The organism is Bailinhaonella thermotolerans, from assembly GCF_003594875.1.
GTDB classification, from domain to species: Bacteria; Actinomycetota; Actinomycetes; order Streptosporangiales; family Streptosporangiaceae; genus Bailinhaonella; species Bailinhaonella thermotolerans.
In genome coordinates this window covers 170,794-228,464 of sequence record NZ_QZEY01000005.1, presented here as the reverse complement: position 1 = coordinate 228,464, position 57,671 = coordinate 170,794, and the positions used below count along the sequence as shown (strand labels likewise).

Here is a 57,671-nt window from a genome sequence, read left to right as displayed (position 1 = left end):
TGCGGAACGTGCGCCGGGCGCGCGTGGACTCGAGCTGCCAGTTGACGTATTCGGTGCGGTAGATCTGCTTCGAGAGCTTGCTCGCGAGCTCGGTCGCGCGCGTGCGGTGCTGCTCCGACCGCTCCTTCTCCTCGTCGTAGAGGTTCTCCAGCTCGACCATGCGCGACTGGAGGCGCTCGGCGCGCTCCATCGCCTCGCGGAGCTGGGCCTCGAGTTCCGAGATACGGTCGTTTTCCGGCATATCAGTCCTTCGAACGGGAGAACACGAGGGTACGCCACCGTGTCCATCGTGACGGGTGAGATCCCCACAAGAGGGATTAAAACCACCCGTGGGAACCGGACGTATCAGACGTCCGCCCCAGACTTCTCACAATCTTGTCTTCCGGTACGGCGGAGCGCCCGCCGTACCGCGCGGGCGCCGTACAACCCGGCGCCCATCGCCAGACGCCGGCGGGAGCCGTACGGCCCATCGCCCGCCGACCTCGCGGCGGCGGCGGGAGCCGTACGGCCGTCCGCCGGACGACGCGAGGTCAGCGGGAGCCGTCGGCGAGCCAGCGGGCGATCACGCCCGCGATGCGCGCCCCGGACCTGCCGTCCCACAGCGGGGGCAGCTCGCCGCTGGGGGTGCGGGCGCCCTCGGCCAGCGCCTTCTCGGCCGCGGCGGGCAGCGTCGCGGGGGTGACCAGCCGGTTCGTGCCGTGGCTGATCGTGATCGGGCGCTCGGTGTTGGGCCGCACGGTCAGGCACGGCACCTCCAGCATCGTCGTCTCCTCCTGCACGCCGCCGGAGTCGGTCACGACGAGCGCCGCGCCGCGCACCAGGGACAGGAAGTCGACGTACCCGAGCGGCTCGATGATCGACAGGCGCTCGGACGGCACCAGCCCGGCCTCGGCCAGCCGCTCCCGGCCGCGCGGGTGCAGCGGGACCACGACCGGCACCTGCTCGGCGACCTTGAGCACCGCCGAGACCAGCTCGCGGGCGGTGTCGAGGGAGTCCACGTTGCCCGGCCGGTGCAGCGTGGCCACGGCGTACCGCTCCGGCAGGCCCAGCCGCGCCACGACGGGGGCCGGGTCGAGCTTGGGCAGCGCCGAGAACAGGCTGTCGATCATCGGGTTGCCGACGAGGTGCGCCTTCTCCGGGGCGACGCCCTCGTTGGCCAGGTGGGAGAGCGCGTCGGGGGAGGTCGCGAAGAGCAGGTCGGCGAGCGCGTCCACGACGACCCGGTTGACCTCCTCGGGCATGCCGCGGTCGAACGACCGGAGTCCGGCCTCGACGTGCGCGGTGGGCACCCCCAGCTTCGCGCAGACCAGGACGGCCGCGAGCGTGGAGTTGACGTCGCCGTACACGACGACCAGCGCGGGCCGCCGCTCGGTGATGACCTCTTCGAGGCCGGTGAGCAGGGCGGCGGTCTGCCGCGCGTGGGTGCCGGAGCCGACGGCCAGGTTCGCGACCGGCTCGGGCAGCCCGAGGTCGGCGAAGAACACGTCCGACATGAGCGCGTCGTAGTGCTGGCCGGTGTGGACGATCTCCTGGGCGACGCCCGCCTCGGCCAGGGCGCGCACGACGGGGGCGGCCTTGGGGAAGTTCGGCCGGGCGCCGAGCACGTGGAGGACGGTCTGACCAGCCGGGCCGGTCGGGTGCGTGTCGGTCATGCGTCTTTCCTAAGCCGGGACCAGGACATTCCTACTGATATTGGCAGTTATAGGCAGTAATCGACGGTAGGCCAAAAGGACAGTACCGGAATCCTCGGTAAAGCCGCAGGAAGCAGCCGAGATCGAGCAAACGGTGCCTATGCTACGTTCCTTCGGTGGTCTCCGACGAAAGCCGGCCACCGTCCACACCGGTTCCACAGCGGTCCGCCTCTCCTACGCGAGCGGCGCTGTCGGCCCGAACCGCAATCCTCGGCGCGCTCCGTCACCCGTTGCTGGTCACCCGGATCGTCGTCGCGCGGATGCGGGTCGATCCGGTGCGGGTCGCGGTAGCCGCCACCGATGCCCTGCCCGGCCGAATCCGCCGCCGCGCCGCCCGCGCCGCCGGGCGTTCCGCCGTGCAACGTCTCCTCCCCTCCACCTCGCTGCTCCTGCTCGACCGCGCCGGCCGCCGCCGGGACGCCGAGGCCCTGGCCCGGACGGCGTCCGTACGGCTGCGCGGCCGCCGCGGCCGCCGCCTGGCCACGCTCGTCGTCGCCCTGGAGCGCGCCGAACTGGCCGAGGCGCTGCCCGAGCGCGGCTCCGAGGGGACCGTCGACGCGGCCGTGCGGCTGCGCGACGCCCAGCGAGCCATGCAAGCGGGCCGGATGAGCGAGGCGGTGGAACTTCTCCGACCGTTCGCCCGCCGTAACGGAACAGTTCGCCGCAGGTTCCAGCAGTACGCCGGGGAACTGGCCAGCCTGCGCGACGGCGCGTCCGCCCGGGGCGTGAAGACGCCGGTGACGCCCATCCCCGGCCGCGTGCTGCACATGGTCACCAACGCCCTGCCGTACACCCAGGCGGGGTACACCGTGCGGACGCACCGGATCGTGACCGCGCAGCGGGCGGCCGGGCTCGACCCGCACGTGGTGACGAGCTGGGGCTGGCCGATGCTCCAGGGCCACTTCGCCGCCGCGAAGTACGAAGAGGTGGACGGGATCCCGTACCACCGGCTGCTGCCGAGCGGGCCGATCCCCTCGGAGAGCCACGGGCGCATGGTCCGCGGGGTCGAGGAGGCGACGCGGCTGGCCGAGCGGCTGCGGCCGTCGGTGCTGCACGCGGCCACCGACCACCGCAACGGCAGCGTGGCGCTGGCCGTGGGCGAGCGGACCGGGCTGCCGGTGGTCTACGAGGTGCGCGGATTCCTGGAGGAGACCTGGCTCTCGCGCGCCGGGGAGGCCGCCGAGGGCAGCGAGCGGCACCTGCTCCAGCGGGAGCGCGAGGCGCACATCATGCGCACCGCGGACGCCGTGGTGACGCTGGCCGCGACCATGCGCGAGGAGATCGTCGCGCGGGGCGTGCCGGCCGAGCGGGTGTTCCTCGCGCCGAACGCGGTGGACGCCTCGCTGCTCACCGCCGAGTACGACGGGAAGGGCTTCCGGGAGAGCCTGAACGTCGGCGCTCAGGAACTCGTTGTCGGATCGGTATCCAGCATCGTCGCCTATGAGGGATTCGCCACACTTCTCGACGCCGCGGCGCTGCTGCGCGACCGGGGCCTCCCGGTGCGCGTGCTGATCGTCGGGGACGGCGCGGAACGCCCGGCGCTGCTGGAGCGCGTGAAGGCGCTCGGCCTGGAGGATCTGGCCCTGCTGCCGGGCCGGGTGTCCCCGGCGGAGGCCCTGCGGGCGCAGGCCGCGATCGACGTGTTCGTGACGCCCAGGATCGACGCCCGCGTGTGCCGGTTGGTGACCCCGCTCAAGCCCGTGGAGGCGATGGCGCTGGGCAAGCCGGTGGTCGCCAGCGACCTGCCGGCGCTGGCCGAGCTGGTCGGCCCGGAGGCCGGGCTGCTGGTGCGTCCCGAGGACCCCGAGTCCCTCGCGGACGCGCTCGCGGAGCTCCGGGACGACCCGCGGCGACGTGCGGAGATGGGGGCCGCGGGGCGGGAGGCCGTGGCGGCTCACCGCACGTGGGACCGGGTGGCCGAGACGTATGTGAAGGTATACGCGGCCGTGACAGATTGATCACCTGGGACATGAGTGATAAATCGGATTAAGCGTGGCGTGTGGAGACTTGAGATAGCCTGTCCGACCATGAAGTGTTCTCTATGGCTTACCCCTTCGCTCCCGTGATGGGGTCGACCACGGTGCCAGGACCCAGCTTCGACCTCGCGGTCATCGGGCTCGGGTACGTCGGCATGCCGCTTGCCAAGGAGGCCACCTCGGCGGGACTGCGGGTCATCGGTCTCGACGTTGACCCCGCCAAGATCGAGGCGTTGAACTCCGGCAGGTCGTACATCGACGACCTGAGCGGGACCGAGATCGCGGAGATGTTGTCCGCGGGCTTCCGCGCGACGACCGACGAGGCGATCCTCGGCCGCGCCGACACGATCATCATCTGCGTCCCCACCCCGCTCGACGAGGACCACCGGCCGGACCTGTCGGCCGTCCACTCGGCGAGCGAGGCCGTCGCGCGGCACCTGCGGCCCGGCACGCTCGTCGTCCTGGAGTCCACCACCTGGCCCGGCACCACCGATGAGGAGATCCGCCCGATCCTGGAGAAGTCCGGCCTGCGCGCGGGCGTGGACTTCCACCTGGCGTTCTCCCCGGAGCGGATCGACCCCGGCAACCCGACGTACGGCCTGCGCAACACGCCCAAGGTCGTCGGCGGCTACACCGAGGCCTGCCGTGACCGGGCGGCGTCGTTCTACGGCAAGTTCGTCGAGCAGGTCGTGCCCGTGAGCGGCACGCGCGAGGCCGAGATGGCCAAGCTGCTGGAGAACACCTACCGGCACGTCAACATCGCGCTCGTCAACGAGATGGCGATCTTCTGCGACGAGCTCGACATCGACCTGTGGGAAGTGATCGACGCCGCGAGCACGAAGCCGTTCGGCTTCCAGCGGTTCCTCCCCGGGCCCGGCGTCGGCGGCCACTGCATCCCGGTGGACCCGAGCTACCTGTCGTACACCGTGCGCAAGCTGGGCTACCCGTTCCGGTTCGTGGAGCTGGCCCAGGAGATCAACGAGCGCATGCCGTCGTACGTCGTCGCGCGTGTGCAACGGCTGCTCAACCGGCACAAGAAGGCCGTGAACGGCGCGCGCGTGCTGCTGCTCGGCGTCACCTACAAGCCCGACATCGCCGACGACCGCGAGACCCCGGCCCTGCCGGTCGCGCGGGCGCTCCGCGAGCTCGGGGCCGAGCTGGTGTTCTGCGACCCGTACGTCCCGGAGTGGACCGTGGACGGCGACGTCGTGCCCAAGGAGGAGGACCTGGGCGAGGCGGCCGCGAAGGCCGACATCGCCGTCCTGCTCCAGCAGCACTCGGCCTTCGACCTGGAGGTCCTGCGGACCCGGGCGCAACTCGTCCTCGACACCCGCGGCGTTCTCGCCGACGCCGAACACGTCGAGCGGCTCTAGGAGCGGGAGTCCCTCGTGCGCGTGCTGGTCATGACCGTGGTGCACCACCCGGAGGACGCCCGGGTGCTGCACCGGGAGATCCGCGCGCTCGCCGACGCCGGCCACGAGGTGATCTTCGCGGCGCCGTTCTCGGCCCGGGGCGTCGTGCCCCGGCCGTGGGTGACCGGGGTGGACCTGCCGCGCGCCGAGGAGCGCCGCCGCTTCCGCGCGGTGCGAGAGGCCCGCAAGGTCTTCCGCGAGCTGCGCGACCGCGTGGACATCGTCGTCGTGCACGATCCCGAGCTGCTGCTCGCGGTGCTCGGGATCAAGGACCGGCCCCCGGTCGTCTGGGACGTGCACGAGGACACCCCGGCCACGCTCTCGCTGAAGCCCTGGCTGCCGCGCTGGCTGCGGCCGCCGGTGCGGGTGCTCGTCCGGGCCGCCGAGAAGGCCGCGGAGAAGCGCGTCCACCTGATCCTGGCCGAGACGGCGTACGCCCACCGGTTCGCCCGCGAGCACCTGATCGTGCCGAACAACACCTGGGTGCCCGAGACCGTCAGCCCGCCCGGCGACGACCGCGTGGTCTACCTGGGCTGGCTGTCGCACGCGCGCGGCGTGCGCGAGGCGATCGAGGTGGCCCGGCTGCTCCGGCCGCACCGGGTGGCCGTGGAGCTGATCGGGTACGCCGACGCGCAGAGCCGCCCGCTGCTCACCCAGGCGGTCGAGGAGGGCGTGCTGGAGTGGCGCGACTTCATGCCCAACGACGAGGCGCTCAAGCGCCTGGACGGGGCGCTGGCGGGCCTGTCCCTCCTGCACGACCAGCCGAACTACCGGCACTCCCTGCCGACCAAGGTCATCGAGTACATGGCCCACGGCATCCCGGTCATCACCACGCCCTCCCCGCGCGCCGTCGAGCTCGTCGAGCGGTACGGCAGCGGCGTGGTCGTCCCGTGGCAGGACCCGCAGGCGGTGGCTCAGGCCGTACTGCGGCTGCGGGACGACGCGGAGGAGCGGCGCGCGCGGGGCAGGCGCGGGCACACGTCGGCGCTGAGGTTCCACCACTGGCCCAACGCGGCCAGGGACTTCGTCGCCCAGCTCGAAGTGTGGGCGGAAAAGTCCTGATCTGCGCGATCTCTCGATAGGCTGCCGGACGTGCGCGGGCTCAGACGTTGGTTCCTCTTCCTGCTGCTGGGTTCGTGGATCGCGGCGGCGGTCGGAGTCGTGGCCTTCGTGGCGATCTCGCCGGGGAAGTCCGACGGCGACGCCGCGCCCCGGAAGCGGGGCGGCGCCGCGAAGCCCACGCCCACACCGCCTCCCGCCGACCCCTGCGGCGAGCGCGACCTGCGGATCCAGGCGGGCTATCCGGTGAGCGGCTTCTTCTTCATGCCGAAGAAGGACCGCTGCCTCATGCGCGCCGAGCTCCAGGCCATGCACCGGGCCGGCGGGGACACCGTGGTGCGGTTCGGGTACGCCATGCAGCCCCGCGACGTGGACCGCAAGGGGCGCATCCTGGACAAGGAGGGCCGGCAGCCCGACGAGACCTTCGCCTGCGTGGACGGCGGCAAGTCGTGCTTCGAGGCGGCCATGGACACGCTGACCGCCGCGAACCCGGCCAACCGGCTCCAGCAGGCGTACGTCTTCCGGACCGACGAGTACCTGGGCTCTGAGGTCCTGCGCTGCCCGTCCGTCGAGCGCAGCGTCACCGCGGGCGCGGTGGTCTTCCACCGCATGCTGGTCCCCTCCGACGGGTCCGACGACCCCTCCTGCAACTTCTCCAAGGCCGGGGACTACGACCTGATCCTCGTGCGCAGCTCCGTCCGCGACTACATGGGCGAGCTGCTCGACGAGGCCGACCGGTACGGCATGAAGGTCTATCCCGCCCTCCCGATGGGCCCGCGCGACCCCAGGGACCGCTCCCGCGCCGACCCCGAGCACATCCCGGCGCTGGAGACCCTGACCCGGCGCACGCTCCAGGACTACCAGCGCCGCTACGCCAGGCATCCCGCGCTCGCCGGCGTCTACCAGGGCTTCGAGATCCAGCTCAAGCGCTGGAAGAGGGCCGAGGACGTCACCACCCTGCAGGTCTACGCCGCGCAGCACCGGCTCGTACGGCAGGAGCTGCCCGGCCGCCGCATCCTCGTCAGCCCCTACCTGGACGGGCGGAAGAAGGTCGGCTTCGGGGCGACGCCGGACGAGGCCGCCGCCGGGTTCCGCGCGGTGGCCGAGACCGGCGCCGACATCATCGCGCCGCAGGACGGTCACGGCACCGGCAAGGTCGGGCTGTACTTCGGGGACGAGGCGGACCGGCGGGTGCCCGACCGGGTGCGCCGGGTCGTCGGCGACACGACGTACGGCGAGGCGTACCGCGGCAGCACGCGCGACTTCTACCGGCTGGCGGCGGCCGAGCGCGAGAGGCTGTCGATGGAGGGCCGCCAGGTCGAGCTGTGGGCGAACGTCGAGGCGTTCGAGCCCGACGGGATCGAGGGGTGCAGCCCCCACGGCACCCGGGGCCGCACCGACAAGGCGCGGCTGGACACGGCGATCGCGCTGGCGGGGCCGTACGTCAACAAGATCATCTCGTACATGTGGACGGACTTCTACACCTGCCGGGGCACGCACGCGCAGCCGCTGGGGGAGGAGATCCTCGCCGACTGGAACCGCCCGATCGTGATCGACGTGGGCGCCCAGCAGCGGGGCGTGCAGCGCGGGATCCTGGTGCGCGGCTACAACCTGGACCGCGCGAAGGTGACGCTGCGGCCCTCGGGCGGGGCGCCCGCGCGGGAGCTCGACGCGTCCATCCAGGGCTGGGTCTCCTCCGGCGGCGACCCCCTGCTGCCCCGGGGCAACATGTCGCTGTGGGTGCCGTACGACTGGGAGGGCGTCGATCCCGGCTCGTGGATCCAGCTCGAACTGGTCAACTCCGCGGGCAAGGGGCTGGCCCGGCCGTTCCCCTTCCGCGCCCCGCAGGCCCCGCAGGCGCCCTGAAGCCGGTCCGAAGCCGGGAGGACCGGCGGGCACGGCCTGAGCTGGGTTCATCGACCTGATCTCGGGTGTAGCGTGCTCACATGGTTCCGAGGATCCCCGTCAGCGTGGACCTCGTCGTGCTCACGGTCAGGGAACAGCGGCTCAGCGCGCTCGTGTGGCGCCGCGACCAGCCGCCGCACGCCGGGCGCTGGGCGCTCTCCGGCGGGTTCATCCAGCTCGACGAGGACCTGCCGGCCGCCGCCGCTCGGGTGCTGGCCGAGCGCGCCGGGCTGCGCGGGGCGCCGGTGCACCTGGAGCAGCTCCAGACGTACGGATACCCCGACCGCGACCCGCGCCAGCGGGTGGTGAGCGTGGCCTACCTGGGGCTCGCGCCCGACCTGCCCGCGCCGTCGGAGGCGCACATGAGCTGGCAGGGCGTGAACTCCCTGACCTCGATGGCCTTCGACCACCGGCGGATCCTGCTGGACGGGGTGGAGCGGGCGCGCTCGAAGCTGGAGTACACCTCGCTGGGGGCGGCGTTCTGCCCGCCCGAGTTCACGGTGGCGGAGCTGCGGCGGGTCTACGAGATCGTGTGGAACACCCCGCTGGATCCGCGCAACTTCCACCGCAAGGTCACCGGCGCCGAGGGCTTCCTCGTGCCCACGGGGCGCACGACGACCAGGGACGGCGGCCGCCCCGCGCGGTTGTACCGGCGAGGCGGCGCCGAACTGTTGCATCCCCCGATGCTGCGGCCAGGCCGCGCCTAGGGCGTGCCCGTCAGGTGCGCGCGGCCGGCGGCCGGGTCAGTAGTAGCTCTTCTTGGCCTTGGGAATGAAGATCCACATCAGGATGTAGACGATGAACTGCGGCCCGGGCAGGATGCACGAGAGCACGAACAGGATCCGGATCAGACTGGGCCGGACACCCATCTTCTCGGCGATCCCGCCGCAGACGCCGGCGATGATCTTGTGATCCCTGGAGCGGTGCATCGGTAGCGTGTCCCCCTCTTTGTTATCCGGGTGTTATCTACACGCTACGTCGCCCCGGCGCACGCAGGCTCCCCCGCGAGGATGAAGCGTCTCCGACTTTCTGTCGGTCTTTGCCGAGAGCTTTGATACTTTATGAGAACTATGTCCGAAGAGCTGATGAAGCTCGGCCTGTCCCTCGCCCTGTCCATAGGGGAAGCCGGCCTGAGCCACGTGTCCACCTGGCCCGGTCTGCTGGCCGCCGTCGACCAGCACGCCGCCGAGGTGCGCGACGCCCTCCTCGGCTGCGGGGAGGTCATCGGCTCCGACGCCATCTCGGACTACACGCGCGGCTTCGTCCAGGCCTCGATCGAGCGGGGCTGGTGGCCTCCCGTGGAGGACGCCCACGAGATGGACCGCGGCGCCGGCCACGACTGGGAGACCACCCGCCTCATCGCTCTTACCTGGTTGTCACGTCACTCCAGCCCCGGAGTGACCGCCGTCTGACGCCCGGGTCAGCCGTTCCGGCGCGACTCCTGCCCCACCTGGTCGCCGGCCTGGTCCGCGGCTCGCCCCCCGGCCTGTTCCGCCTGGCGCGCGCCGCCGCCCTGGGCGCCCGCCGTACGGCCCTGCTCGAAGGCGTCGCTCGCGGCCGAGCGCATGCGCTGCGTGCTCTGCGAGGCGCCCTCGGCCGCCCGCTGGCCCGCGCCGGACGGGACCGAGCGCAGCCAGCCCTCCCAGCGCTGCCGCATGGGCTGGATCAGGCCGCCGCCGACGCCGACGACGAGGATGCCGCCCACCGTGGCCAGGGCCGCGATCAGCACCGGCATCGTCACCGACAGGGCGATCCCCATCTGGTTCAGCGCCGCGATGATGCCCAGCGCCAGGATGAAGATCGAGGCGACGTTCGCCACGATGTTGCCGTACCCGGTCGAGCTCAGCGCCGACGACAGCAGGTCCTTGACGACCTTGGCGATCGCCGAGACCACCACGACGATGATGACGGCGACGGCGAGCTGCGGCAGCCACCCCACGATGCCGCGCAGCACGTCGCTGATCGGGTTCGGCCCGAACGCCGAGAACGCCAGTTGCAGCGTCACCAGGAGAGCCGCGTAGTACACGATCTTCGCGATGAACGTGGAGGCGCTGTACTTGCTGTTCTTCAGCCACTCCCCGACCTGGCCGCGCTGGGCGAGACGGTCGAAGTGCGCCTTGGTGAGCAGGGACGCCACGACGCGGCAGAGGACCTTCGCGACGATCCACCCGATGACGAGGATGACGATGAACGCGATGATCTTGGGTACGGTCGAGATGATCCCGTTCCACACGTTCTGGATGCCCTGACCGAAGTCGATCTGGGCGATCGGATGACGCATTGCTTCCCCCCGATGTTTCCGTACGTCAGGCGCACGTACCCAGGAGAAACGCTCATACGCAGGGCTTTAAGGTATAGGTCAGCAGCTACCTCTCCTCAGCTCCCCCGGGAGGACAACGGTGTCCGCACAGAGTCCGCGTCTTCGCGCGATCCTCGACCAGCTCCCGCCGTACGTGCCGGGCAAGGCGGTCAGGTCCCCCGACGGCCGTTCGTTCAAGCTGTCCTCGAACGAGTCGCCGTACGAACCGCTGCCGGGCGTGGCCGAGGCCATGGCCGAGGCGGCGATGACCGCGAACCGCTACCCCGACCCGGGCGCGCTGCGCCTGACCGAGGCGCTGGCCCGGCGCTTCCAGGTGCCCGAGGACCACATCGCGCTCGGCGCCGGGTCGGTCACCGTGGCCCAGCAGATCCTGGAGGCCGTCGCGGAGCCGGGCACCGAGGTGCTCTACGCCTGGCGCTCCTTCGAGGCGTACCCCCTGCTCGCCGACCTGGCCGGGGCCACGTCGGTCCGGGTGCCGCTCGTGGACGAGCGCCACGACCTGGACGCGATGGCCGAGGCGATCACCGACCGCACCCGGGCGGTCTTCGTCTGCAACCCCAACAACCCCACCGGCACCGTCACCCGCCGCTCGGAGCTGCTCGCCTTCCTCGACCGCGTCCCCGGGGACGTCCTGGTGATCCTGGACGAGGCCTACCGTGAGTACGTCCGCGACGAGGACGTCCCCGACGGCCTCACGATCTACCCCGACCGGCCCAACGTCGCCGTCCTGCGCACGTTCTCCAAGGCGTACGGCCTGGCCGGGCTCCGCGTCGGCTACCTGATCGGCCACCCGGCCGTGGCGGGGGCCGTGCGCAAGACCCAGATCCCCTTCGCGGTCAACGCGGTCGCCCAGGCCGCCGCCGTCGCCTCGCTGGAGGCCGAGCCGGAGCTCCTCGCCCGCGTGGAGTCGGTGGTGAAGGAGCGCACGCGCGTCCGCGAGGCGCTGCTGACCCAGGGCTGGGAGGTGCCCGCGACCGAGGCCAACTTCGTCTGGCTCCGGCTCGGCGACCGCACCCTCGACTTCGCCGAGACCTGCGCCCGCCACGGCGTCGCCGTACGCCCCTTCGCCGGCGAGGGCGCCCGCGTCACCATCGCCGACCCCGAGGCCAACGACGCCTTCCTCGCCGCCGCGCAGGAGTTCATCACCGCCTGACGCGCTCTCCTCCGCGCCGATCACGCCCCCCGCGGGATCGGCGCGGAGCGGCCGGCGCGCCGGTGGGGGGATGGAGAGGCCGGGTCAGTCCGTGAGGGCGGGGTCGGGGGTCCTGGCGCGGCGGTTGCGGAGGCTCTCCGTCGAGACGACGAGGGCCACGCCGAGGACGATGACGGCGCCGGCGGCCAGGATCGGGGTGGTGACCCGCTCGTTCAGCACGGCCACGCCCAGCGCCACCGCCACCACCGGGTTGACGTAGGCGTACGTCGCGACCAGCGAGATGGGGGCGTTGCCCAGGAGCCAGGCGTACGACGTGAACGCGATGAGGGAGCCGAAGACGATCAGGTAGGCGAGCGCGAGCCAGGAGTGCCCGGAGACGGCGGTCACATCGAGGCGTTCGCCGCGGGCCAGGCCGACGACGCCCAGGGCCAGGCCGCCGGCCAGCATCTCGTAGACGGAGGCCGCGAACGGGTCGCGGGGCATCGTGATCCGGCCGGACAGGAACGAGCCGACGGACCAGGACAGCGACGCCAGCAGGATCACGATGACGCCGATGTGGCTGGTCGCGCCGCCGGAGTTCCCCGACAGCGACAGCAGCGCCACCCCGGTGAAGCCGATCAGCACGCCCGCCAGCGTGAGCAGCGGAGGACGGTCGCGCGCCGCCGTACGGAAGATCACCAGCCAGAGCGGGACCGAGGCCACGAGCAGGGCCGCCAGGCCCGAGGAGATGTGCTGCTCGGCGATGGCCACCATGCCGTTCCCGGCGGTGAGCAGCAGCAGCCCGATGAGCGCGGCGCTGAGGAACTCGCGGCGGGTCACCCGCAGCGCCTGACGGCCCTTGACCGCGAGCAGGACGAGGGCGAGCACGACCCCGGCCGCCAGGAAGCGCAGTGAACCGTGCAGCAGCGGCGGCATGGTCTCGATCGCCACCCGGATGCCCAGATAGGTGCTGCCCCAGACCACGTAGACGATCGCCAGCGCCCCCCACACGAGGAGGGGACCGGGACGCCTGTCATGAGCATGGGGGGACATGACTCATGACAGTACGCCACCGGGTCAGATCCGGACAGTTCACCCCCCTCGGAGCGCTCCACCCGAGACCCCGGGCGCGTCCCGTACGGCCGCCGCGCCGCCGCGCCGCCCGCCGGCCGGCGCGGCCGGATCGGGCTCCTGCGGAGGACGGCGGCCTCAGGCGCGGGCGGGGCCGAGTTTCTCGATGATCAGCCGGTAGAGCTGGCGCGGGCGGCCCGGCTGCGGCGTCCGGTTCGGGGGCAGCGGCCAGGCCAGGCCCTCGTCCACGAGCGTGCGCAGCAGCCGCCTGGCCGTGCGCGGGGTGACGCCCAGCATGCGGCCCGCGGCCTCGGCGTCCACCACCGTGTCGCCGCCCTCCAGCTTGGCCGCCAGGCGCGAGAGCACCTCCAGGCCGCGCGGTTTGGGCTGCCCGGTCGGCTGGGGAGGGAGCCGGGGCGCGGGCACCAGCGGCCGCCCCTCGCGGTCCACCGCGAAGCTCTGCGCCTGCTTGCTGGTCTGCGCCCGCGACAGGGCCGCCCGCGCGTGCGCCTCGGCGTCGTGGGTCGTGCGGCCCATGCCGATGCCCACCTCGACGGTCAGGCCCAGTTCCTCGCGCACGCGCCCGGCGAACGGCGGCACCCGGAACCCGTCCGTCGCCCCCGACACCGAGCCGCGCGTGGCCGAGACGAGATAGCTGTGGTCGTCGATGGGCCACACCGACGCCTGCATGCGGTGCCCCTCCTGCACGAGCAGCCGGTGCAGCGCCAGCCGCAGCTCGTCGCGCCAGTAGCGCGGGGCGCTGCGCCGTACCGGCTCGCGGAGGGTCGGGACGTCCACGAGCACCACCGTGAGCTGGGATTCCTCCAGCCGGTGGTGGGCGCCCATCAGGGCCGCCGAGTGCAGCGCGCCGCGGATCGAGGAGGTGGTCGGCCGCACGAGCACGGCCGGCACGCCCGCCGCCTCCAGGCGTTCGGCGACCGCGGGCAGGCAGGTCAGCGCCCCGGTGGTGGCGCCCCGGCGGAACAGGCGCTCGTGGAAGTTCGTGAGCGTGCCGACCGCGCCCGGTTCGTCGCGGGTCTGCACGCCGTCGGCGGACAGGCCGAGGTCGGAATACGCCTCCTCGACCTCGGCGCGCTCGATGACGTCCACGCTGACCCTGGTCAGGTCGAGGCGTTCGTCGCGTACGGCCCGCGACAGGGCCGCGTGGAGCGCCGCCCCGCCCAGTGGCACGTAGGTGGCGGGAACCGACAGGACGCCCGAGCGCCGGGCGAAGTCGTACGGCAGCGGGCTGGCGAACAGGCAGACGTCCACGCCGGCCCCCAGCTTCACCACCTTGTCGGCGGCCTCCTGCTCGTCGCGGTAGGCCGCGGCGACCAGACGGCAGGGCACCGGCACCGAGCCGTGACCCATGAGCATGACGCGCTCGACGAGATCGTGCGGCCCCACCACACCTATGGTGAGATCCGGAGCCACCGTGCCAGGACGAGATCCGCGGGGATTGGACCCGCTCGTTGTTTCGGCCCGTTCGACCAATGTTCGACCCATTCCGACGTCAGGCAACCGCGATCGTACAAAGTCTTCCTTGTTGGAACGATCGCTCTTGAGGGCCTTAATGTCACGCCGGAATTTGCGAAATGTTCCCGCATTGATGCCGACCGCGCGGTCGCACCGAGTGCGATTCGCGCGATCGGCGCAGGTGGAAGGGCCTAACCCAGGTTGTTGGCGGGCGTCAGGATTTCCTGCTCGATGTCGGCCCCGATGGAGGACATCCGCTGGGCGAGGTGGGCGTGCCCGCGGTCGATCAGGTAACCGGGGGAGATGACGGTCTCGCCCTCCGCCACCAGGCCCGCGAGCACGAGCGCGATGCCCGAACGCAGGTCGTGGGCGGTCACCTCGGTGCCGACGAGCGGGGTGGGGCCGTGCACGACCGCGCGGCTGCCATCGACCTCGATGTTGGCGCCCATCTTGTTGAGCTCGCCGGCGAGGGCGAACCGCTCGTCGAAGATGCGCTCGTGGATGTAGCTGGCGCCGTCGGCGAGGCAGGCCAGGGTCATGATCGGCGACTGGAGGTCGGTCGCGAAGCCGGGGTATGGGCAGGTGATGATGTTGATCTTGTGGAGCGGCTTCTCGCGGCGCACGTGCAGCACCGCGCCGTGCTGCGCGAACTCCACGTTCATCTGCTCCAGCTTCCAGCGCACGACGCCCAGGTGCTCAAGGCTCGCGCCGACGAGGTTGACCTCGCCGCCGGTCAGCGCCGCCGCCATGGCGAACACGCCCGCGTCGAGCCGGTCCGGCATGACCGTGTGCTCGACCGCGCGCAGCTCGTCCACGCCCTCGACGGTGATGAAGCCGGTGCCGCCGCCGCTGATCTTGGCGCCCATCTTGGTGAGGAGCTCGATCACGTCGAGGACCTCGGGCTCCAGTGCGGCGTTCTCGATCACGGTGGTGCCCTTGGCGAGGGCGGCGGCCATGATGAGGTTCTCGGTGCCGGTGTGGGAGGGCGTGTCGAGGTACAGGTGGGCGCCGGTGAGGGTGCCCGCCTTCACGTGGATGACGCTCTCGAGCTCGTGCTCCTGCACGTCGGCGCCGAGCCGGGCGAAGCCGCGGTAGTGGAAGTCCAGCAGCCGGCTGCCCAGGTTGCAGCCCCCCACGCCCTCGATCACGGCCTCGCCGAGGCGGTGCAGCATCGCCGGGACGAACAGCACCGACCCGCGGAACTTGCGGGCGATGTCGGCCGGGAGGACCGGGCTGGTGAGCCGCGACGCGTCGATGACCAGCGTGCGCTCGGCCTCGTGCAGCTCGATGCGCGCGCCGAGGGTCTGCGCCAGGTCGATGGCCCGGCGCACGTCCTCGATGATGGGCACGTTGCGCAGGACGGTGCGCCCCTTGGGGGCGAGCAGCGCGGCGCCGATCATCGGCAGGACGGCGTTCTTCGCACCCTGGATGAAAGCGGTGCCGCGCAGTGCGCGGCCACCGCGGACGCGGTAGCGAACCTCCGGGCCCATGCTCATATGCCCTGGCTCCTTGTCCGGGATCGGACGTCCCTTGACGTGAAGTGTGGATTCGTGATCATGATGAGGGTGCCGGGGCCGGACACTCGGCTGGCGGCGAGAACGCGCGAACCGGCACCGACACACACTAGTCGCTCGTGACCGGTTACCCGTACAAGATCGTCATAATCCCCGGGTTGTCACACCGGCCGGGCATCCCCCGCGGGGTACGGCCCCGCCGCCGGGCGGCGCCGTACCCGCTCGCGAGCGGCCTCACCTGGTCAGGTGAGACGCTCCAGCCGGTCGAAGACCTCGCCCAGACGCTCCACATAACGCTCGGGACGGCACACTTCATCCAGGCGGGCCTCGTCGATCTCGCGGTCGCCGGCGTGCTCGCGCAGCGTCTCGCGGAACGGGCGGCCGGTGTTCCAGGTCTCCATCGCGGCGTCCTGGACCAGCTTGTAGGCGTCCTCGCGGGACATGCCGCCCTCGACCAGCTCCAGCAGCACCGCCGAGGTGTAGATCAGGCCGCCGGAGGACTCCAGGTTGGCCCGCATCCGCTCGGGGTACACCACCAGGCCGGTGACCAGGCGCGTCGTGATGTGCAGCAGGTAGTCGGTGCCGATCGCGGCGTCGGGCAGGGCGATGCGCTCGGCCGAGGAGTGGGAGATGTCGCGCTCGTGCCAGAGCGGGATGCCCTCCATCACCGGGATCATCTGCGCTCGGATGATCCGCGCCATGCCCGCGATGCGCTCGGACAGGATCGGGTTCTTCTTGTGCGGCATCGCGGAGGAGCCCTTCTGGCCCTTGCCGAACGCCTCCGACAGCTCGCGCACCTCCGTGCGCTGGCCGTGCCGTACCTCCAGGGCGACCGCCTCGCACACGGTGGCCATGATCGCCAGGGCGTTGACCCACTCGCTGATCCCGTCGCGGATCACGACCTGGGTGGCCACGTCGGCGGGCTTGAGGCCGAGCTTGTCCGCGACGTACCTCTCGACGTCGGGCGAGATGTTGCTGTACGTCCCGACGGCGCCGGAGATCTTGGCGACGGCGACGGACTCGCGGGCGCGGCGCAGCCGGTCGCGCGAGCGGGCCATCGCGAACGCGAAGTCGGCCACCCGGTGGCCCCAGGTGTCCGGTTCGCCGTGAATGCCGTGGGTGCGGCCCACGCGCAGCGTCGCCCGGTGCTGGAGCGCATGGTCGCGCAGCGCCGCGACCAGCTTGTCGGCCTTCTCCAGCAGGATGTCGGTGGCCTCGACGAGCTGTACGGCGAGCGCGGTGTCGAGCAGGTCCGAGGAGGTCATGCCGAAGTGGACGTACGCGGCGGCCTCGCGCGGCGTCGTGTTGTCGGCCCAGGCGGACAGGAAGGCGATGACGTCGTGCTGCGTGACGTTCTCGATCTCCGTCACGGCCTCCGGGGTGGGCGGTGGCGCCTTGCGCACCGGCTCCACCGCCGATTCGGGCACGGTGCCCGCCTTGGCGTGCGCCTCCAGCGCGAGCGTCTCCACCTCGCACCAGATCTCGTACTTGTGCGCCTCCGAAAAGACCCGACCCATCTCCGGCAACGTGTATCGCTCGATCACGCGCCAATTCTCCCAGGCCCCTCCCGGCACGTGTCGCCGGGTCCGAGATCCGCCCCGCATGCGTCACGCGAAGATCGCACCCGAAGGCCCCGCGCGCGGTGGGCGGAACGTAATTCGCCGCCCGTTTCCGGGGATTTCTGATTTTCGTACGGCTATCGCGTTCAGGTCTTCCGCTCCGAGTGCTGCGGCTGGACCGGCGAGGCGGCCTCCAGGAGGGCGCGGGCGCGCTGGTCCACGAGCCCGGTGAGGAGCTGCTGCGCGTACCCGAACACCAGCGCCCAGAACAGCATCGCCGGCTGCGACTTCAGCCCGGCGAACCCCGGCACGAACCCGGAGGAGAGCGTCAGCAGGCCCAGGATCGCCGTGGCGACGCCCGTGGGCGCCTTGATGACGTACTGCGCGACGGTCAGCGTGTGGCGCGTCGGCAGCTCCTTGCCCGTCGAGATGGCCCGGGCGGCGGCGAGCGCGGCCCCGATGAGCCCGACCAGCGCGATCAGGGGCACGTCCCCGCCCGTGGGCCGGTCCTTCCCCGTCGGGCAGATCCGGGCGGGCTGCGCCCCGGCCGCCGACACCGCCCGCTCGGCGTTCGCGGGTGTGTCCGCCGCCACGCACAACGGCACGGCGGCCGGCCACGCCGCCGACACGGCGACCAGCCCGCCGATGATCAGCGTCAGCGCGACGGCCGTGCCCAGGAGCACGTTGCGGAACGTCCGCACGCGCCCCGTCTCCAGCGTGTTCCCCAGGTACGCGGCCTTGAGCACCGCGATCAGCAGCGGCCGGTCCGCCTCGCCGACGTCGCGCGCCGAGACCCGCCCGGACAGCTCCGTCAGCCGGGGGTCGTCGGGCGGCAGGTAGGCCCGCCCGATCACGAGCACCTCGGCCGCCTTCGCCGGCAGCTCCTCCTCGGGCAGCAGCGAGAGCAACAGGACCTGCGCCTGGTGGACGTTCTGCCAGGCGCCCTCGACGGCCTCCCCGCTGATCCACCGCCGGAACCCGTGCCGCTCGTCCACATACACCCGCGCGCTGCGCAGATGCCCCTCGATCGCCCGGCAGACGGACTCCACCCCCGCGACCGCGTCCCCGTGCGCGGCGTGCAGCCGCCCCGCCTCGCCCCGGACCTCCTTGATCCGGGAGTACACATAGACCCGCCAGGCCCCCGGCCACCGCAACGGCAACCACCACGGCGCGGACCGCGGCGTGTCCGGCACCTCCTCCCCGCCGTCCGAGCGCGACGCGCCGTGCCCGCCCGAGGAGCCGTCAGGCTTCTCGCCGGCCGAGCCGGTGGCGGCGGACGACTCCCCGCCGGCCGGGGCGGATGCCGTGGAGTGCTCCTCTTGGAGCGGGGCGGCGGGTCGCTCCCCGGCGGGCCGGCCGGGGGGCGCCACGGGGTCCGGGGCGGGGCGGGGGAGGGGCGGGGCGGCGGGGGGCCGGGCGGGGCCCGGCCGGGGAGCGGGCTCCTCCGAGGTCGGCGGGTCGTGCTCGTCAGGTCGGCCGGGCATCTCGTCCCCCCTCCGCCGCGAGTTCGGCTGCCTGGATATCGCCGCTCCCGCGACCGGCGCTACGCCCCGCGGAGCCCATCCCTGGACCGATCCAGCCCCGCTCCGCCCCGCCCCCTAGGGCGATCGCACCCGGGCGCCCTCCTGCGGTGCGGGTGATGGGGGAGGGGACGTAGGGGGGCGGCCCGGTCCCGAGGTTCGCCGCCTCGCGCGGACAGCGGGGAGCCAGGCGAGCCGGGGCTGCTTCCCGCCGAGGCCGACGTGCCCGTCAGGGGTCCACGCGGACACCGGTGATTCATCCGCCGAGCACGGCGCCAGCCGCACGCACGCGGAGGAGGCCGGGTGGTCAGCGGGTGAGGAGGGCGAGGGTGAGGCCGCGGTAGTGCCAGGAGCGCTGGGGGCGGAAGCCGGCCTCGTGGATGGACATGATGACGGGGACGTGGCCGGGGGCGAGGCCGCGGCGGGAGGGGAGGTCGGTGCCGGGTTTCATGAGGCGCGGGGTCGCGGGGCGGACGACCCAGACGCGGTCGTGGCCGTCGAGGGCCTTGCGCACGTCGCGGCGTTCCACGGTGCCGAATCCGCCGGTCCGGGAGGCCGGGGTGACCATGAGCACGTCGTCGGGCAGGCGCGAGCCGTACCGCTGGAAGCCGTCGCGCGCGAACGGCGCGGCGTAGACGATGGCGTCGCCCGCGCGCATGCCCTCGGACACGATGCCCGCCGCGTGCGCGTACGGCTGGCCGTGGCCGTCGTGGGACCGCAGGAGCACCTGCTGCGGCAGGCCCGCCCCGATCATGACGGCGAGCGCGGCGAGCGCGAGCGGCAGCCGCACCCGCGCCAGCCCGGCCCCCGCGAGCAGCGCGAACGCGGGGGCGGCGAAGAGCACGTACCGCGAGGTGTAGACCGGCGCGACCAGCAGGGACGTCACGACCAGCACCGGCATCGGCAGCAGGCCCCACAGCAGCAGCCCGCCCACCCACGCCCGGCCGCCGCCCGCGCCCGACCGCCACAGCGGTACGGCGGACGCCAGGCCGATCAGGGCGACCGCCCAGCCCAGGGCGGCCACCGCCCAGTGCCAGGGTTCGAGCGTGAGCGCCCAGGCGTTGGCCGTCGCGCGGACGAACACGATGTCCTGCGGCTTGGGCGCGCCGAGCCAGGCGACCTGGGCCCGCTGCGGCGCCGACAGCACCGCGACCAGCGCCAGCAGGGCGACCCCCGGCACGAGCGCGGCCAGGAAGCGCGGCAGCGCCCGCCGGTCCCGCGCGGCGACGACCGCGAGATGCGCGGGCAGCGCGAGCGCGGTGAACAGGTGCCCGAGCGGCAGGAGCAGCACCGACAGCGCGTACACCGGCCAGCCCCGCCGCTCCAGCGCCCGGTGCAGCGCCCAGGCCGAGAAGACGGCGGTCGCGAGCGCGATCGTGTACGGCCTGAGCTCCTGCCCGAACCGCGACACCGACGGCAGCGCCAGCAGTATCCCCGCCGCGAGGGCGCCCGCCCGCGGCGACCACAGCCTCCGCCCGAGGTCGGCCAGCAGCCCGGCCGCCGCGGCGACCCCGAGCGCCGACGGCGTCCGCAGCCACAGGTCCGAGTCGCCGGCGAGCACCCAGACGCGCATGAGCAGGTAGTACGGCGCGACCACCGCGTCCCGGTGCTCCAGCAGCTCGGCGAACCGGCCCCACGGCCGCGTGATCGCGCTCACCGTCGCCAGCTCGTCGTTCCACATGGACGGACGCCACGACCACGCCATGGCCACCAGGAACCCGGCCACCGCCGCGATGAGCGGGACCAGGCGTCCGCGCTCTCTCCCCGCGGCCCGCGTGGTCCCACCTGCCCCGACGACCCCCGCAACCCCCGCTGTCACCCGGCCGAGTCTAGGGGGATCTACCGGTTCGTTGAGGAAATGTTGAGCTTTCTGGGAGATGTCGGGCGTGCGGCCCTACCCCGCCGGGGTGGCCCGCTCAAGCTGCACCTGGGTCTCTGTCCCGTCGAACCCCAGGCCCCGGTACAGCCGGATCGCGGTGTACTCCGGGTCCGCCACGATCACCAGTGTCCTCGCCTCCAGCCGGTCCCGGGCGTACTCCCCGGCCCGGTGGACGAGCGCCCCGGCCAGCCCCCGCCGCCGGTGCTCCGGATGGGTCTCCACGCTCTGGTACCGCGCGATCCCCGATCCGTCCCCGAAGATACCCAGCCCCGACACCATCCGCCCGCCCAGGAACGCGCCGAACCACGCCCCGAGCCCCCGCTCGCGCAACCTCCGCATGGCGTCCAGCTTCCGCCCGGCGAACTCGCCGTACTCCGCGCCGGCGTACCCGAGATCGGCCCCCACGGCCAGCCGAAGCTCCAGCGCCGCCGCCCAGTCCGGGTCCCCGTCCAGCTCACGAATCTCGACATCGAGACTGATTCCCCGCCGGGGTTCCCGAAGCGCCCCCGCGGTCAGCACCGTCCCCCGCTCGACGGAGAGCCCCGCCGCCCGCCACTCGTCCGGCGTCCCGAGTTCCCCGTCCACCCCGTCCACTCCGATGGCGACATGTCCCGCCCGGGGAAACTCCCGCCGGAAGACGTCCACCCACCGCTCCACCTCGCCGGGACCGGGCGCCTTCTCCAGCAGCAGGAAGTTCCCCCACCGATACCCCGGGTTCTCCGCCGTCCGCACCACCAGGTGATCCCCCCGATCGGTGACGGAGCTCCCCTGCATCTCCAGCAGCATCAAGTCGGTGCGAAACCCCAGCGAAACCACGTCCATGACCCAGACCCTAGGTCCCGCCCCCGCTCCCCCTCACTCCGAAATCCACACCCCACCCGTATCGGGACCGATCCCGCCCGGCCCTCAGAAGCCGGCGCCCCCCGAGCCCGGAGGAAGCGCCCGGCCCACCCCGCGCCGCGACCACCCGCCGCCCCGAGCCGGCGACGAGAGTCCTCAGGCCACCCCGGAGAACCCACGCGATCGCGGTACGGCGAGCAGCCCGACGAGAGCCCGAGAGCGGTGCCGAGCACCGGAGCACCGCAAGCGGCTTCGCCCGCCGAAGAGGGGACGCCACCCCGGCCCCGCGCGGCGGCGGTACGGCGAGGGCGGGGTGACTCCGATGGTGGGGGCGAAGGATGCCCCGAGCCAGGGGAGCCCGGACATCAGCAGAACGTGGCGCGGCGAGAGGCAGGGGGGCGGCGCGGCGAGGCAGGGGCGGGGGCGACCCGCGCGATCGCCGTACGGCGGGGCGGCCCGGCAGGGTGCGGGCGTGCCGGGGGCCCCGGTTTCCGGCCGCGGACATGGGTCGCGACCAGGGGCATCGAGCGGTGCGGCCGGGACGGCGGACGCTGAGCGGCCGCGGGCCGCCCGCGCCGTCGGGGTTCGTCTGGCGAGTGCGGCGCGGGGGCGGGGGCGCGCCGTCGCCGTGCGGCGGAATGGCGGCGGGCGCCTCCGGCCTCGGTCGCCGGAGGGGACGGGATCGCCGCGTGGGATCGGGCGCGGGGGAGTGGTGGCGGGACGGACTCGGGATCGGAGGGTGGCGCCGCCGCGCGGGGGGTGGGGTCAGGGGGTGAGGGTGAAGGTCAGGGCTTGTTCGGCTATGTCCTGGCGGTGGTGGGAGCCGGGGAGGGCGATCCGGGAGACGGCCTCGTAGGCGCGGGAGCGGGCGGTGGCGAGGTCGGGGCCGGAAGCGACGACGTTGAGGACGCGGCCGCCCGCGGAGACGAGCGTGCCGTCGGCGGCGGTGGCGGTGCCGGCGTGCAGGACGTACGCCTCGGGGACCTCCTCGGCCGCGTCCAGGCCGGTGATGGGTGCGCCCTTGACCGGGGCGGCGGGATAGCCCTCGGCGGCGATCACGACGGTGACCGCGGAGCCTTCGTGCCAGGTCAGGGCGGGCTCGCCGGCGAGCTTCCCGGTGGCGGCGGCGAGGAGGAGGGCGCCGAGCGGGGTGGCCAGGCGGTTCAGGACGACCTGGACCTCGGGGTCGCCGAAGCGGGCGTTGAACTCGATGACCTTGGGGCCGGACCGGGTGAGCGCGAGGCCGGCGTAGAGGACGCCGGTGTACGGCACGCCGCGGCGCGACAGCTCGGCGATCGTCGGGCGGACGACCTGCTCCATGACCTGGTCCGTCAGGCCCTCCGGGGCCCAGGGGAGGGGGGTGTAGGCGCCCATGCCCCCGGTGTTCGGGCCCTCGTCGCCGTCGTAGGCGCGCTTGAAGTCCTGCGCGGGGACGAGCGGGACGACGTGCTCGCCGTCGGACAGCGCGAACAGCGACACCTCGGGCCCGTCGAGGTATTCCTCGATCACGACGCGCCCGCACGCCCCGGCGTGGGCGAGCGCGGCGTCCCGGTCGGTGGTGACCACGACGCCCTTCCCCGCGGCGAGGGCGTCGTCCTTCACGACGTACGGCGGGCCGAACTCGTCGAGCGCGGCGGCTGCCTCCTCGCGCGTCTCACACGTGAACGCGCGGGCGGTGGGCACCCCCGCGGCGGTCATGACGTCCTTGGCGAAGGCCTTGGAGCCCTCGATGCGCGCGGCGGCGGCCGACGGGCCGAAGCAGGGGATCCCGGCCTCGCGCACGGCGTCGGCGACACCCGCGACCAGCGGGGCCTCGGGCCCGACGACGACCAGGCCGGCCTCGACCGAGCGGGCGAGCGCGGTCACGGCGGCGGGATCCATCGCGTCGACGGCGTGGAGCCGCGCCACCGCCCCGATTCCGGGGTTGCCCGGAGCGCAGTGGACCTCGGAGACCTGGGGATCGGCGGCGAGCGCCCGGCAGAGCGCGTGCTCCCGGCCGCCAGATCCGATGACAAGTACGCGCACGACCGGGAGCCTATCGTGACCGTTCCCGGTCCACAGCGCCCCTGTGGACGCCCGCCTGAAGCCCGCCACCCCTGTGGACGCCCGCCTGAAGCCCGCCACCCCTGTGGGCGCCCGCCTGAAGCCCGCCGCCCCTGTGGACGGGAACCTGAAGCCGGCTCCTTGTGGACGGGAGGCTGAAGCCGTACGCGCCTGTGGACGGCGGCCTGAAGGCGGCGTCCTGTGGACGGCGGGCTGAGGCCGTACGCGCTCGTGGACGGCGGGCCGGGGCGTACGCTCGCTGTGGACAAAGCCCCGCATATGCATGAACCGCTCAATAGCGGTAAACCTGTGGTGGTAGAGTTAGACGGCTTTGCGGTCTCTACGTGGGATGGGAGGTGGTCCGGGATGAATCCTGGTGATCCCAGCAGTACGTGCTCGCGCACGTACTCCGTGTGCACTCCGACCGCCTCAGATCGGCGTCCGACCGCAATCTCCCCGCGCTGAGCCCTGCTCGCGCGCCGTTTTCCGTGGTCGGGCGAGAAGGGAATCCCCTATGCGCCCGGGAATCACGCTTTTCAAGCCGCTTTCGCGAACCGCTCGCACCGCGCCGGCGCCCCAGCCCGCGCCGCCGTGCCGGTCCTCGCTCATTGATTGTGCCGCGTACATCGACGGTCTGCGCTTCGACACCGACGGGCTCGCCGAGGCGATTCACCTCGTCCGCGCGAGCAAGTCCGACTCCGCCTTCGTCTGGGTGGGCCTCCACTCGCCCGAGGCCGAGGAGCTGGAGCAGCTCGCCGAGGTGTTCGGCCTGCACCCGCTGGCCGTCGAGGACGCCGTGCACGCCCACCAGCGCCCCAAGCTGGAGCGCTACGACGACGTGCTGTTCGTCGTGCTCAAGACCGTGCGCTACATCGAGCACGAGGAGCTGACCTCCACCAGCGAGGTGATCGAGACCGGCGAGGTCATGGCCTTCCTCGGCCCCGACTTCGTGGTGACCGTACGCCACGGGGACCACTGCGACCTGCGCCCGGTCCGCCAGCGTCTGGAGCGCAGCCCCGACCTGCTCAAGATGGGCCCGGCGGCCGTGCTCCACGCGATCTCGGACCACGTCGTGGACGATTACCTCACGGTCTCCGACGCGATGCAGACCGAGCTGGAGGACGTCGAGGCGACCGTCTTCGCCGACATGCGCAGCAGCGACATCGGCCGCATCTACCAGCTCAAGCGCGAGCTGATCGAGATGAAGCGCGCCGTGGCCCCGCTGACGGCGCCCCTCCGCCAGCTCACGATCCGCCGCCTGGTCCCCAGCGACATGCGCGACTACTTCCGCGACGTGGAAGACCACCTCGTCCGCGTGCGGGAGCAGATCGACTCCTCCAACGAGCTCTGCAACTCCATCCTCCAGGCGACCCTGGCGCAGTCCAACGCCATCGCCAACGAGGACATGCGCAAGATCTCCGCCTGGGTCGCCATCATCGCCGTGCCCACCATGGTCGCCGGCATCTACGGCATGAACTTCGACCACATGCCCGAAACCAAGTGGACCTTCGGCTACCCCATGGTGCTGGGCATCATGATCGTGGCCTGCGCCCTCCTCTACCGGGGCTTCCGCCGCAACGGCTGGCTCTAGCCCCGTCCCGCCCCGGCGCCCCGCCCCCGGCTCCCAGCCTCACGCCGATCATGCGGTTTCAATCCCACCGCGTGCTTGAAACCGCATGATCACCGCGAGGAAGGACCCCCGCGAGGAGCCGCGCCGGGAGAGATCACGCCGAGAAGGCGTGCCGTGAGGAGCTCGGCACGTCGGGCAGCCGCCGAAGGCTCGCGCGGGTGGAATCGCCGTGTTCGGGGGTCGCTCCGGGGGGATCCCCCGGGCGAGCCGGCCGCGATCCCCGGGGCGGCGGGAGCCGGGGGTTTCAGCGGCGGATGGGCTGGGGGGCGGGGAGGCCCCGGGATTCGAGGACGTGGCGCATCCTGTTGGGGTAATCGGTGACGATGCCGGCCACGCCCAGGGAGATGAGGCGCTCGGCCTCGTCCGGTTCGTTCACGGTCCAGGCGACCACCGGGAGGCGCTGGGCGTGGGCCCGGGCCATCAGTTCCGAGGTGACCAGGACGTGTTCGGGGGAGAGGGTGGTCGCGCCGATCTCCGCGGCGGCGGCCGCGACGTCTCCGTCGAAGTCGTCCAGGTGCAGGCCGCCCAGCCAGGGCGTGCCCGGCTCCAGGCCCTGCTCCTCGATCAGGGCGTAGCGCTGCATCGCGGGGGCCAGGGAACGGGCGGCCGACAGGACGCGCCAGTCGAAGCTGAGGATGGCGGCGTCCGGGCCGCGCCGCCCGTGGCGTTCGAGCTCGGCGACGACCAGCTCGGTGAACTCGAACGGGTCCGGGGACAGCCAGGGCACCGACGGGTCGGACTTGAGCTCGACGTTGATGCGCACTCCGTCCGCCTCAAGGGCCGCCAGGAGGCCCAGGGCGGCGCCGAGGGTGGGCATGCGGGTGCCGGGCATGTCGAGGTGCGTGGCCACGAACGGGTCGGGCTTGAGCCGTACACCGCACTCCAGGGTGCGGAGCTGGGCCAGCGACAGTTCGGCCACCGGCCGCCCGACGTACGGGAACTTCGGGTCCCCCCGGAAGGCGGGACCCGTGTCCTGGCTGGTGGCGCTGGAGACCGTGAGGTCGTGGGTGAGGACGACGGAGCGGTCCGCCGTCATCGCCACGTCGATCTCCAGCGCGTCCACGCCCAGTTCCAGGGCGTGGACGAGGCCGGGCAGCGTGTTCTCCGGACGCAGGCCACGGGCACCCCGGTGGCCGTGCAGTTCGACGCGCAAAACGCAGTTCCCCCGAGAGCGCGGCGACTATACGAGCGGACGCAGCGAGAGCGTCTGGTCGCGGCCGGGGCCGACACCGATCGCCGACACCGGAGCGCCCGTCATGTCCTCGATCGCCCGGATGTACGTCTGGGCGGCCGGCGGCAGGTCCTCGAACGACTTCGCGCCCGAGATGTCCTCGCCCCAGCCGTCGAGCTCCTCGTAGACCGGGGTCGCGTGGTGGAACTCGGTCTGCGTCATCGGCATCTCGTCGTGCCGCACGCCGTCCACCTCGTACGCCACGCAGACCGGGATCTTCTCCAGCCCGCTGAGGACGTCCAGCTTGGTGATGAACCAGTCCGTCACGCCGTTGATCCGGGCGGCGTACCGCGCGATCACCGCGTCGAACCAGCCGCAGCGCCGGTCGCGGCCGGTGGTCACGCCGTACTCGTGGCCGGTGGTGCGCAGCCAGTCGCCCATCTCGTCGGTCAGCTCGGTCGGGAACGGCCCGCTGCCCACGCGCGTGGTGTACGCCTTGAGGATGCCGATCACCTTGGTGATGCGGTTGGGGGCGACGCCCGACCCCGCGCTCGCGCCGCCGCTGGTCGGGGCCGAGGAGGTCACGAACGGGTAGGTGCCGTGGTCGATGTCCAGCAGCGTGCCCTGCGCGCCCTCCAGCAGCACGACCTTCCCGTCGGCCAGCGCGTTGTTCAGGATCAGCGCCGTGTCCGCGACGTACGGCCGCAGGCGGTCGGCGTACGCGAGGTACTCCTCGACGACCGCGTCGGCGTCGATGCCGCGCCGGTTGTAGACCTTCGTGAGGACCTGGTTCTTCTCGGTGAGGGCGACCTCGACCTTCTTGCGCAGGATGCCCGGGTCGAACAGGTCCTGCACGCGCACGCCCATCCGCGCGATCTTGTCGCCGTACGCCGGGCCGATGCCGCGCCCGGTGGTGCCGATGCGGGACTTGCCGAGGTACCGCTCGCTCACCTTGTCCAGGGCCTTGTGGTGGGGCATGATCAGGTGCGCGTTGGCGCTGATCAGCAGGCGGTCGGTGGAGATCCCCCGCTCGACCAGCCCGTCGAGCTCCTGGATCAGCACGCCCGGGTCGATCACCACGCCGTTGCCGATGACGGGCACCACGTCGGGGGACAGGATCCCCGAGGGGAGCAGGTGGAGCGCGTACTTCTGGTCCCCGATGACCACGGTGTGGCCCGCGTTGTTGCCGCCCTGGTAGCGCACGACGTAGTCGACGTCGGCACCCAGGAGGTCGGTGGCCTTGCCCTTGCCCTCGTCGCCCCACTGGGCGCCAACAAGTACGACAGCCGGCATGGTGATTCTCCTCGCAACAAAGCGAAACCCCTGATCGCAACAGCGACAGGGGCTCTTGCGAAGAGAGACTACCGTGTTTGCCGCGTGAGCACCTAGACGCGCCCCGTGCGTGCCCGCGTCGAAAGACGCCCGTGCGGGCCCGCGTCGAGAGACGCCCGTGCGCGCCCGCGTCGAACGGCGTCTGCGGGCCCGCGTCGAAAAGGCGTCCGCCGTGCCGGGCCGGTCGCGCCTCCCGTACGCCATGGGAGGGCGCGGCCGGCGCCGTACGGCGGACGCCCGGTCGCGCGTGGGACGGCTAGCCGGCCGCCAGGGCCTCGGCGGCCTCGGGGTCGCTGTCGCGCAGGAACGTGGCGCAGCGCTCGGCCTCGTCCTTCTCGCCGATGGCCTGGGCGGCGCGGCCCAGGGCGTGCAGGCAGCGCAGGAAGCCCCGGTTGGGCTCGTGGGACCACGGGATGGGGCCGTGGCCCTTCCACCCGGCGCGGCGGAGCTGGTCCAGGCCGCGGTGGTAACCGGTGCGGGCGAACGCGTACGAGGTGACCGCGTGGCCGTCGGCGAAGGCCTGGTCGGCCAGGGCGGCCCAGGCCGCGGAGTAGGCGGGGAAACGTGCGGCGACGTCGCCGGGCTTGATGCCGCTCTCCAGCAGCTCTCGGGCCTCGGGCGTGTCGGGCAGCAGGGTCGGGGGCGGGCCGGCCATCAGGTTCTCGTGCACGCTCATGCCGTACATTCTCACTCTCTTGAGGGGAAGGGGCGGCGGCCGGGGGGTCGCCCCGTCCGCCGCCCCGCCAGGCGTTCCGTGCGGCCCGCCGATCTCGCCGGGCCGCTGGTCGTCGCGACGTGCCTCCGATGTCGCGCGGATGCCGCCGGTGCCGGAGTGCGCGGTCGCGCCGTGGCCGTCACGCCGGGGCCCCGCGACGCCGGCGACTCCGCCGGTCGTGCTTCGCCGGTCGCCCGGCGGTCCTACATCTTGGTGCCGGCCGACTTGAGGTTCTCGCAGGCGTGCGCCACGCGCGCGGCCATGCCCGCCTCGGCGGCCTTGCCGTACGACCGGGGGTCGTACTGCTTCTTGTTGCCGACCTCGCCGTCCACCTTGAGCACGCCGTCGTAGTTGCGGAACATGTGCTCGGCGATCGGCCGGGTGAAGGCGTACTGCGTGTCGGTGTCGATGTTCATCTTCACCACGCCGTAGGAGATCGCCTCGTGGATCTCGCTCAGGTCGGAGCCGGACCCGCCGTGGAAGACCAGGTCGAACGGCTTGTCCTTGCCGTACTCGGCGCCGACCGCCTCCTGGATCTCCTTGAGCACGCTCGGGCGCAGCTTCACGTGGCCGGGCTTGTAGACGCCGTGCACGTTGCCGAAGGTCGCGGCGAGCATGTAGCGGCCCTTGTCGCCCACGCCGACGGCCTTGGCGGTCTCCAGGGCGTCCGCGGCGGTGGTGTACAGCTTCTCGTTGATCTCCCCGACGACGCCGTCCTCCTCGCCGCCGACCACGCCGATCTCCATCTCCATGATGATCCGCGCCTTCGCGCACTGCTCCAGCAGCTCCTGCGCGATCTGGAGGTTCTCCTCAAGGGGCACGGCGGAGCCGTCCCACATGTGCGACTGGAACAGCGGGTCCAGGCCCTTGGCGACGCGCTCCTGCGAGATCTGGATCAGCGGCCGCATGAACCCGTCGAGCTTGTCCTTGGGACAGTGGTCGGTGTGCAGCGCCACGGTGACCGGGTAGTTCCTGGCCACCACCCGGGCGTACTCGGCCAGCGCCGTCGCGCCCGTCACCATGTCCTTCACCGACGCGCCCGAGAGGAACTCGGCGCCGCCGGTGGAGACCTGGATGATCCCGTCGCTCTCGGCCTCGGCGAAACCACGCAGCGCGGCGTTCAGCGTCTGGCTCGACGTCACGTTGATGGCCGGATAGGCGAACCCTCCCGCCTTGGCGCGGTCGAGCATCTCGGCGTATACCTCTGGCGTGGCGATAGGCATGACTCGCTCCCGAAGACGTCTGTACGGCTGACCGCAAGTATCGCGAAGTAGTCACAGTTGAGGAAAGCCGCCACGGCGCGCGGGTAGGCTCCCGTCGATGACGCCCTCTTCAAAGTCCCCCGCATCGACCGTTACATCCTGCCGGGTGTAGCCGTTATCGTGATCCTCTCGGTCATCCCGATCGTCGTCGAGATCCTCGAGTACCGGCGGCACGCCCGGCGTGCGCTCAGGTCCGCGAGTCTCGAAATCCCAGGTCAGTAAGAGAACGGGTATCCTCCCACCGTGGGACGCCACAGGTCCGACCCCATGGGCATCGCGCGCCTCGTACTCGCAGGCCTCGCGGTGCTCTTCGTGCTGGCTCTCGTCGTGGTCGGCGCCAAGGCGCTGTTCAACTCCCTGAACGCCAAGGGCGAAGAACCCACGTCACCGCCGGTCGCCACCTCGCCCAACCAGAACGCCAACGCCCCGCAGACCCTGCTGATCAGGTGCGTGGCGGAGATCTGCCCGGCGGTCTTCGTCCGGATCCCCGGCGGCGACATCCTGCAGAACCGCGACATGTCCAAGGGCGAGGAGATGGGCTTCATCGAACCCGAGCTCGACGTCGTCGTCGGCGACGCGGGCACGGTCGAGATCCAGGTCAACGGCCAGCGCCGCCCGCCGGGCGAACCCGGCAGCAAGGACACCTTCTCCGTCCGCCCCGGCTCCACCTGATCCGCCCCGGGGCCCACCCTCCCCGGCGGTACGCCGCCGGCCCGGCCCTCCCGCCGGCCCGGCCCGGCTGCCGTACGGCGACGGCCGCGCCCTCCCCTGGCGTACGGCATGAGCCCGCGGCGGGACCCGGCGCGCGAAGAGCCCCCGGGTCCACGGCGAACACGGGGGCTTCCGCGAGGCGCGGGCGGACCGGGCCGAGGTCAGGCCAGGCCGAGGTCCGCCAGGGTGTAGGCGGCGAGGTACGGGATGCCCTCGGCGGCGAAGCGGTCGCCGGCGCCCCGGTCCACGATCGTGGCCACGCCCACGACCTCGGCGCCCGCCTCGCGCAGCGCCTCCACGGCCGTGAGGGGGGAACCGCCGGTGGTCGTGGTGTCCTCGACCACGAGGACCCGCCGCCCCGGGACGTCCGGGCCCTCGATGCGGCGCTGGAGACCGTGCGCCTTGCCCGCCTTGCGGACCACGAACGCGTCCAGCCGCCCGCCGCGGGCCGCCGCCGCGTGCAGCATCGCGGCGCTCACCGGGTCGGCGCCCAGCGTGAGACCTCCCACCGCGTCGTAGTCCCACCCGGCGGTCAGGTCCAGCATGACCTGCCCGACCAGCGGCGCGGCGGCCCCGTCGAGCGTCACCCGGCGCAGATCGACGTAATAGTCGGATTCCTGGCCGGAAGAGAGGATCACGCGCCCGTGGACGATGGCCTTTGCCTTGATCTCGGCAAGAAGATCTTCACGTAGGTTCACATTTCCCCAGTCTACGGTCACCACCTTCGTGGCCTGCGGTTTAGGCACTCCCTAGGATGCGGAAAGATTTGTCTCGCGACTCTCCGCAACCACGAGGACACGATGCGCAAGCGCTCTTCCCGTCTCGCCGACATGAGCGACGCGGCCGTCATGGCGGTCGTGCGCGAGGGCGAGGCGACGGCATATTCCGCGCTCTACGAGCGCCACGTCGACGCGGCCCGCGCCCTGGCCCGCCAGCTCGTCCGGGCGGAGGAGGCCGAGGACGTCGTCGCCGAGACGTTCGCGAGGCTGCTCGACCTGCTCCGGCGGGGCGGCGGCCCGTCGGACGGCTTCCGGCCGTACCTCCTGACCTCGATGCGGCACGTCGTGCACGACAGGTCGCGGGCCGAGCGGGGGGAGGGGAGCGCCGAGCGGCCGGCCAGCGGCGACGTCGTCGTGCTCGGCCAGGCCGACCCCTTCGCCGACCCGGCCGTCCGGCGGCTGGAACGCACCCTGATCGCCCGCGCCTACGACTCGCTGCCCGAGCGCTGGCGCACTGTGCTCTGGCACACCGAGGTCGAGCGCGCCAGGCCCGCCCAGCTCGCGCCGCTGTTCGGCCTCGCCCCGAACGGCGTCGCCGCGCTCGCCTACCGCGCCCGCGAGGGCATGCGGCAGGCGTACCTCCAGATGCACCTGGCCGCCGCCCTCGGCCAGGCGTGCCGGCCCACGATCGAACGGCTCGGCGCCTACGTCCGCGGGGGCCTGGCCAGGCGCGACGCCCGCACGGTGGACGAGCACCTCGACGCGTGCGGGACCTGCCGCGACGTCTACCTGGAGCTCGCCGACATGGACGAGTGCCTGCGCGCCGTCGTCGGGCCCATCGTCGCGGGCTCCGCGCTCCAGGCGTACCTCGCCGCGCTCGCCGAGCCCGGCAGGGGCGCGGGCGCCGCGGCGGCCGGGGCCCTGGACTGGTGGCTGCGCGTCCCCCGGCACCGCAGGCTCACCGCCGCCGGGACCGCCGTCTCGGTCGCGGTCGCGGGCGCCGTCGCCCTGGCCCTGGTCTCCGACCGCGCCGGGCTGCCGCACCCGCCGGAGGCCGAGGCCGACACGCGCGTCCCGGCGGCCCATCCCGCCCCCCAGACCCCGGACCCCGATCCCGTCGAGCACCCGTCCCCGTTCTCGCCCCGGCCCCGCCCCAGCCCGGAGGCGCCCCGGGCCGTGCCGCCCCCGCCGCCCGAGCCGACCCCCGTCCTCCCCACTCCGATCCACCGCGCCGGCACCGTACGGCTGAGCGCCGAGGCCGAGCCGGTCGGCTCCCTCGTCCGCGCCCGCCCCGGCCTGCTCGGCGTCCACGTGGCGAACACCGGGGACGCGGCCTCGACCCCCTTGACGGCCGAGATCGAGCTGCCCGAGGGCGTGGACTACCGGCGCGGGGCCGCCGCGCCCCCGAACACCGGCCGCGCCCCGCTGAGCTCCCGCTCCACGTCGCCGATCCCGGACCTCCCGCTCCTCGGGCGGGACTCCGCGGGCCCCGGTCACGCCGACGCCGAGGACCCCTGGGGCCTGGGCGAGGCCGAGGCCGCAGCCCGCGACGTCCTGTCCGGGGACACGCCTGAGGCACCAGAGGACGAGGCCCCCGGCCGTACGGCGTGGCGCTCGGACGCGGGGCCCGGCCACGGCGGCGGCCACGGGTGGGCCGCCAGGGAGAGGAGCCCGGACGACGCCCGGTCCCGGGCCGCGGGCGCGCTCCCGGCGCGAGACCGGGAGCCGGGCGGCGCGACCGCGGCGGCGGGCCCGGGCCGTACGGCGGGCGCGCCGGGGGTGGTGCGGCAGAGCGCCCCCGTCGCCGGGGTGGCGGAGGGGACGCCCGCTCCCAGCGCCCTGGACCGGCCGGAACCGCCGGCGGGCGCGGAGCCGGCCTCACCCCGACTGGTGCCCGGGCTGACGCCGGGCGGGACCGGGCCTGCGCCGGGCGGAGGACCGGCCGGACCGGCGCCGGACGGCGGGCGGACGGGACTGGTGCCGGGCGTGCTCGGGCGGATCGCCGGGGGCGTCCCGATGGTGGACTCGGTGACCTGGAGCTGCCGCGAGCGGGGGGAGCGGGTGCGGTGCACGCGCGGGCCGCTGGCGGCCGGGTCGGCCAGCTCGCTGTACCTGCCGGTCGTCGTGGCCGAGGACGCGCCGCTGTCCCGGGGCGCGCGCGTCGTGCTGCGGAGCGAGAACGGCACCCCGGTGGTCGCCCGGGGACGCGACGGCGTGCGCGCGAACGGGATGAGCGCGCGGTTCGCGGCCGACGGGCGGCTGATCACGCGGGCGGTGGGCAACTCGCTGCTGTCGTGCCCCGAGCGCGCGCACGGGTGCTCGCGGAACGGCGCCAGGCGGGACAACGACCTGTGGGAGATGCGGCCCGTCGACCTGGACGAGGATGCCTCGACCGGCAGCTCCAGCGCCGCGCGCGTCGTGCTGCCCGGACGCAGGTCGGTGCGCTGGGCCGGGCTGTTCTGGTCGGGCAGCACCCGGGTCCCGGACATCCGGCTGCGCGGTCCCCGGGGCGGGTACCGCCGCGTCCACGCCGACGCGGTGGAACGCGGCGACCTGCCCGGCGGGCCCGCCTACCAGGCGTTCGCCGACGTCACCGCGCTGGTCCGGGAGAAGGGGCCGGGCACCTGGTGGGCGGCGGACGCGGCGGGCCGCGGCGGGACCTCGCGCTACGCCGGGTGGAGCCTCGTGGTCGTGGCCGAGGACGCGGCGGCGCCGTACGGCAGGTCCATGGTGCTGTCGGGGGCGCGCGGGGTGAACCAGCGGCGGCACCGGCTCGACGTGCCCCTCGGGGCGCTGCGGCCGGCCGCGCTGCCCGCCCGGCTCTCGGTGGTCGCCTGGGAGGGCGACGCGGACCTGCCCGGGGACCGGGTGCTGCTCGGCGGGCGCGCGCTGCGGCCGTACACGGGGGACCGCGACGCGGGGAACGTGTTCGACGGCTCGTCGGCGGGCGCGGTGCGCGCGCCGCTGACGCCGGGGGTGGACGTGGACGCCTTCTCGGCCCGGCTCGGACCCGATCCGAGGCTGCGGCTGACGACGAGGCGGGACGCGTACGTCGTGGGGGTGGTGGCCTTGAACGTGCCCAGCCGCGCGTAGAAGGACACTCGTCGAGCGAGAGCCGATCATTGGGGCGAGACCGGACAAACTGGTACGGTCGCGCAAGCAGCCGAAGCTTGATCCCATAGCGGTCCCCGGGGGACCGAATAGCCGGGATTCGCCCTCGGTAAATCGACGAGTTCACTAGGCTGAGGTGGGGTCTGGCGCGGGCTGCTCACAGAGTTGTATGGTCCGGGCCACAACGGGAAGGGCGGTGTCGCGTGGATCGCTGCGCGCTGTTCGTAGACGCTGGCTATCTGCTGGCCGACGGCGCGATGGCGGTGCATGGAACCCGCCATCGCGAGGCCGTCTCCTGGGACTACGCCGGTCTGCTCCAGTTGCTGAGCAACCTGGGCCGCGAGCGCACCGGACTGCAACTGCTGCGCTGCTACTGGTACGAGGCCACCGTCGAGGGCCGCCGCACGCCGGAGCACGACGCGCTCGCCGACATCCCCGGCCTCAAGCTGCGGCTCGCCCGCATCAGGCCCGGCCGCCGCGAGGGCGTGGACGCGCAGGTCCACCGCGACCTGATGACCCTCGCCCGCAACAACGCGATCAGCGACGCCATCGTGATCAGCGGTGACGAGGACCTCGCCCAGGTCGTCTGCGACGCGCAGGACCTCGGCGTCCGCGTCACGGTCGTGCACGTCGCCGTGGACGGCAACTGGGTGATCTCCCGCACGCTGCGCCAGGAGTGCGACGACCTCATCGAGATCTCCGCCTCCCACCTGCGGCCCTACGTCAACCTGATCGACTCCGCCGGGCTCTCCGGCGGCAGGTCCGGCCTGTCCGAGAGTCGGCCGCTCGCCAACGGGCAGTCCACGCCGGTCGCCAACGGCCAGGCGCCGGTGTCCAACGGCCAGGCCGTGTCCTCCTCCGGCTCGATCGCGCCCCTGCCCACGCGGGGCGGCCACGCGAGCCCGCCCGCGCTTCCGCAGTACTCCGGCTACCCCTCGTCCTCCCCCTCGCCGGACTCCGGTTACTCCTCGCCCGGCTCCTCGCAGGACTACCCGTCGCCCGGCTCCTCGCCGGACTACCCGTCGTCCGGGCCCTCGCAGGACTATCCGTCGTCCACCCCGTCGCAGGACTACCCGGCCGCCCAGCCCGAGCCCGCCTACCCGTCCGCGCAGTCCTCCCCCGAGCAGTCGCCGTCCTACCCCGTGCCGGCCACGGAGGCCGGTTACACCACGACGGGCCCGCAGCCCCAGGTGTCGCCCCCGCCCGTGCCCGCGCCCACCCCGGCCGCGGCGTCCTCGGGCCCGGCCGCGCTGCCCCCGTCGTCCCCGCCCTCCACGGCGAGCCACGCCAAGCCCGCCGAGCGCTCCTCGACCGGCGCCGGCCCCGCCGTACAGGGCGGCGGCTCGCCGTACTCCAGCGGCCAGCCCGCCCAGCACGGCCCCTACACCGCCCCGACCCCGGCCCCGGTCGTCACCCAGACCACCACGCTCTCCGACGCGGTCAAGGCCGCCCACAAGGAGGGCTACGAGTTCGGCGAGTCCGTGGCCCGCGACGCCCCCGCCCTCTGGCTGGAGGCGGTGCTCGCCCGCAAGCCGCGCATGCCCAGCGACCTGGAGGCCCGGCTCCTCCAGGGCTCGTCCCTGCCCATCGACTTCCTCCTCCACGACGAGGTCCGCCACGCCCTCCGCCGGGGCTTCTGGGACGCCCTCGAACGCAGCCGCCGCTGACCCCCTCCGGGCCGGCCCTTTCGCCCGCGCCGAGTCACCCGGAGCGCGCTGACCCTCGCCCGCCGGGACCGGGTCCTTCGGCCCGCGCTGACCTCCGCCCGCCGGGCCGAGTCCTTCGGCCCGCGCCGGCCCTCGCCCGCCGGGACCGGGTCGTCCGGTCCGCGCGGGCTCCGGTCAGGAGGAGGCGGGGGTGCGGGGGGTGGGCTCCGTCAGGGCGGTGAAACCGGCCCGCAGGTGGGCCACCAGGGACGCCAGGTGGTCGAAGGGCTCGGTGAGCGTGCTGTCGGGGCTCTTCGTCACCCGGTCCCGGAGCCGGGCCATCTCCTCCTCCACCGAGGAGAGGCGGGCGGACAGCTCGGCGATGACCGTGCTGCCGGGGGTGGGGTCGCCCATCAGGTCGCCCAGCTCGGTGGAGACGCGGGCCCGCAGGAGGGCGGCCTGCTCGGCGAGGCGGCGGTTCTTGTCGTAGAGGTCCACGAAGACCGAGACCTTGGCGCGCAGCACCCACGGGTCGAACGGCTTCGTGAGGTAGTCCACGGCGCCGGCGGCGTACCCCCGGAAGGCGTAGTCCGGCTCGGCGTCCACGACCGTCAGGAAGATGATCGGGATGTCGCGGGTGCGCTCCCGGCGCTTGATGTGGGCGGCCGTCTCGAAACCGTCCATGCCGGGCATGCGCACGTCCAGCAGGATCAGCGCGAACTCCTGGCCGAGCAGGGCCTTGAGGGCCTCCTCGCCCGACCTCGCGCGCACCAGCGCGAGGTCGAGCGAGCTGAGGATGGCCTCCAGGGCGATCAGGTTCTCCTCCCGATCGTCCACCAACAGGATCTTGGCGCGGTCAGGCACTAGGAGTTCCTCTCGGGGGAGTTGCCCGGGCGGCGGCGGCTGAGCCAGCCGCGCAGCCGCTCCAGGAGCCGGTCCACGTCCACGGGCTTCGGCACGTAGTCCGAGGCCCCTGAGGCGATGCTCTTCTCCCGGTCGCCGCGCATCACCTTGGCGGTCAGCGCGATGATCGGCAGGTCCGCGAACTGCGGCATGCGGCGGATGGCCGAGGTCGTGGCCCAGCCGTCCATCTCCGGCATCATGATGTCCATCAGCACGAGCGCGACGTCCTCGTTGCGTTCGAGCTGCTCGATGCCCTCGCGGCCGTTCTCGGCGTAGACGATCTGCGCGCCGTGCCGTTCGAGCACGCTGGTCAGCGCGAACACGTTGCGGATGTCGTCGTCCACGATGAGGATCTTGGCGCCGTTGAGCGGGTCGTCGTCCGGGTGCACCGGCGCGGTCTCGACCTCGGTGAGCTGCGGCAGCGGCAACTCCTCCGGCAGCGGCACCTCCGGCAGTATGTCGTCGCCGCGCGCCGTCTCGGGCTCCTCCAGCGGGGGCCTGGCCGCCGCCACCGTCCCGCCCGGCACCACCACGCCGCCATCGCGCGAGGCGAGCGGCCCGGTGTACGACTCGGGCAGGTAGAAGGTGAACGTGCTGCCCACCCCCGGCTCGCTGCGGGCGTGGATCTCGCCGCCGAGCAGCCGCGCGATCTCGCGGCAGATCGACAGGCCGAGCCCGGTCCCGCCGTACTTGCGGCTGGTGGTGCCGTCGGCCTGGCGGAACGACTCGAAGATCACGCGCAGCTTGTCCGGCGCGATGCCGATCCCGGTGTCCACGACGGAGAACGCGATGACGTTCTGGCCGCCGCGCAGGGTCTCGTCGGCGAACGGGACGTCCGGCGCGGCCTTGGACACCTTGAGCTTGACCTCGCCCTCCGGGGTGAACTTCACCGCGTTGGACAGCAGGTTGCGCAGGATCTGCTGGAGCCGCTGCTCGTCGGCGTAGAGGCGTTCGGGCACGTCCCCGGACGTCTCGACCGCGAACGTCAGGCCCTTGTCCTGCGCCAGCGGCGTGAACGTCGCCTCGACGTACTCCGTCAGCTTGTTCATCGGCAGGTCCTGCGGGTGCACGTCCATGCGCCCGGCCTCGACCTTGGACAGGTCCAGGATGTCGTTGATGAGCTGGAGCAGCGCCGAGCCCGCGCCGTGGATGGTGCGGGCGAACTCCACCTGCTGCGGCGTGAGGTTCCCGTCGGGGTTCTCCGACAGCAGCTTGGCCAGCACCAGCAGGCTGTTCAGCGGGGTGCGCAGCTCGTGCGACATGTTCGCCAGGAACTCGGACTTGTAGCGCGCCGACACCGCGAGCTGTTCCGCGCGTTCCTCCAGGGTGCGGCGGGCCTGCTCGATCTGGAAGTTCTGGATCTCGATCGCGCGGTTCTGCTTGGCCAGCAGCGCGGCCTTGTCCTCCAGCTCGGCGTTGGACCGGCGCAGCTCCTCCTGCTGCCGCTGGAGCTCGTCCGAGCGCTCCTGGAGCTCGGTGGCGAGCCGCTGCGACTCGTCCAGCAGGGCCTCGGTGCGAGAGTTGGCGATGATCGTGTTGATCGTGACGCCGATGGTCTCGACGAGCTGCTCCAGGAAGTCCAGGTGCACCTCGCTGAACCGCGTGAACGAGGCCAGCTCCAGCACGCCCAGGGCCTGGTTCTCGAACAGGATCGGGATGACCACGACCTGCGCGGGAGCGGCCTGCCCCAGGCCGGAGGCGATCTGGATGTAGTCCGGCGGCGTCTCGGTGATCAGGATGCGCTTGCGCTCCAGCGCGGCCTGCCCGACGAGCCCCTCGCCCACCTGGAACCGCTGGCCGGTGACCGCGCCCCGGCGCAGGCCGTACCCGGCGATCAGGGTCAGCTCGGCGGAGCCGTCCGCGCCGGCGTCCACGAGGTAGCAGGCGCCGTACCCGGCGGAGACGAGCGGCGTCAGCTCGCTCATGATCAGCCGGGCGACCTCCATCAGGTCGCGGTGCCCCTGCATGAGCTGCGCGATGCGGGCCAGGTTGGACTTCAGCCAGTCCTGCTCCTGGTTGGCCCGCGTGGTCTGGCGCAGGTTGGACACCATCGTGTTGATGTTGTTCTTGAGCTGCGCCAGCTCGCCCTGCGCGTCCACCGTGATGGAGCGCGTCAGGTCGCCCTGGGCGACCGCGCTGGTGACCTCGGCGATGGCGCGGACCTGGGTGGTCAGGTTGTCGGCGAGCAGGTTCACGCTCTCGGTCAGGCGCTTCCACGTGCCCTCGACGCCCTCGACCCGGGCCTGGCCGCCGAGCTGGCCCTCCGAGCCCACCTCGCGGGCGACCCGGGTGACCTCGGAGGAGAAGGCCGAAAGCTGGTCCACCATGCGGTTGATGGTGTTCTTCAGGGTGAGGATCTCGCCCTGGGCGTCCACGTCGATCTTCTTGGACATGTCGCCCCGCGCGACGGCGGTCGTGACCTCGGCGATGTTGCGGACCTGGTAGGTCAGGTTGTTCGCCATCGAGTTGACGTTGTCGGTGAGGTCCTTCCAGACGCCCGAGACGCCGCGCACGCGGGCCTGGCCGCCGAGGCGTCCCTCGTTGCCCACCTCGCGGGCCACCCGGGTGACCTCGTCGGCGAACAGCGAGAGCTGGTCCACCATGTTGTTGAGGGTGTCCTTGAGCTCCTGGACCTCGCCCTGGGCGTCCGAGGTGACCTTCTTGGACAGGTCGCCCTGGGCCACCGCGGTCGCCACGCCCGCGATCTGGCGCACCTGCGTGGTCAGGTTGGTCGCCATCAGGTTGACGTTGTCGGTGAGGTCCTTCCAGACGCCCGAGACGCCGCGCACGTGCGCCTGGCCGCCGAGGCGTCCCTCGGTGCCGACCTCGCGGGCGACGCGGGTGACCTGGTCGGCGAAGGCGGAGAGCTGGTCCACCATGGTGTTCAGGGTGCTCTTGAGCTCCAGCACCTCGCCCTGGGCGTCCACGTCGATCTTCTTGGACAGGTCGCCGTTCGCGACCGCCTTGGTGACCTCGGCGATGTTGCGGACCTGGTAGGTCAGGTTGTTCGCCATGGAGTTCACGTTGTCGGTGAGGTCCTTCCAGACCCCCGACACGCCCTTGACCTCGGCGCGGCCGCCCAGGCGTCCCTCGGTGCCGACCTCGCGGGCCACGCGGGTGACCTCGTCGGCGAACAGGGACAGCCGGTCCACCATCGTGTTGAGGGTGTCCTTCAGCTCGCGGACCTCGCCCTGCGCGTCCGCGGTGATCTTCTTGGACAGGTCACCCTGGGCCACCGCCGTGGCCACGACCGCGATGGCGCGGACCTGCGTGGTCAGGTTGGACGCCATCACGTTGACGTTGTCGGTGAGGTCCTTCCAGACGCCCGAGACCCCGCGCACGCGGGCCTGGCCGCCCAGCTCGCCCTCGGTGCCGACCTCGCGGGCCACCCGGGTGACCTCGTCGGCGAACGCGGAGAGCTGGTCCACCATCGTGTTGACGGTGTTCTTCAGCTCCAGCATCTCGCCGACCGCGTCGATGGTGACCTGCCGCGTCAGGTCGCCGCGCGCGACGGCGGTGGTCACGAGCGCGATGTCGCGGACCTGGTCGGAGACGCGGCTCGACATGGTGTTCACGGCGTCGGTGAGGTCGCGCCAGCTCCCCGACATCCCCTCGATGTTGGCCCGGCCGCCCAGCCGGCCCTCGGTGCCGACCTCGCGGGCGACCCGGGTGACCTCGGAGGTGAACTTGGACAGCAGCTCGACCATGCTGTTGATGGCCAGCCCCAGGCGCCGGACGTCGCCGCGGGAGTTGTCGTCGATCGCGACTGTGCGGGACAGGTCACCGCGCGCGACGGCCTCGATGACCTCGGAGGCGTCGGTCATCGGCTGCACGAGGGCGTCCAGGAGCCGGTTGACGCCCGTGAGGGTCTCGGCCCAGGCCGCGCTGCCGGGGCCCGGGTTGAGCCGCTCGTTGAACCGGCCCTCGAGCGCGATCTCGGTGTGGACGCGCTTGAGCTCGTCCGACAGGTGCTCCCGGCGGGCGGCGAGCTGGTTGTGCACGGTGACGATCTCGCCGAGGATGCCCGGCTCATATATGTCCAGCCTGTGCTGGAAGTCGCCGTCGCGCCAGGCGATCAGCGCGTCCAGCAGGGGACGCAGTTGGCTCTCTGTGTAGCAGCGTTCTTCCGGCACTGTGGGGGTGTCCGCCTTCCGTGCCTCTTGCTCCTGTTGTTGTAGCTTCTCGGATGTACGTCGGGGACCGGTCCGGCCGTTCCCCGCCGTTCTGTTGTTCGGCTTCGCGTCCCGCGAGCTTGCCACCAGCCGCCTCCTCATGGTGCGAGGACGCTTACGGAGTCACGTCAGTCTGTCACGATGGGATGTCTAAGTCTCCGTAGGTCTCGGCTCCGATTTCGCGCTCTTTGATAAGCAGGATATTTGTGGGCACACAACAAGAGCAGGTCCTCACAGCCACGGTAGGCCCGGACACCCCGAGCATGCCGGTGGCCAGGTCCCTCGTGCGCGAGGCGTTGCGCGCCTTCAACGTGACCGAGCTGGGCGATTCGATCATGCCGCTGATGGAGGAGATCGCCGCCGGCACGTACGGCCCGCTGGAGCTCGCCTGCCGCGATCTGGGGGACTTCATCCAGGTGGAGGTCAGCCGGGTCGCGCCGGTGCAGGACGCCGGGCCCGCCGTCGTCCCCACGGGCGCCGCGTCCTGGGGCGTGACGTACGAGGGCCCGATCCAGACGGTCTGGGCCCGCCTCGCCGTACCCCGGCTCGAAAGCGACAGGTCCGGCGGCGTCGCGGCCCAGCAGCCCGGCGACCTGCGCGAGGCCGCGCCGCCCCGGCAGGGGTGGCTCGGGTTCCTGGCCGACGCCTCCGACCTGCTCGCGGGCACGCTGGACCCGGACATGGTCCCGGCGATCATCGCCCAGATCGTCGTGCCCCGCCTGGCCGCCTGGTGCGCCGTCCACATGGTCGACTCCTCCGGGGATCTGCGGCTGTCCTACCTCTGGCACACCGACGAGACCGCGCTCGACCGCCTGCGCGAGCAGCTCGACCTGCTCGACCTGCCCGCCGAGCTGCTCGAGCGCACCGCGCCGACCGTGATGCCCGACGTCGACGGCTCCCGTACCCTGTCATTCCCCCTCGTGGCCCGCGGCCGTACCCTCGGCGCCATGTTCCTCGGGCGCTCGGGGAGATTCACCGACGACGTGGTCGAGCTGGCCGAGGACCTGAGCGGGCGGGCGGCGCTCTCGCTGGACAACGCCCGCCTGTACGCCCAGCAGGCCATGACCAGCCGCGCGCTCCAGCGCAGCCTGCTCCCGCCCGAGGTGCCGGAGATCCCCGGGCTCGACTACCACGTCATCTACGAGCCCGCGGGGGAGACGAACGAGGTCGGCGGCGACTTCTACGACCTGTTCTCGGTGGACCGGGGCCGCTGGCGCTTCGCGATCGGCGACGTCTGCGGCACCGGGCCCGAGGCCGCCGCGGTCACCGGCCTGGCGCGGCACACGCTGCGGCTGCTCGCCAAGGAGGGGTACGGCATCGCCGCCGTGGTCTCGCGCCTCAACGGGGCGATCCTCGACGAGGGCCCGCGCGCGAGGTTCCTCACCCTGCTCCACGGCGAGATCACGCGGCGGCAGGGCGGCGGGGTGCGGCTGAGCCTGGTCTCCGCCGGGCACCCCGAGGCGCTGCGGCTGCGCCCGACGGGGGTGGTGGACCCGGTGCCGACGCCGCAGTCGCTGCTCGGGGTGTTCGCCGACGCGGAGTTCAGCGCCGACACGGTGGACCTGGACTCCGGGGACGTGCTGCTCGCGGTCACCGACGGGGTGACCGAGCGCCGCTCGGGCGGCCGCCTCCTGGACGACGACAACGGCCTGAGCAAGCTCCTGTCGGAGTGCGTGGGCCTGTCCGCCGGCGCGGTCGCCGAGCGCATCCGGCGTGCCGTCCAGGAGTTCGCCCCCGAACCGTCGGCCGACGACCTGGCGATCCTGGTCCTCCGCGTGCCCTAGTCCCGGGTCCTCCGCGTGCCCTAGTCCGGGGTCCGCCGGGTCCGGGGTCCTCCGGGCCCCCGGTCCCGGTCCTCCCTCGGTCCCCGGTCCTCCGCGTGGTCCTTCAGGCCGGCCCTAGTCGCGTTCGACCGTGTCCTCGAGGACGATGCGGCCGATGATCTGGTACTTCTCCGGGTCGCGGGCCTTGAGGTAGAGCGCGAGCCCGGCGCCCAGGGCGGCGAACGCCAGCACGATCCAGGGGATCAGCCGGAAGAACAGGGTGCCGGAGGCCGCGCCCGCCGCCGCCTCCTGGTTGTCGAAGAGCAGGAACACCACGTACGCCATGGACAGGCCGCCCGCGAGCGGCATCAGCAGGGTGCGCCACCAGCTCGCGGTCTCCGGGTGCTTCCTCCTGACGTGGAAGTAGCTGATCACCGAGAACGAGCACAGCGTCTGCACGATGAGGATGGCCATCGTGCCCAGCACCGCGAGCAGCGTGTACAGGTGCACCACGGGGTCCATGTCCGCCGCGAAGAACGCCAGCACGAGCACGGTCGCGATCGCGGTCTGGACGAACCCGGCGATGTGCGGCGACTTGTGGACGGGGTGGGTCGCGCCCAGCGTGCGCCGCGTGCCCGGGATCAGGTCCTCGCGGCCGATGGCGTACAGGTACCGGGCGGCGCAGTTGTGGAAGGCCATCGCGCACGCGAACGACCCGGTCATGATCAGGATCTGGAACAGCGTCACCGCCCAGCCGCCGACCAGGCTCTCGGTCGGGCCGAAGAAGAGCTGGGCCGGGTCCTTGCCCGCGGCCACCTTGACGGACTCGGCCGCGCCGTTCGCCGCCACGGTCATCCAGGACACGAAGACGTAGAACAGCCCGATCCCCACCACCGACACGATCGTGGCCTTGGGGATGATCTTCTTGGGGTCGCGCGACTCCTCGCCGTACATCGCCGTGGACTCGAAGCCCACCCACGACCAGAAGCACATGAACAGGCCCAGCCCCACCGAACCCGCCTCAAGCCCGGTCACGGTGAACGCGTTCGCCGGGTTGAGGGTGTGCCCCATCAGCCCGTCGGGGCCGCCGCCGGTGAACAGCGTGACCACCGCGGTCAGCGCGAGCATCAGGATCTCGCTGACCAGGAAGACGCCGAGCACCTTCGCCGTGAGGTTGATGTCGTAGTACGACAGGATCGCGTTCAGCGCCAGCCCGATCAGCGCGAACACCACCCAGTGGATGTCCAGGCCGAACAGGTTCGCGAACGTGCTGTGCCCGTTGTAGGCGAAGAACCCGATGATCGAGGCCTCGAAGACGACGTACGCCATCGTGGCGAGCATGCCCGAGACCATCCCCACGATCTGGCCCAGGCCGTGGGAGATGTAGCCGTAGAACGCCCCGGCCGCCGTGATGTGCTTGGCCATCGCCACGTACCCGACCGAGAACACGGTCAGGATCACCGTCGCGACCAGGTACCCGGCGGGGACGCCGATGCCCAGGCCGCCCCCGACCACGATCGGGACGTTCCCGACCATCGCGGTGATGGGCGCGGCCGTGGCCACGGCCATGAAGATGACGCCGATCAGGCCGACCGCGTTCTGGCGGAGACGGCTCACGTCTCCGGTCGCCGGCGCGGCGACCTTCACCGGAGGTTCTGTAGTGCTCACGCGAGTGCCCTCTCTCGGGATGGGTGAGCGAGATGGTGACAGCCGCGAGAGAGGACATTCAAGGTCGGTATGGCCCCGATGTGTTACGAACTGTAAGGCGCGCCCGCTGTGAGGCCCCAGCTAGGGCGAAGGACGTGACTCTCCGTCGTTACCGGATCGCGATCTTCCGCACCGCGCGGCTCAGGTCACGCCCGCCCCGCCGTACGGCTAACGCCACGTCCGCCGACGCCCACGCCCGCCGGGCCGTACGGCTCACGCCCACGTCCGCCGGGCCGTACGGCTCAGGCCAGGCCGAGGTGTTTGCGGGCGAACGCGAGCTGCGCGGCCATCTGGCGGATCTGCTCCTCGACCGGGAGCAGGCCGCGGCCCGCGTCGTACCGGTAGACCTCGTGCTCCTTGCCCAGCACCGCCAGCCGCGCGGCGTACGCGTCCACGGGGGAGCCGGTCCGGTCCGGGTCGTTCTCCCCGGCGAGCAGCAGCACCGGCGCGTCCACGGCCTCGGCGTACGCGATCGGGGTCGGCGCCCGGCCCGGTCCCGGCTCCGGCGAGGCGGCGACGCACAGCGACCACTTGGCGGGCCTCGCGCCCACGCCCAGCAGCGCCAGGTGCCCGCCTCGCCCGCGCCCGGCCAGCACCAGCCGGTGCGGGTCAGCCAGGCCCGAGGCCACCGCCCAGTCGCGGACGGCCTCCACGTCGTCCAGCTCGGACAGCGGGTCGCGCCCGCCGTCGCGCCACGCGGAGCCGTACCCCGTCGAACCCCGGTGGTTGGCCCGCACGACGGCGAACCCGTGGTCCACCCAGGCGGCCACCTCGGGCGCGAAGGAGTCGTCCCCCTGCGTCCCCGGCCCGTGCAGCAGGAAGACCGCGGGGTACGGCGCGTCGCCCGACGCGGGACGCGACACCAGCGCGTGGACGCGCCCGCCGGGCCCCTCGACGTCGGCGTCCTCGGCGGGCACCGAGGGCGGCGCGGCGGGCCCGCCGGGGTTGATCACCACGAGGCCCGAGGTGGACCGGATGACCGGGGGCTGGGCGCTGCTCGACCAGGCGTACTCCACCGTGCCGTCGGGGCGCACCTTGGCCACGGAGATGACGCCGCGCTCGGTCTCGATCGGCTTGAGGACCCCGCCGCGCAGGTCGTAGCGGTACAGCTCGGTCCGGCCGCGGTGGTGGTGGATGATCAGCAGGGCTCCGCCGTCGGAGTACCAGTCGGCGCAGATCTCCCCGGGGAGCCGCAGCCAGACCTCTCGCTGGTCGCCCGTCATCGGATCCCAGATCAGCGGCTCGGGCCTGCCCCGCCGCTCGTGCAGCGCCAGCAGCCGGTTGTCGCCGGGCGCGAACCGGACCGCGCGCAGGCTCGTGCCGTCGGCCAGCTCGTTCACGGTCTCGCCGCACTGGCGCACCACGCGCACGGCCCGGCGGTCGCCCAGGTTGAGCGCGATCAGGCCCTCGTCGTGGGCCAGGCCGGCCACACAGGCGCGCTCGGCGTACTCGGCGATCAGCGCGGGGTCCTGGCCGTGGCCGCCGTCGCCGGGGCGGGCGACGTGGATCCGGGTGACCGGGCCGTCGTGGACGCCCGCGATCACCGTGCCGGTCGCGCCGAGCGCCAGTCCCGCCGACCGGCCGGCACCCAGCCCGGGCAGCGGGATCTCGCTCGGCCCGCCGCCGAACGGCTGCCGCCACCAGGGGCCGTGCCCGTCCGCGCCGTCGGCCGACCACCAGATCCAGGCGCCGCGCGGGTCGATGGTGGCGTGGGAGACGCCTCCGGGGCTCTCGGTGACCCGGCGGCTGGTGCCGTTCACCCGGTCCCAGGCGTACACCTCCCACCGGCCCGACGCCGTGGATCGGTAGACGCCGCGCGACGGCGCGTTCGCGGCCCACGCGGGCATGGACATGCGCGTGGCCCGGAACCTCGCCTGCCAGCGGTCCTCCGTCTTCACACGCGCCCCCACCTCTCTGCGCCGAGACGACGGCCCTGGCGTCCAGTATGTCTACGGGGACCCGATCGCGCGGGCGTTTCGTGTAGTGATGACGGATAGATTCGTGACCATGGAGTGGTGGAACGAACCGCGTGAATGGACCGGCGACGCGAAGCGTCTCGACGTGGTGCCCGACGCGCGCAGCGACTTCTGGCGCACGACGCATTACGGGTTCGTCCGGGACACGGGTCACGTCTTCGGGCGGACGGTCGCGGGGGACGCCGACCTGTCCGTACGGCTGCGCGGCGACTACCGCGACCTGTACGACCAGGGCGGGCTCATGCTCCGGGTGGACGCCGAGAACTGGATCAAGTTCGGCGTGGAGTACGTCGACCGCCGCCTGCTGCTGAGCGCCGTGGTGACGCGGGAGTTCTCCGACTGGTCCACCACGCCCGCGCCGGACGGCGTGGAGGAGCTCTGGTTCCGCATGTCCCGGCGCGGCGACACGGTGGAGATGAGCTGGTCGCCGGACGGTTCGGCCTTCGAGACGCTGCGCCTGGCCTACCTGCCGCCGGGCGTGCCCGCGTTCGCCGGGGCGATGTGCGCCGCCCCTGACGGCGACGGCTTCCCCGTGACGTTCGAGGACCTGCGGGTGGACGACTGGACGGCGGTGTGAAGCCGTCCCATGGTGGAGGTGTGCGCCGGTTCCTGGTGGCCCTGCTCCTCCTCGTCCCGCTGCTCGCGTCCTGTACGGCGGGCCGCGACGGGGCGTCGCCGCCGGGCCAGGGCGCGCAGGAGACCTTCGAGACCGAGGTCGCGAACGTCCGGGCCTGGACCGAGCGGTTCTGGGAGCGGGAGTTCGCGGCGACCGACCGGCGGTACCGGCCGATCCGCGACTTCATCGCGTACCCCGGCAAGGGCGGTCCCCCGTGCGGGGGCGAGCCCGCCGTGCCCGACAACGCCTTCTACTGTCCCGTCGAGCACTTCATCGCCTACGACGAGAACTGGCTGCGGGGGATGTACGACCAGATCGGCGACTCGGCCGTCTACGTCGTGATCCCGCACGAGATCGGGCACGCGGTGCAGGCCCAGCTCATCACCGACTACCGGCACACCAAGGAGCTGGAGCTCCAGGCGGACTGCTACGCGGGCGCGGCGCTGGCCGGCATCGTCAGGTACGGCTTCGTCAACCCCGAGCCCGGCGACGAGCAGGAGATCATCAAGAACTTCGCCGCCGCGGGGGACCCCGAGGAGACCTGGTGGCGGCCGGACCTGCACGGCACGTTCGAGCAGCGCCAGAGCGCCTTCGCGGAGGGCTACCAGCGCGGCCCCGCCGGCTGCGGCTGACCGCCCCCGCCGATCGCGGCACCCCCTCTCGCGGGCGTACGGCTCGCGCCCCCCGGTGTCTCACCGGCGTACGGCTCGCGCCCCCGGCCGGTGGCCGTACGGCCGGGCGGGTGACGCCGCGGCTGGCGGGCGCTCCGCCGTACGGCGTGGGGTCAGGAGGCCGTGCCGGCGCCGATGATCTCGGTCAGCTTGGCGTGGCCCTCGCGGCGCAGGCGGGCGGCGAGGTCGCGGTGGACCCTGGCCGGCCAGAAGGGGCCGCGGTAGATGAACGCGGTGTAGCCCTGGACCAGCGTGGCCCCGGCGCGCAGCCGCTCCCAGACGTCGTCGGCGGTCTCGACGCCGCCGACGGAGATCAGGACGAGGCGGTCCCCGGCGCGGGCGCGCAGGCGGCGCAGCACCTCCAGGGAGCGCTCCTTGAGCGGGGCGCCGGACAGGCCGCCGATCCCCGCCGCGTCCACGGCGTAGGCGCCGCTGCGCAGGCCCGTCCTGGAGATCGTGGTGTTGGTCGCGATGACGCCGTCCAGGCCCAGCTCCAGGGCCAGGTCGGCCACGGCGTCGATGTCCTCGTCCGCCAGGTCCGGGGCGATCTTGACGAGCAGCGGCACCCGGCGCTCGGTGGCGTCGAGCACGGCGGTGAGCAGCGGCCGGAGCCGGTCCACCGCCTGGAGGTTCCGCAGGCCCGGCGTGTTGGGCGAGCTGACGTTGACGACCATGTAGTCGGCGACGCCCGCGAGGCGCCGGGCGCTCAGCGCGTAGTCGGTCGCGGCGTCGGCCTCCGGCACGACCTTGGACTTGCCGATGTTCACGCCCACGATCACGTCACCGCGGCGGCGGGCCAGCCGGCGGGCGGCGGCGGCCGCGCCGTGGTTGTTGAAGCCCATCCGGTTGACGATCGCCCGATCCGCGACCAGCCGGAACAGCCGGGGCCGGGGATTTCCGGGCTGCGGCTTGGCGGTCACCGTGCCGATCTCGACGTGGCCGAACCCGAGCGCGCCCAGCGCCTCGTAGCCGGTCGCGTCCTTGTCGAACCCCGCCGCCAGGCCCAGCGGGCCGGGGAACTCGCGGCCGAGCGCGCGCACCCGCAGCTCGGGAGCGTGCGGGGCGAGCAGCCGGCGGGCGAGCGCGCGCAGCCCCGGCACGAGCACGGCGAGCCGCAGGAGCGCGAAGCTCAGGTGGTGCGCCGTCTCGGCGGGGAGGTGCCGCAGGAACCTGGAGAAGAGGACGTCGTACATCGTCGCCCAGGTTAGCCGGACGTCTCGTCGGCCTGGATCAGCAGCCTCTTGTAGACGAGCTGCAGCCAGTCGGCGGCGGCGACCGCGGTCATCGTGGTCCCGGCCACGCGCGTGAACCGGGGGGCGAACACGAGCCCCGCGGCGTATCCGGTCGCGACCCACTGGGCGGTGCAGAAGGGGCAGGTCAGGAGCTCGCCGACCGCCTTGCGGGCGCCGGTGCCGCGCACCTCCTCGGTCAGCTCCGAGGGCCCGGAGACGCCCTTGTAGCGCGTGAACGGCGCGCGGATCGGGCTGGTCACCGGGTCCTTGGCGATCATGCGGGCGAGCTTGTGGGTGGTGATCGCCATCAGCGCGATGTCCAGCGGGCGTACGGCCTCCGGCAGGCGGCGGCCGGTGACCCTGCCGAGCGCGACGAGCCCGGCGACGGCGGCGCCGTACAGGCCCATCACGGCGGCGTATGACTTGAGCGGCCGGTGCTGGCCGTCCTCGTACCGCCGCTGTTCCTCGCGCATGCTCTCGATGAGCTCGCTCATGCGCCGCCTCTTACCCGGAGAACGGCGCCTGATGCACTCACCCGAGCGCGGCGGTCACCCGGTCCATCGCCGCGCGCCAGTGTTCCCGCTGTTGGGACCGCTCTCCGGCGTCGGCGAGCCACTCCTGATGGAACCGGAGCACGGTCTTGCCGCCGTCGCCGCTCACCGCGACCTGGACCGTGGTGTCGTGGTCCCAGTCCCGGGGGCGCCAGGTGAGCCGGACCCGGTCGTACTCCCGGAAGCTGCGGACCTCGCCCGTGGTGCCGCCGGCGGTGGTGTACCGCGCGCCCTTGCCGGGCGTCAGCCGTACGGCGTCGCCCAGGTCGCCCAGCCACAGCGCCAGGCCCTCGGGGCTGACGACGAAGTCCCAGACGCGCTCGCGGGGGTGCGGGAGGGTCCTGGAGACCCCGATCTGGAAGCCGGCGTCCTTCGTCTCGCCCACCGTCATGCCGTCGCCTCCTTCTGCCGGGCGCGCAGGGCCCGGACCTTGTTCCGGTTGCCGCAGCGCTCCATGGAGCACCAGCGCCGCCGACCGGAGGGGGATGTGTCAACGAAGATCAGGTGGCAGTCCGCGCCGCCGCACTCGTGGACGCGGCCCGCGTGCGGCCCGGTCAGCAGGCTCACCGCGTCGCGGGCGACCGCCGAGACGAGTTGCGTGCCGGTGACCGGGGCGGCCCACTCACGGCGGCCCTCGACGAGCCGCGGGACGATCGGCGGCTCGGCCGCGGCGGCGTTCACGACCTCCGCGTCCCGATCCTGGTACGGCCGGCCGCGGGCGACGTTCCGCATGATCCGCCAGAGCGCGTTGCGCAGCCGTACGGCTCGCGCCGGTTCGTCCCGCCCGCAGTGGACGCTCGCGGGGTCGAGCCGGAGCCGGGACGCGGCCGCCCAGCGCGCCAGACCGCCGGGCTCACGCAGGGACTCGTAGCGCCCGAGCGGTCCCGGACCCCCGGTGAGCAGGAGTTCCAGGCACAGCGCTCCGGGATCGAAAACCCACGGCGCGCCGTCGGAAGGACGCATCGTGATCCCGTCGGCCATGTAACCAGTATAAAGGTTACTGTCCGGAATTTCGGAAGTTACATCCGGAAAAGCGGAGGGTAGTGCGGTCGTTGCACATCGTGCACTTCGTTCGAGAGAGAGGATCGACCAATGCGAACGATCGCGAAGGCACTGGTCACCGCGACCGCCGCCGGCGCTCTGGCGCTCGGTGGCGCCGCTGCCGCCCACGCGGATGACGACGACGACTTCCCCAGCACCAGCCTGACCGTCAGCGCCAGCTCGGCCGTGGTGGGCAACTGCAACTACACGGTCGCGTACGCCTGCTCGACCCACATCGGGCCGCACGCCTACTGGGGCCCGTTCAAGGGCAACGGCTTCTGGGGCAAGTACTGGTCCAAGAAGACCGACATCAAGAAGACGCACTGGACCAAGCCGCGTCACCACCACTACCTGCCCCCGTTCAAGTAGGCCGGTCCAGGTAGTCCTGATCGCCTCGCCGAACCCATCGGCGCGGCGTCTCCCCCCACCCCCATAATCTCCGGATGGCCGTCCCCCTCGCCGCCGAGCGTCTGCTCCCCTCTCTCCTGCGGATCCTCAAGGGCCCCCACGCCGCCGCCCTCGGCGGCTCCCACGCCAAACGCGCCGCCGACGAACACTCCGACCTGGACCTCTACCTGTTCGCCGAAGCGGTCGCCTCACCCGCCGAGATCCGCGCCGCCCTCGCCTCCATCGCCGACGCCGACATCGCCATCGGCGGCGCCGCGAACCACCTCTGGGGCACAAACATCGACTTCCGCGCCGGCGGTCTCCTCGTGGAGACGACCGTCCGCACCGTCCCCCTCATCGAGTCCACCCTCGCCGAGTGCGAGCGGGGCGAGGTCGTCGCCACCCCCATGCCCTGGTGTCCCGGCGGCTTCTTCTACAACCACGCCGCGCTCGCCGACCTGGCCTCCTGTCATCCCCTCCACGACCCCGACGGCCTGCTGGAGACCTGGCGCTCCCGGGCCGCGGCGTACCCCCCGGCCCTGCGTGAGGCGATCGTGGCCCGCCACGCGCCCCTGGCCACCCTCTGGCTGGACAACCCCCACTACGACTCGGCGATCCGCCGGGCCGACGTGGTCTACACCCAGTCGATAGTCCTGGCCACCATCCACAACCTCCTCCAGCTCCTCTACGCGATCAACGAGACCCCCTTCCCCGGTGACAAGCGCGCCATCGCCCACGCCGCCGCCTTCCGCCGCGCGCCCCGGGACCTCCCCGCCACCCTGGCCCGGCTGGCCTTCCCCGCCGCCGACCCCACCCCGGCCCTCCTGGCGGAGCAACGCACCCACCTCCGCCGCCTGGCCACCGAGACCCTCGCCCTCTGGCGCGAATGAGGGGGGCGCGGGAGGATCTTGTGTCATGGGTGATATGTCACAGGGAAGCGTTGCGGTGGCCGGGGTCGGCGAGGTGGCTGAGGCCGTACGGCGGGCCGTGGGGGCCGCGGGCGAGCTTGAGGGGATGGGCCGGGAGGGGCGCGCGGCCTTGCTCGGGCTGGTCGCCGAGGAGCTGGAGGCGGTCGGGGAGGAGATCGTCGCGGTCGCGGACCGGGAGACCGGGCTCGGGACCGGCCGGCTCACCGGGGAGCTGGCGCGGACGTGCTTCCAGCTCCGGTTCTTCGGCGAGGTGATCCGGGACGGGGCGTACCTGGAGGTCGCCATCGACCACGCCGACGCGGACGCCGTGCCCGCGCCCCGGCCGGATCTGCGGAGGATGCTGGTGCCACGGGGGCCGGTGGCGGTGTTCGGGGCGTCCAACTTCCCGCTGGCGTTCAGCGTGCCCGGCGGGGACACCGCCTCGGCGCTGGCCGCCGGGTGCCCCGTCGTGGTGAAGGCGCACCCCGCGCATCCGGAGACCTCGCGGCTGGCGGCGGCCGCCATCGAGCGGGGGATCGCGCGCGCCGGCGGCCCGGCCGGGGCGTTCTCGCTGGTGGAGGGGTTCGAGGCGGGCGCGGCGCTGGTCACCGATCCGCGGATCACGGCGGTCGGGTTCACCGGGTCCGAGCGGGGCGGGCGGGCGCTGTACGAGCTGGCGGCGACGCGCCCCGAGCCGATTCCGTTCTACGGCGAGCTGGGCAGCGTGAACCCGCTGGTCGTCACGCCCGGCGCGGCGGCGGCGCGCGCGGAGGAGATCGGGCGCGGCGCGGCCGACAGCGTGACGCTCGGCATGGGCCAGTTCTGCACCAAGCCCGGCCTGATCTTCGTGCCCGCGGGCGCGGACGGGGAACGCCTGGTGGACGCCCTCGTGGCCCGGGCGCGCGAGCTGACCCCCGGCCGCCTCCTGACCGGCGCGATCCGCGACGCCTACCGTGAGGCCGCGTCCCGCGCCGCAGGCGTGCTGCTCGCCGAGGACGACCCGGCGGCCGACGTCTGCGGCGCCACGATCACCAGGGTCCCCGCGGGCGGGGAGATCCCGGCGGACGAGGTCTTCGGACCGTACGCCGTGATCGTGGAGTACGCCTCCGTCGACGGGCTCCTGGAGGCGCTGTCCGGACTGCGGCCGGCCCTGGTGGCCACCGTCCACGCCGAGGACCACGAGTCGGACACGGCCGTACGGCTGACGCGGGCCCTCCTCGGCCGGTCCGGGCGGCTGGTGTGGAACGGCTACCCGACCGGGGTCGCGGTCTCCTGGGCGATGACCCACGGCGGGCCGTACCCCGCGACCACCGACGCCGGGCACACCTCCGTCGGCGCGGGCGCGATCCGCCGCTGGCTCCGCCCGGTCACCTACCAGTCGGTCCCGCACGCGCTGCTCCCGCCCGAGCTGCGCGACGACGCGACCGGCGTGCCGCGCAGGGTGAACGGCCGCCCGGCCTGAGCCGCACCCGGGCCGAGGGCGGGCCCGGCGGTCGCGGCCGCCGAACCCGCCCCGCCCGGGATCCGTGTTCTCCGGTGGAAGGGAGATCCCGGCCGCGCGCCGGGGTTCCGCCAGAACCGGAGGTCTTCTCATGTCGTACGGAAGGCGCCTGCTCACGGTCGTGCCGGCGCTGCTCGTCACCGTGCTCGCGTTCGCGCTCCCCGGGGCCGCGGCCGGGGAGCCCCTGCCCGCGACCGAGGAGGTGATGAACCACTTCCGGGACGACTGGGGCAGGCACGCCAAGGACCGGTACGGCCTCGGGCGCTGGAACCCGGTGTCGGAATGGGAGCGCGTCGAGCAGTACGGCTTCGCGGCGGGCTCCGACGAGTTCACCGGGCGGCCGGAACGGGTCGGCGACCTGAAGCCGGTGACGCTGCGGATCATGTCCCGGCAGGTCCACGGCAGGACCGAGTACAACGTGATCGAGCGGGTGACCGAGCCGGACGGGACGGTCACCGAGAACCCGCTGCCGGTCTTCGCGGGCACACCCGAGGACATGGTCTTTCACAACGCCGCGGGCATCCACACCGGGCCGGGCGGCGAGGCCCAGGAGACCTGCCGCGAGTTCGCCAAGGCGGGCAGGCGGTTCCAGCTCTGCCGCGTGCTCTTCCAGGACGACCGGATCGCGTACCACACCAAGATCGAGAAGGGTTCGGCGGCCGAGGGGCTGCCCACCGTGGACGAGCTGCTCGGCGCGTTCCGCGACCTGTGGGGACGCACCCGCTTCACCCCGACGGGGACGACCGCCTGGCGGGAGTCGGCGGTCTTCCGGTCCGAGCGGCTGATCGTCTTCGGGCCCCCCGGGAGCGGGGAGCCCGCCGACGAGCTGACCGGCGAGCCGCGCGAGCTGACCCCCGGTGAGGAGGGCACCGCCCAGGTGGACTGGGTGCTGTACCGGCGCACCGTGCGGGGGCGGGCGGAGCACATGGTCGCCGACCGGGCGACGGTCCGCGGCGAGAGGACGATCAGCTACTTCCAGCCCTTCCGCGGCTCGCCCGACCACTGGCTGGCGCTCATCGACGACCCCGCACCCGGCGACCCCACGCCCGGCCACCGCTACCACGGGCGCGCCCTGCGGGAGTTCCTGATCGTGCGCGCGAGCGTGGACCGCGGCGAGGCGCACTACTGGGTCGCCCGTCCCCTGCCGGCCGGGATGTGAGCCGCTGCCGCCGCGATGTGAGCCGCTGCCGCCGGGATGTGAGCCGCTGCCGCCGCGATGTGAGCCGCTGCCGCCGCGATGTGAGCTGCGCTTTTTCCGGATGCCCGGCGGGGCGCCGGAAATCGCCGGGGAATCAGTTGGATCCACGGTCTCGACAATTCGGGCGCCACTGGTGCAGCATCTCAAGAGGCGCGTGATCGTAACCGCGATTGAAGCGCCGCCGTAATCCCGCGTCCGTGCTTTTTACCCGGAGAGAGGTACGCGTGATCAAGTTCATCGCCAGAGCGGCCGACGGGCTGCTCGCCGCCGTCGCACCGAAGGCGAAGGCCGAGGCTGCCTGCATCTTCCTCGGCTGGGAGACGAACACCTACAACGGCGTGTGCCGCAAGCGCCCCCACTACGACAACTGCCCGCCGGGGGCCTGGCGTCCCTGCTGATCCCGGTCTGACGGCGGCGGGGCGGATCACCCGCCCCGCCGCTCCAGGGTCCTCTCGCCGATGGACGGCTCTTTCCGTATTTCCGAGGGGTGTTTTCGCGCGTGCAATTCCTGGTGGCGGCCGTCATTCTCATCGGCGTCCTTACCGTGTTCAATCTGCTTTTGACGTTCGGGATTGTCCGGCGGCTCCGGGAGAGTCCGCCCGCGCCCGCGCTCCCGCCCCTGACCGCGCCGCTCGGGGCCGAGGTGGGCGCCTTCTCCGCCGTCACCACCTCCGGCGAGACGATCACCTCCCTGCCCGACGGCACCCTGGTGGCGTTCCTGTCGCCGGGCTGCGCGCCCTGCCACGAGAAGCTGCCCGACTTCGTGGAGTACGCCGGGCGCGCCGCCGTACGCCCGCTCGCCGTGCTGATCGACGGCGCCGACGACCCCGCGCTGGCCGCCCGGCTGGAGGCGGTCGTGCCCGTCGTCGTCGAGCCCCGCGACGGGTCCCTCACCGAGGCGTTCCAGATCACCGGCACCCCGGCGTTCGTCACCGTCGAAGGGGGCCGGGTCGCCCTCCTCGGGCTGCCGCCGGTGGCCGTCGGCGCATGAAGTCGCTGACGGGCGTCTCCGCCGCGATCCGGCTCGCGTGGCGGGCGCGGCCGTACGCCGTGGTCTGGCTCGTGGTGCTGGCCGTGCTGACCGCCGTGATCCCCGTGCTGGTCGCCTGGCTGACCAAGGTCGTCGTGGACCTGGTGGCCGGCGGGGGCGCGATGGGCGGCGGGGGCGCGGTGGGCGGCTCCGCCGCGGGAGGCGGCGCGGGCGACGGGGGCAGCGCGGTCCTCGCCGCCGCGGTGGCGCTCGCCGTGCTGGGGCTGCTGGTCGCGCTCCTGCCCGAGCTGGTCAAGTACTTCCGGGGGGAACTGCAACGGGCGGCCGGACTGCTCGCCCAGGACCGGCTGTTCACCGCCGTGAACCGGCTGCCGGGGCTGGCGAGGTTCGAGGACCCCGCGTTCCTCGACCGGCTCCGCCTCGCGTCCGACTCCGGCGGCCAGACGCCCACCCAGGTCGTCGAGGCCGGGCTCGGGCTCGTCGGCGGCCTGATCACGCTGACCGGCATGCTCGGCCTCCTGCTCACCGTCAACCCGATCATGGCGCTCGCCGTCCTGGCCGGGGCCGTGCCCGCGCTCCTCGCCGAGCTCACGCTGTCCCGCCGCCGCGCCGCGATGATGTGGCGGCTGGGCCCCATCGAGCGCCGCGAGTTCTTCTACTCGAACCTCATGAGCAGCACGGAGGCCGCCAAGGAGGTCCGGCTCTTCGGCATCGGCGCCTTCTTCCACGCCCGCATGCTCGTCGAGCGCCGCGAGGCCAACCGCCAGCGCCGTGGTCAGGACCTGCGCGAACTCCGGGTGCAGGCGTCCTTGGGCATCCTGTCCGCCGTCTTGTCCGGCGCGGGCCTGATCTGGGCCATCCTGAACGCCCGCTCCGGCAACCTCCAGCCCGGCGACATCCCCATGTTCATCGCGGCGGTGACCGGCGTCCAGACCAGCCTCAACAGCACGGTCAACCAGATCTCCTTCACCCACCAGCAGCTCCTCCTGTTCCGCCATTTCCAGGAGATCGAGGCCACCGAGCCGGACCTCGACCCGTCACCGCCGGCCGCCCCCGCGACCGCCGCCGACCCCGGCGACACCGAGGACCCCGCGCCGGGCGCGGCCGGGGCTCCCGGATCGAGTACGGCGGGGGCCGCGTCCCCTGGACCGAGTACGGCCGGGGCGGCGTCCTCCGCGTCGAGTACGGCAGGGGCGGTGTCGCCCGCGTCGGGAACGGCCGGGGCGGCGTCCTCCGGGTCGGGTACGGCCGGGCGAGCGGAGTCCGGTGCGAGCGCGACCGGAAAGGCGGAGAACCCCGATTTCGGGCGGGACGTATCGCGTATGACGCCGCGACCGGAACCCGTTTCCGGTACGGCGGAGCCCGCGCGGGCCGTACCGGGGGAGGAGCGGCCGGCGGCGGACATGCCGGGCGCGGAGACCCCCGCGGCGGCCGTACCGGCGGCGGAGAGGTCCGCGGAAGCCGTGCCGGGCGCGGAGGGGCGGGCCGCCGCCGTTCCGGGTCCGGCGGGTCCGGCGGCATCCGGCCCGGGTGAGACGGATTCCGGTCAGGACGTATCTCGTATGACCGACGAACCGAAATCGCACCCGGATGCGGTCGGCCGGGCGGAAGCCGTACGCGATGAGGGGAGGCGCACGGCGGCGAACGGCGGCGCGGGGGCCGGCCGCGGGCCCGGGCCGTTGCGGCGGGGGATCGAGGTCCGGGACCTGTGGTTCCGGTACAGCCCGGAGCATCCGTGGGTGCTGCGCGGCGTGGACTTCGAGATCCCGGCCGGGGGGTCGGTGGGCCTGGTCGGGCGGAACGGGTCGGGGAAGAGCACGCTGGTCAAGCTGTTGTGCCGGTTCTACGACCCGGTGCGCGGGGCGATCCTGTGGGACGGGCGGGACCTGCGGGAGTTCGAGCCGGGGGCGATCCGGGAGCGGATGAGCGCGGTGTTCCAGGACTTCATGTCCTATGACCTGTCCGCCGCCGAGAACATCGGGGTGGGCGACCTGACCGCGATCGACGACCGGGCGCGGATCGAGGAGGCGGCCCGGGCGGCGGGCGTGCACGACAAGCTCGCCGCGCTGCCTCGCGGATACGACACGGCGCTGACCCGCATCTTCTTCGACGTGAGCGACGACGACCCGAGCACGGGCGTGATCCTGTCCGGCGGCCAGTGGCAGCGGCTCGCCCTGGCGCGTGCGCTGGTGCGCGGCGGGCGGGACCTGCTCATCCTCGACGAGCCCAGCTCCGGGCTGGACGCCCAGGCCGAGCACGAGATCCACACCAGCCTCAAGCTCCACGGCCGGGACCGCACCCGCCTGCTCATCTCCCACCGCCTGAGCGCCGTGCGCGACGCCGACCTCCTGGTCGTGCTG

General features: G+C 72.9%; 46 protein-coding genes (2 of these 46 only partly in view). 21 read left to right on the top strand and 25 right to left on the bottom strand.

Annotation, left to right across the window (positions count from 1 at the left end; all coding sequences use genetic code 11):
* Together D5H75_RS16370 and wecB are read right to left on the bottom strand one after the other, a co-directional pair.
* Positions 1-241 carry the 5' portion of a glycosyltransferase family protein gene (locus D5H75_RS16370; protein ID WP_242454279.1) on the bottom strand. It extends 1,868 nt beyond the left edge of the window, so only the first 241 of its 2,109 coding nucleotides appear in the window; the start codon lies at positions 239-241; its stop codon lies off the left edge, out of view.
* Between the two features lie 289 nt (positions 242-530).
* Positions 531-1,652 carry a non-hydrolyzing UDP-N-acetylglucosamine 2-epimerase gene (gene wecB, locus D5H75_RS16365; RefSeq protein ID WP_119927326.1) on the bottom strand — a complete coding sequence of 374 codons (1,122 nt, stop codon included), beginning with the start codon at positions 1,650-1,652 and terminating at the stop codon, positions 531-533.
* A 269-nt stretch (positions 1,653-1,921) separates the two neighbouring features.
* Here wecB and D5H75_RS16360 point away from each other — a divergent pair, with 269 nt between their 5' ends.
* The 5 genes from D5H75_RS16360 to D5H75_RS16340 all read left to right on the top strand — a co-directional run bounded on the left by D5H75_RS16360 (position 1,922) and on the right by D5H75_RS16340 (position 8,750).
* Positions 1,922-3,649 carry a glycosyltransferase family 4 protein gene (locus D5H75_RS16360; protein WP_242454278.1) on the top strand — a complete coding sequence of 576 codons (1,728 nt, stop codon included), beginning with the start codon at positions 1,922-1,924 and terminating at the stop codon, positions 3,647-3,649.
* A gap of 107 nt (positions 3,650-3,756) precedes the next feature.
* Positions 3,757-5,040 carry a nucleotide sugar dehydrogenase gene (locus tag D5H75_RS16355; RefSeq protein WP_119927324.1) on the top strand — a complete coding sequence of 428 codons (1,284 nt, stop codon included), beginning with the start codon at positions 3,757-3,759 and terminating at the stop codon, positions 5,038-5,040.
* 15 nt (positions 5,041-5,055) lie between these two features.
* Positions 5,056-6,141 carry a glycosyltransferase gene (locus D5H75_RS16350; protein WP_202638214.1) on the top strand — a complete coding sequence of 362 codons (1,086 nt, stop codon included), beginning with the start codon at positions 5,056-5,058 and terminating at the stop codon, positions 6,139-6,141.
* A 30-nt stretch (positions 6,142-6,171) separates the two neighbouring features.
* Entirely contained in the window at positions 6,172-8,004 is a 1,833-nt protein-coding gene (locus tag D5H75_RS16345) for a DUF4434 domain-containing protein (protein ID WP_119927323.1), read from the top strand.
* Positions 8,005-8,084: 80 nt separating this feature from the next.
* The gene (locus D5H75_RS16340; protein ID WP_119927322.1) at positions 8,085-8,750 is read left to right on the top strand and encodes an NUDIX hydrolase; all 666 of its coding nucleotides are present in this window, start codon (positions 8,085-8,087) and stop codon (positions 8,748-8,750) included.
* Between the two features lie 36 nt (positions 8,751-8,786).
* Here D5H75_RS16340 and D5H75_RS16335 read toward each other — a convergent pair whose 3' ends face one another.
* Positions 8,787-8,972: a PspC domain-containing protein gene (locus D5H75_RS16335; protein WP_119927321.1), complete on the bottom strand. Its 186-nt coding sequence runs from the start codon at positions 8,970-8,972 to the stop codon at positions 8,787-8,789.
* A 141-nt stretch (positions 8,973-9,113) separates the two neighbouring features.
* Here D5H75_RS16335 and D5H75_RS16330 point away from each other — a divergent pair, with 141 nt between their 5' ends.
* Positions 9,114-9,455: a DUF6401 family natural product biosynthesis protein gene (locus tag D5H75_RS16330; RefSeq protein WP_119927320.1), complete on the top strand. Its 342-nt coding sequence runs from the start codon at positions 9,114-9,116 to the stop codon at positions 9,453-9,455.
* 8 nt (positions 9,456-9,463) lie between these two features.
* On the opposite strand, the gene D5H75_RS16325 is transcribed toward D5H75_RS16330, so the two are convergent.
* Positions 9,464-10,324, bottom strand: coding sequence for a mechanosensitive ion channel family protein (locus D5H75_RS16325; RefSeq protein WP_119927319.1), 861 nt, complete (start codon positions 10,322-10,324; stop codon positions 9,464-9,466).
* Between the two features lie 118 nt (positions 10,325-10,442).
* Between D5H75_RS16325 and hisC the strand changes: the two genes are divergently transcribed.
* Positions 10,443-11,516 (top strand): histidinol-phosphate transaminase, encoded by a 1,074-nt coding sequence (gene hisC / locus D5H75_RS16320; protein ID WP_119927318.1) that lies wholly within the window; start codon positions 10,443-10,445, stop codon positions 11,514-11,516.
* Between the two features lie 84 nt (positions 11,517-11,600).
* On the opposite strand, the gene D5H75_RS16315 is transcribed toward hisC, so the two are convergent.
* From D5H75_RS16315 to purD, 8 genes are all read right to left on the bottom strand, one after another.
* The gene (locus D5H75_RS16315; RefSeq protein WP_119927317.1) at positions 11,601-12,548 is read right to left on the bottom strand and encodes an EamA family transporter; all 948 of its coding nucleotides are present in this window, start codon (positions 12,546-12,548) and stop codon (positions 11,601-11,603) included.
* 156 nt (positions 12,549-12,704) lie between these two features.
* Positions 12,705-13,943 carry a transcriptional regulator gene (locus tag D5H75_RS16310; RefSeq protein ID WP_119927575.1) on the bottom strand — a complete coding sequence of 413 codons (1,239 nt, stop codon included), beginning with the start codon at positions 13,941-13,943 and terminating at the stop codon, positions 12,705-12,707.
* Between the two features lie 290 nt (positions 13,944-14,233).
* On the bottom strand, positions 14,234-15,538 hold the full coding sequence (gene murA / locus D5H75_RS16305) for a UDP-N-acetylglucosamine 1-carboxyvinyltransferase (RefSeq protein ID WP_119927316.1): 1,305 nt from the start codon (positions 15,536-15,538) through the stop codon (positions 14,234-14,236).
* A 260-nt stretch (positions 15,539-15,798) separates the two neighbouring features.
* The gene (gene purB, locus D5H75_RS16300) at positions 15,799-17,100 is read right to left on the bottom strand and encodes an adenylosuccinate lyase (RefSeq protein WP_119927315.1); all 1,302 of its coding nucleotides are present in this window, start codon (positions 17,098-17,100) and stop codon (positions 15,799-15,801) included.
* A 161-nt stretch (positions 17,101-17,261) separates the two neighbouring features.
* Positions 17,262-18,599 carry a hypothetical protein gene (locus tag D5H75_RS41605; RefSeq protein WP_202638213.1) on the bottom strand — a complete coding sequence of 446 codons (1,338 nt, stop codon included), beginning with the start codon at positions 18,597-18,599 and terminating at the stop codon, positions 17,262-17,264.
* Positions 18,600-18,942: 343 nt separating this feature from the next.
* Positions 18,943-20,454, bottom strand: coding sequence for a glycosyltransferase family 39 protein (locus D5H75_RS16290; RefSeq protein ID WP_147425177.1), 1,512 nt, complete (start codon positions 20,452-20,454; stop codon positions 18,943-18,945).
* A 75-nt stretch (positions 20,455-20,529) separates the two neighbouring features.
* Positions 20,530-21,336 carry a GNAT family N-acetyltransferase gene (locus D5H75_RS16285; protein ID WP_119927313.1) on the bottom strand — a complete coding sequence of 269 codons (807 nt, stop codon included), beginning with the start codon at positions 21,334-21,336 and terminating at the stop codon, positions 20,530-20,532.
* A 783-nt stretch (positions 21,337-22,119) separates the two neighbouring features.
* Complete coding sequence (gene purD, locus D5H75_RS16280) at positions 22,120-23,379, bottom strand: phosphoribosylamine--glycine ligase (RefSeq protein WP_119927312.1); 1,260 nt, start codon at positions 23,377-23,379, stop codon at positions 22,120-22,122.
* Between the two features lie 532 nt (positions 23,380-23,911).
* On the opposite strand from purD, the gene corA reads away from it, so the two are divergent.
* Positions 23,912-24,988 carry a magnesium/cobalt transporter CorA gene (gene corA, locus D5H75_RS16275; RefSeq protein ID WP_119927311.1) on the top strand — a complete coding sequence of 359 codons (1,077 nt, stop codon included), beginning with the start codon at positions 23,912-23,914 and terminating at the stop codon, positions 24,986-24,988.
* Between the two features lie 283 nt (positions 24,989-25,271).
* Here the strand turns inward: corA and D5H75_RS16270 are convergent, their stop codons facing one another.
* From D5H75_RS16270 to fbaA, 4 genes are all read right to left on the bottom strand, one after another.
* Positions 25,272-26,180 (bottom strand): glycerophosphodiester phosphodiesterase family protein, encoded by a 909-nt coding sequence (locus D5H75_RS16270; RefSeq protein WP_119927310.1) that lies wholly within the window; start codon positions 26,178-26,180, stop codon positions 25,272-25,274.
* A gap of 27 nt (positions 26,181-26,207) precedes the next feature.
* Positions 26,208-27,491: an adenylosuccinate synthase gene (locus D5H75_RS16265; protein ID WP_119927309.1), complete on the bottom strand. Its 1,284-nt coding sequence runs from the start codon at positions 27,489-27,491 to the stop codon at positions 26,208-26,210.
* A gap of 295 nt (positions 27,492-27,786) precedes the next feature.
* A complete protein-coding gene (locus tag D5H75_RS16260; protein ID WP_119927308.1) occupies positions 27,787-28,206 on the bottom strand; it encodes a DUF3151 domain-containing protein in 420 nt (139 codons plus the stop codon).
* Between the two features lie 242 nt (positions 28,207-28,448).
* A complete protein-coding gene (gene fbaA, locus D5H75_RS16255; protein ID WP_119927307.1) occupies positions 28,449-29,468 on the bottom strand; it encodes a class II fructose-bisphosphate aldolase in 1,020 nt (339 codons plus the stop codon).
* A 282-nt stretch (positions 29,469-29,750) separates the two neighbouring features.
* On the opposite strand from fbaA, the gene D5H75_RS16250 reads away from it, so the two are divergent.
* Complete coding sequence (locus D5H75_RS16250; RefSeq protein WP_147425176.1) at positions 29,751-30,179, top strand: hypothetical protein; 429 nt, start codon at positions 29,751-29,753, stop codon at positions 30,177-30,179.
* 200 nt (positions 30,180-30,379) lie between these two features.
* Here the strand turns inward: D5H75_RS16250 and pyrE are convergent, their stop codons facing one another.
* Positions 30,380-30,916: an orotate phosphoribosyltransferase gene (gene pyrE, locus D5H75_RS16245; RefSeq protein ID WP_119927305.1), complete on the bottom strand. Its 537-nt coding sequence runs from the start codon at positions 30,914-30,916 to the stop codon at positions 30,380-30,382.
* A 102-nt stretch (positions 30,917-31,018) separates the two neighbouring features.
* Here pyrE and D5H75_RS16240 point away from each other — a divergent pair, with 102 nt between their 5' ends.
* Both D5H75_RS16240 and D5H75_RS16235 read left to right on the top strand, forming a co-directional pair.
* Positions 31,019-34,030 (top strand): sigma-70 family RNA polymerase sigma factor, encoded by a 3,012-nt coding sequence (locus D5H75_RS16240; RefSeq protein ID WP_119927304.1) that lies wholly within the window; start codon positions 31,019-31,021, stop codon positions 34,028-34,030.
* Between the two features lie 221 nt (positions 34,031-34,251).
* Positions 34,252-35,715, top strand: coding sequence for an NYN domain-containing protein (locus D5H75_RS16235; protein ID WP_119927303.1), 1,464 nt, complete (start codon positions 34,252-34,254; stop codon positions 35,713-35,715).
* 174 nt (positions 35,716-35,889) lie between these two features.
* On the opposite strand, the gene D5H75_RS16230 is transcribed toward D5H75_RS16235, so the two are convergent.
* Both D5H75_RS16230 and D5H75_RS16225 read right to left on the bottom strand, forming a co-directional pair.
* A complete protein-coding gene (locus D5H75_RS16230; RefSeq protein ID WP_119927302.1) occupies positions 35,890-36,558 on the bottom strand; it encodes a response regulator in 669 nt (222 codons plus the stop codon).
* The gene (locus D5H75_RS16225; protein WP_242454276.1) at positions 36,558-40,730 is read right to left on the bottom strand and encodes a HAMP domain-containing protein; all 4,173 of its coding nucleotides are present in this window, start codon (positions 40,728-40,730) and stop codon (positions 36,558-36,560) included. The genes D5H75_RS16230 and D5H75_RS16225 overlap by 1 nt, the downstream gene beginning before the upstream one ends.
* 245 nt (positions 40,731-40,975) lie before the next feature.
* Between D5H75_RS16225 and D5H75_RS16220 the strand changes: the two genes are divergently transcribed.
* A complete protein-coding gene (locus D5H75_RS16220) occupies positions 40,976-42,553 on the top strand; it encodes a PP2C family protein-serine/threonine phosphatase (RefSeq protein WP_242454275.1) in 1,578 nt (525 codons plus the stop codon).
* 114 nt (positions 42,554-42,667) lie between these two features.
* Here D5H75_RS16220 and D5H75_RS16215 read toward each other — a convergent pair whose 3' ends face one another.
* The gene (locus tag D5H75_RS16215; protein ID WP_202638212.1) at positions 42,668-44,179 is read right to left on the bottom strand and encodes an APC family permease; all 1,512 of its coding nucleotides are present in this window, start codon (positions 44,177-44,179) and stop codon (positions 42,668-42,670) included.
* Between the two features lie 302 nt (positions 44,180-44,481).
* Positions 44,482-46,137 (bottom strand): S9 family peptidase, encoded by a 1,656-nt coding sequence (locus tag D5H75_RS16210; RefSeq protein ID WP_242454274.1) that lies wholly within the window; start codon positions 46,135-46,137, stop codon positions 44,482-44,484.
* A gap of 88 nt (positions 46,138-46,225) precedes the next feature.
* On the opposite strand from D5H75_RS16210, the gene D5H75_RS16205 reads away from it, so the two are divergent.
* Positions 46,226-46,792 carry a DUF1349 domain-containing protein gene (locus D5H75_RS16205; protein WP_202638211.1) on the top strand — a complete coding sequence of 189 codons (567 nt, stop codon included), beginning with the start codon at positions 46,226-46,228 and terminating at the stop codon, positions 46,790-46,792.
* A 20-nt stretch (positions 46,793-46,812) separates the two neighbouring features.
* A complete protein-coding gene (locus D5H75_RS16200; RefSeq protein WP_119927299.1) occupies positions 46,813-47,463 on the top strand; it encodes a neutral zinc metallopeptidase in 651 nt (216 codons plus the stop codon).
* A gap of 152 nt (positions 47,464-47,615) precedes the next feature.
* On the opposite strand, the gene D5H75_RS16195 is transcribed toward D5H75_RS16200, so the two are convergent.
* Genes D5H75_RS16195 through D5H75_RS16180 form a run of 4 tightly spaced genes read right to left on the bottom strand, consistent with a single transcriptional unit; the run spans position 47,616 to position 50,266 of the window.
* On the bottom strand, positions 47,616-48,695 hold the full coding sequence (locus tag D5H75_RS16195) for a quinone-dependent dihydroorotate dehydrogenase (protein WP_119927298.1): 1,080 nt from the start codon (positions 48,693-48,695) through the stop codon (positions 47,616-47,618).
* Between the two features lie 11 nt (positions 48,696-48,706).
* A complete protein-coding gene (locus tag D5H75_RS16190) occupies positions 48,707-49,228 on the bottom strand; it encodes a DUF1360 domain-containing protein (RefSeq protein WP_119927297.1) in 522 nt (173 codons plus the stop codon).
* Between the two features lie 37 nt (positions 49,229-49,265).
* Positions 49,266-49,676: an SRPBCC family protein gene (locus D5H75_RS16185; protein ID WP_119927296.1), complete on the bottom strand. Its 411-nt coding sequence runs from the start codon at positions 49,674-49,676 to the stop codon at positions 49,266-49,268.
* On the bottom strand, positions 49,673-50,266 hold the full coding sequence (locus tag D5H75_RS16180; RefSeq protein WP_119927295.1) for a CGNR zinc finger domain-containing protein: 594 nt from the start codon (positions 50,264-50,266) through the stop codon (positions 49,673-49,675). Before D5H75_RS16180 ends, D5H75_RS16185 begins: the two co-directional genes overlap by 4 nt.
* A gap of 111 nt (positions 50,267-50,377) precedes the next feature.
* On the opposite strand from D5H75_RS16180, the gene D5H75_RS16175 reads away from it, so the two are divergent.
* From D5H75_RS16175 to D5H75_RS41595, 7 genes are all read left to right on the top strand, one after another.
* The gene (locus D5H75_RS16175) at positions 50,378-50,695 is read left to right on the top strand and encodes a hypothetical protein (protein WP_119927294.1); all 318 of its coding nucleotides are present in this window, start codon (positions 50,378-50,380) and stop codon (positions 50,693-50,695) included.
* 74 nt (positions 50,696-50,769) lie between these two features.
* Positions 50,770-51,603 carry a nucleotidyltransferase domain-containing protein gene (locus D5H75_RS16170; RefSeq protein ID WP_119927293.1) on the top strand — a complete coding sequence of 278 codons (834 nt, stop codon included), beginning with the start codon at positions 50,770-50,772 and terminating at the stop codon, positions 51,601-51,603.
* Between the two features lie 25 nt (positions 51,604-51,628).
* Entirely contained in the window at positions 51,629-53,083 is a 1,455-nt protein-coding gene (locus D5H75_RS16165) for an aldehyde dehydrogenase (NADP(+)) (RefSeq protein ID WP_202638210.1), read from the top strand.
* 130 nt (positions 53,084-53,213) lie between these two features.
* Positions 53,214-54,281 carry a hypothetical protein gene (locus D5H75_RS16160; RefSeq protein WP_119927291.1) on the top strand — a complete coding sequence of 356 codons (1,068 nt, stop codon included), beginning with the start codon at positions 53,214-53,216 and terminating at the stop codon, positions 54,279-54,281.
* Between the two features lie 263 nt (positions 54,282-54,544).
* Positions 54,545-54,718: a hypothetical protein gene (locus tag D5H75_RS41600; protein WP_202638209.1), complete on the top strand. Its 174-nt coding sequence runs from the start codon at positions 54,545-54,547 to the stop codon at positions 54,716-54,718.
* A gap of 161 nt (positions 54,719-54,879) precedes the next feature.
* Positions 54,880-55,311 carry a thioredoxin domain-containing protein gene (locus D5H75_RS16155; RefSeq protein ID WP_147425175.1) on the top strand — a complete coding sequence of 144 codons (432 nt, stop codon included), beginning with the start codon at positions 54,880-54,882 and terminating at the stop codon, positions 55,309-55,311.
* Positions 55,308-57,671 carry the 5' portion of an ABC transporter ATP-binding protein gene (locus D5H75_RS41595; protein WP_242454273.1) on the top strand. 120 nt of this gene lie beyond the right edge of the window, so 2,364 of the gene's 2,484 nt are visible here — the first part of the coding sequence; its start codon is at positions 55,308-55,310; the stop codon falls past the right edge of the window. The genes D5H75_RS16155 and D5H75_RS41595 overlap by 4 nt, the downstream gene beginning before the upstream one ends.

Coding starts and splice junctions, on each gene's coding strand:
- wecB (WP_119927326.1), bottom strand. CDS start 1,652: ATGACCGACACGCACCCGACCGGCCCGGCTGGTCAGACCGTCCTCCAC.
- D5H75_RS16355 (WP_119927324.1), top strand. CDS start 3,757: ATGGGGTCGACCACGGTGCCAGGACCCAGCTTCGACCTCGCGGTCATC.
- D5H75_RS16340 (WP_119927322.1), top strand. CDS start 8,085: ATGGTTCCGAGGATCCCCGTCAGCGTGGACCTCGTCGTGCTCACGGTC.
- D5H75_RS16335 (WP_119927321.1), bottom strand. CDS start 8,972: ATGCACCGCTCCAGGGATCACAAGATCATCGCCGGCGTCTGCGGCGGG.
- D5H75_RS16330 (WP_119927320.1), top strand. CDS start 9,114: ATGTCCGAAGAGCTGATGAAGCTCGGCCTGTCCCTCGCCCTGTCCATA.
- D5H75_RS16325 (WP_119927319.1), bottom strand. CDS start 10,324: ATGCGTCATCCGATCGCCCAGATCGACTTCGGTCAGGGCATCCAGAAC.
- D5H75_RS16315 (WP_119927317.1), bottom strand. CDS start 12,548: ATGTCCCCCCATGCTCATGACAGGCGTCCCGGTCCCCTCCTCGTGTGG.
- D5H75_RS16310 (WP_119927575.1), bottom strand. CDS start 13,943: ATGCTCATGGGTCACGGCTCGGTGCCGGTGCCCTGCCGTCTGGTCGCC.
- murA (WP_119927316.1), bottom strand. CDS start 15,538: ATGAGCATGGGCCCGGAGGTTCGCTACCGCGTCCGCGGTGGCCGCGCA.
- D5H75_RS41605 (WP_202638213.1), bottom strand. CDS start 18,599: ATGCCCGGCCGACCTGACGAGCACGACCCGCCGACCTCGGAGGAGCCC.
- D5H75_RS16285 (WP_119927313.1), bottom strand. CDS start 21,336: ATGGACGTGGTTTCGCTGGGGTTTCGCACCGACTTGATGCTGCTGGAG.
- corA (WP_119927311.1), top strand. CDS start 23,912: ATGCGCCCGGGAATCACGCTTTTCAAGCCGCTTTCGCGAACCGCTCGC.
- D5H75_RS16265 (WP_119927309.1), bottom strand. CDS start 27,491: ATGCCGGCTGTCGTACTTGTTGGCGCCCAGTGGGGCGACGAGGGCAAG.
- D5H75_RS16260 (WP_119927308.1), bottom strand. CDS start 28,206: ATGAGCGTGCACGAGAACCTGATGGCCGGCCCGCCCCCGACCCTGCTG.
- fbaA (WP_119927307.1), bottom strand. CDS start 29,468: ATGCCTATCGCCACGCCAGAGGTATACGCCGAGATGCTCGACCGCGCC.
- D5H75_RS16240 (WP_119927304.1), top strand. CDS start 31,019: ATGCGCAAGCGCTCTTCCCGTCTCGCCGACATGAGCGACGCGGCCGTC.
- D5H75_RS16205 (WP_202638211.1), top strand. CDS start 46,226: ATGACGGATAGATTCGTGACCATGGAGTGGTGGAACGAACCGCGTGAA.
- D5H75_RS16195 (WP_119927298.1), bottom strand. CDS start 48,695: ATGTACGACGTCCTCTTCTCCAGGTTCCTGCGGCACCTCCCCGCCGAG.
- D5H75_RS16190 (WP_119927297.1), bottom strand. CDS start 49,228: ATGAGCGAGCTCATCGAGAGCATGCGCGAGGAACAGCGGCGGTACGAG.
- D5H75_RS16185 (WP_119927296.1), bottom strand. CDS start 49,676: ATGACGGTGGGCGAGACGAAGGACGCCGGCTTCCAGATCGGGGTCTCC.
- D5H75_RS16180 (WP_119927295.1), bottom strand. CDS start 50,266: ATGGCCGACGGGATCACGATGCGTCCTTCCGACGGCGCGCCGTGGGTT.
- D5H75_RS16175 (WP_119927294.1), top strand. CDS start 50,378: ATGCGAACGATCGCGAAGGCACTGGTCACCGCGACCGCCGCCGGCGCT.
- D5H75_RS16170 (WP_119927293.1), top strand. CDS start 50,770: ATGGCCGTCCCCCTCGCCGCCGAGCGTCTGCTCCCCTCTCTCCTGCGG.
- D5H75_RS16165 (WP_202638210.1), top strand. CDS start 51,629: ATGGGTGATATGTCACAGGGAAGCGTTGCGGTGGCCGGGGTCGGCGAG.
- D5H75_RS16160 (WP_119927291.1), top strand. CDS start 53,214: ATGTCGTACGGAAGGCGCCTGCTCACGGTCGTGCCGGCGCTGCTCGTC.